Raw genomic sequence first — 56,635 nt, forward strand, 5'->3', positions numbered from 1 at the left:
TACCGAGGGAGGGCAAGAGCCGAGAACATTGCCGGTCGAGTCTATCTCAACTTGATCAAGCCCCAATTCCCGAAAGCGGTCGGCGAGCCACGCCGCCCGCTGCTCCTCATGGAATGGTGGCGCGGCTATCGCAACCAATTCCGCCTGCCAGTCCATAATTCTCGGTTCTTGAAGGTGCATCCACTGAAAAGCCTCATGCACCGCTCGCTGGGCGGCGAGATGAATCACCCGCGAAAAGGCCGAAGCTCGTCCAAGGTCAGACATCAGAAGTCTCAGGTTAGCATCCGCTGCCATCGTTCGTTGGAGCCGGCCTCTTCGAGCGTTCTCCAAGCCTTCAGGATTGTCAGCCACAGCAGCTTACCTCGAGGCTAGAGGAGCAGGACGCTCGAGCAACAGACTGCGCAGAAGTTAATAGCGGACATCGACGAGAAAAAGACCTCGCGCGGGTGCTGTCGATCCAGCGGCGCTCCTGGTCTTGGCCGCCAGGATCTCCGCGATCGCCGCGGCGGCCAGGTTCCCACGGCCAACATCCAGGAACGTGCCGACCAGGTTGCGCACCATGTGGTGGAGAAATCCGCTTCCCGTGACCCGGTAGATTAGAAGGTTTCCCTCCATGTCCCAGGAGGAATTATGAATGGTTCGCACGAAACTAGGTTGAGAATTGGGGTTCTCGTCTCTCACGTTCCGATCGGGATCGTTGGCTGCAAAGGAGCTAAAGTCATGCTCTCCTATTACTTGCGCAGCAGCCAGGGTCATCGCTTCCAGGTCCAGAGGCCAATTCAAAGCGTAGGCATAGCGAGCGAGGAAAGGCGAACAGAGGTCATCTCGGAAGATCCGGTATTCGTAGGTTTTGCTCGTTGCGCTATGGCGCGCGTGGAAGCCGATCGGCGCTATCTCTGCAGCGAGGACGCGAATCGAAGCCGGCAGGCTGCGGTTCAACGCACGCTGCAAATTGGCCGGTGGAATAGGGGCCGCCAGGAGGCAAGAAGCTACCTGGGCAAGCGCATGAACGCCAGCGTCGGTTCTACCCGAGCCTTGAGGCAGAACTCGTTCTCCCACGATTCGGTAAATCGCATCGGACAATTCGCCTTGGATCGTCGGTTGATTCGGTTGAACCTGCCATCCATGAAAGTCGGTGCCGTCATAGGCCAGGGTAAGCTTCCAGTTTTCGCCCTTTTCGTCCACGGGAGGCGGTTTCCTCACCCTTTTACGCCGAATAAGGCGCGAATATCCCCACACGACAATTATGAAGGGATTTCGTGTTCGGACCCCCTAAGAGTCGCAATTCTTGAGGATTCAGAGTTCCAAGCCCGTAGGAATTTGTAGATGCATTCGGCGTCGCGCACCCTGCGGACAACACAGGTTTCCTGGCGTCATAATCCGTGAGCCGGGGCTGGGCGGTAATATAGATCGAGTTTCCCTCCGGTATCCGGCAAGTCGCTAAGTTGCTTGGGATTTGTGCGGCCCGGAAGGAACGAAGGTCCGGATTATGACGTATCAGCTGTAACTAGAGCAGAAATACAGATGGTGTCCTGTCGTGGAAATCAGCTCTTTAGGTGTTTTCCTAAAAGAAAGGCTTATGGAGTTCGGCCCTTCGCATTACAGTAACTGTACTTCTGCTCTAAACGCGAATCGGGCGGCCCTTATCGTGACTTGCTGAAAGGGTACCCGGAAGTGAAAGCCTGGAAACACGGTTCGAACTTGCATTTCAGAGTCGAACAACCACACAGCTGCGTCTGAGTAGGACGCATATAGAACCAAGTGGAGAAGGGTGAATGGATTTCTTGTTCGAATTTCGAGGCAGGCGGCAGAGTGTGCCATCGGGAACCATCAAGAGCGTACCGAGGTCCCTCAGATCTCATCTTTCCGCCGGCTGCCTTCAGGCCTATGCGGCGATCGCCTGCCTGTTTTTGAGTACGGTGCCGCAACTCGCGATTGCCCAGCAGTCAGCGCCGACCGATTCTGCACAGGCGGTTCCCCCCAGCCCGTCCAACGCCCGGGGGTCGATGACTGATCTGCACCCTACGTCAAGGGACTTTCGCGTTCCCAAGCGGTACTGGAGAAACCCGTTCGCGATTTACACGCCGACTCAGGTCGACCCAGCCGTAACCATGAACTCGCCTCGCCTGGAAGATCTGGCGAAAGGTGGGAAAATTTATTTGAGTTTGAGTGATGCCGTCGTGCTCGCGCTCGAAAACAACTACGACATTGCCATTCAACGCTACAACATCGACATCGCGGATACGGATATCCTGCGTTCCAAGTCCGGAGCTGCTCTGCTCGGCGCCCCGAGCGGGCTGGTCCAGAACACGATCGGAACTACCAACCAGCTTCTGCAGCAAAGTGGAGGCGGCCCAGGAGGTTCAACGACTGCCGCCGGCGGCGCGGGCGCAGGCGCTTCGGGCCTTACGCTTACCACAAACGGGCTCGGACCGGTCCCCGAGATCCTCGATCCGGTGCTGACCGGAAATGTCCAGCTCGAGCGGCAGACAACCCCGCAGACGAGTTCCTTTACCGGGCCTGTGGTGACGACCAACACTAACACCTACGACTTTCAGTACAACCAGGCTTGGATTAGCGGCACCGCCTTGACGGTGGGCTTCAACAATAACCGGATCACGACCAATCAAGCTTTTACCAATTACAGCCCGGCATTGAACTCCAACTTCACCGCGCAACTGACTCAGCATCTGCTCAATGGCTTCGGCCCGGGGATCAACGCGCGTTTCATCATTCAGGCCAAGAACGACCGGAGGATTACCGATGCTGGCTTTCGCCAGCAGATTCTCTATACGGTCAACCAGGTGGAGAATATTTACTGGGGCTTGGTCAGCGCGTATGAAGATGTCCAATCGAAACAGCGCGCACTTGAGCAGTCCAAGCAGCTGGCCTCCGATAATCGCAAGCAGCTGCAGATCGGCACCCTCGCCCCGCTCGATGTAGTCCAGTCCGACAGCAATGTGGCCAGCGATCAGCAGGCGCTAGTGAACTCTCAGAGTGCGTTGGAATACCAGCAGCTGGTCATCAAACAGGCCATTGCTCGTAACTTGAGCGACCCGGGGCTGGCTGCCGCTCCGGTCATTCCAACCGACCGGGTTTCAATCCTGGAGACGCCTGAGGAGAGAATGTCGGTCGAAGATCTTGTCAAGCAGGCCGACGCCAACCGGCCCGACATCCAACAAGCCATTCTGGCTTTGAAGAATGATGAAATCACGCTGCGTGCAGAGAAGAATGGATTGCTGCCGCAGGTTGATCTCTATGCCTTTTATGGTGCGTCCGGTGTCGGCGGGCAGCCCGGTCCAAATTGCACCATTCTGGATCCCACTACTTTCCAGAGTCTTCCGTGCTCGGCGGCAACCACCCCGACGATCGACTACAGTCACGTCTTTCAGAATTTATTCAACAACTCGGGTCCGAACAAAGGGGTAGGCGTCAATCTGAACGTACCGCTTCGCAATCGCCGGGCCCAGTCCGAACAAGCCCGCTCAGTGCTCGAGTATCGTCAGGCGGAACTTCAGCTCCAGCAGATTTATTTGAAGGTAAGGATGCAGGTCATTAACGGGCAGTTCGCACTCACCAACGACCGGGCGCAGGTTGAGTCGGCGCAGGCCGCGGCCGACTACAACCGGCAAAGCCTTGACTCCGAGCAGAAGAAGTATCGTTTGGGAGCTTCCACGACGGCGAATGTTCTCCTCCAGCAACGAAACCTGTCCAATGCCGAAAATAATCTGATCACAGCGAGGGCCACCTATGCCAAGGATCGGGCGGCCCTAACGCAGATTCTGGCCGATACTCTCGATCGCTACGGAATCAGCTTAGAAGATGCGGTTACCGGCAATGTGAAACAGATCCCGGTCATCCCCGGACTTGAGCCAGCCAAAGCCCAGCCAGAAGTGCAGGTGCCGGGTCAACAGGAGCAGTTGCAGAAGCAGGAAGCAGCGCCTCCACCAGCGGCGGCACCGGCGATGCCGCAGCAACCCCCTCCCCATCCGGAGCAGACACCGCCGCCTCCGCCGCAACCTCAGTAATAGGGCACAGACTAGAAGCGAAGCTGCTCTAAGCCACCTGACTTAACAGCAATGCCCGGCAAATCATGCCGGCCATTGCTGTTGAGCAAATCAAAGCGACCTACCGTTCGGCCACACTCTCGAGCAGATCGAAAAACTCCGGGAACGAGATGGCTGCCGATTCTGCTCCTAGGATCGATGTCTCGCCCTCCGCCCTCAGCGCGGCGATCGAAAATGCCATCGCGATGCGATGATCTCCCCCTGAGTCGATCTGCGCGCCGTGGAGTTGCTGGCCGCCGGGAACATCCAATCCGTCCTCAAACTCCTCAACTTCCGCGCCCATCGCCCGAAGGTTCTGCGCAACCAACGCAATTCTGTCGGATTCCTTGACCCGCAATTCCTTCGCATCGCGAATCCGAATGCCGTTCCGAGAATAGGGAGCGATCGCCGCTAGCACCGGAAGTTCATCGATCAACTGCGCCGCAAGTGCGCCGGACACGGTCGTGCCGCCCATTCCCTTCGGAGGAGGATTGAGCTGCACCGTTCCGACCAGTTCTCCATACTTTTCCTCGAGATCCAACACTGCGACCGTGGCGCCCAGCGCGGTCAGGACATCCAGCAAGGTCGCGCGTGTAGGGTTTAATCCAAGGCCGTCAAGCACCAGGTTTGATTCTGGAAACAATGCCGCTGCGCAGAGGAAAAATGCCGCGGAAGAGATGTCTCCTGGCACGATCGAATCGATCGCTTTCAGCTGCTGTTTGCCGGTGATCGATACCGAATCGACGGTCCGCGTAACCTCCGCGCCAAACGCCCGTAATGCCAGTTCGCCGTGGTCCCGTGTCCTGACACTTTCGCGAACAGTAGTCGTCCCCTCAGCCTGTAAACCAGCAAAGAGGAGGGCAGTCTTCACTTGAGCACTGGGAATAGGCGTCGTGTAGTCAATGCCGAAGAGGGAAGTCCCGCGTATCACGATCGGCGCATGGCCATCGGTGAGAACGAGGTTCGCCCCCATCGCCATGAGCGGTTTGCGAATCCGCTCCATGGGCCGGCGGCTCAAAGATGCGTCTCCAACCAGCGTGAATTCACCCGCCTGAGTCGAAAGCAAACCGGCCATCATGCGCATCGTCGAACCGGAGTTTCCGCAGTCCAAAGGTTCCGCAGATGAAGCGAATGCGCCGCCGGTACCAGTCACGGCGACTCCGCCATCTTCCAGCCAATCAACTTTTGCGCCGAGCGCCTGAACACATCCGAGGCTGCTGGCGCAATCCGCTCCGGTAGAAAAGTTGGCAAAGGTGCTGGTGCCCTCGGCAAATCCGCCGAGCATCGCGTACCGGTGCGAAATGCTCTTGTCTCCTGGCAGCCGCAAACTGCCGGAGAGATTTCGTGCGGGCTTGATAATTCTTTCGGTCATGGTTTCGAGCAAATGGGTCTCCTGAGGCAGCGGTGTATCGATGCTCTTTTATCGTATCGTCTTCAGACACAACAGGAATTACGTGGCAGCCGGATCGGGCGGAGCGAGCACTTTCAGGACGACCACGGTTTCGTCATCGAATCGATCGACATCCCCTTGGAACTTCGTCACTTCCTCGAGGATTGTGGTCGCCATCTCGTCGGCGGACTTGTGCTGGTTTTCGCGCACCACCTTGACTAGCATTTCATCGCCGAACATTTCGTCTGAAGAATTCTGCGCGTCGACAATGCCGTCACTGAAAAAAATGATGGAGTCACCCGGCCGGGTGGCGAGACTGAACTCTTCATACTTCGCCGCCGGAAACATTCCGAGGGGGAAACCCTCGGCTCGCACGGTTTCAACTTCGCCGCCGCGGCAAAAGATGGGCTGGGTGGCGCCGGCATTTGCGATTTGCAATGTCTGATTGGAGTCGTTCCAGACTGCGTACACCATCGCTACATACTGCGAGTCGAGACGCCGCTCCTGCAGTGAGTCGTTCAGCGCCTGAAGCATTGCGGAGGGAGAAAGTAAGCCGCTGGCGAGGGAACGAATGATTCCGCTGACCACAGCCGCGAACAACGCTGCCGCAGCGGCTTTTCCACTGACGTCGCCCAAGACAATACCGGTACAGTTTTCGTCGAAAGGAAGAAAATCGTAAAGGTCGCCTCCAATCGTGCGAGCCGCCAGGAACTTCGCCGCAAATTCGGCATGGATATGCTTTGGCCTGCTTGGCGGGAGCAAGCGCAGCTGAACTTCGCGCGCCATCGCAAGGTCATGCTCGAGCCGCTGTTCCTGATGGGCAATCCGCTGATACAACCGGGCGTTCTCGATGGAGATGGCAATCTGGGCGGCCAGTGTTGTTACGGCGCGCTCGTGATCTTCATTGAAGTAGTAGGGGCGGGTATGTTCGATGTCCAATACCCCGATGACCTTGCCCTTGTAGATGAGCGGTACCGCCATCTCTGAGCGTGTCTCCAGGTTTACCAGGTGATAGCGGGGATCTTTGCGAACATCGCCCACCAGCACGGCTCGACGCTCGGTTAGGGCAACATGAACCAGACCACGGTCGAGGGGGATGCGCTCTTCAGGAACATACCGCTCCCCGAAACGCACGCCGTACTGGCTTTCGAGGACCTGGTCGCGCTCATTCAACAGCCAGATGGTGAACATGTGGTAGTCGATAAGCCGGCGAATCAATTGTCCTATCCGTTCCAGCAGCGGATCCAGATCGAGGATCGAGGTCAGCTCCCGGCTGATTTCATTCATGACCGAGAGTGTCTGGGCCTGTCGCGCAACCCGGGTGTAAAGCCGGGCGTTCTCGATAGACTGCGCGATGCGCGAGGCGGTCAATGTAAGTAAATGCAAGTGCTCCGGCTTGAAGTAGCCAAGTTGCTCCGATTGAATGTCAATGACGCCGATCAGTCTGTTCTTGACGATCAACGGGACGGCCAACTCGGAACGGACCGCAGGATTGACGTTGATGTAGTGTTCGTTGGCGAGCACGTCGTTAATCAACGCAGCTTCGCGGTTTTGGGCGACCTGCCCAACAATTCCTTTACCCATTTTGATGCGCAGCCGCTCGGTCTCCGCAGTGTGTCCGATCTGAAAGCGCATACGCAGATCGTTGGTGCGCTCATTCAGCAACAGGATGGCGAAAATGCGATAGTCGATGACCGCGCGGACCAGCCCCGCTGTTCGGTGGAGCAGCGTTTGCAGGTCGAGAGTGGTATTGAGGGCGTCGGTCAGCCGGAGAAGAAACTCGCCCTGGATTGGCTCAACCCGCACCTGCGCCGGCTGGACTGCCGTATCCGAACTCGGCCGGTAATCGCCCTCGAAAGCATGGGTCGCCGCGCTTTCGATTGCATCCTGCTCGGCGCTGCGAATTTCCTCAGTCACGCGGTCCCGATTCTGCTCCAATAAGATTGTGACGCGGAGATCCTAGACCAGTCATCATAAACCGGTTCGAGTGGCGCTGCCCGGCGGCCGGCTTTGGAGTCGAGCCGACCTATCGCCCGCGCCGGGGCTGACTGCGAGGTGCGGAGTCGACCCCGCACCTCAAGGAGCTCCTAACTCCCGTACTATCGATACGCTGGCGCTCGCGCCGATCCGGCTCGCTCCAGACTCAAGCATTGCCCGGGCGTGCTCCAAGGTGCGGATTCCGCCCGAGGCTTTCACCCCGCACAGGGTCCCAGCGACGCCACGTAATAGGGCGACATCGCCCGGGGTCGCCCCGCCATTGGCAAAACCTGTGCTGGTCTTGAGATAGTCTGCTCCCGCATGCAGGGCCAGTTCTGCAGCGAGCAACTTCTGCTGCACTGTCAATAAGGAAGTTTCGAGGATCACTTTGGCGACGGCTCCGGCCTCATGCGCGACTTCGACCACGCCCCGGATGTCTGCTGAGACGTGCAGGTGATTGCCAGATTTTAATGCACCGATGTCGATGACCATGTCCACTTCTTTCGCGCCAAGGGCGACCAGACTCTGAGTCTCAAGCCGCTTTGTGGTGCTCAACGACGCTCCGAGCGGAAATCCGACTACCGTACCCACCGGGACACCGGTTCCGGCCAGGGTCGCAACCGCCAACGCCACCCAGGCAGGATTGACCATCGCGCACGCGAACCGGTAGCCGGCGGCCTCTTCACAAAGCAGGACTACTTGCTCACGCGTCGCGTCTGGCTTGAGCAGGGTGTGGTCGAAGAATGAGGCCAAAGAAGACCAGCTGCTCAAAGCACGCTGCGAAAATGCAAGCGCATCGAAGGCGCCCGCTCGGTTATCTGCGGTCATGACGGTCATAGGGGATGCTTTCAATCGACTGTATTCGTTCTGGTGTCATTGGCAATCGCCGGGGCTTGCCGCTAGGCGGGAAAGTCCGGGGGAAGTATACAGATATCCGGCAAGTTGCGGAACTTTTCCGCGTAGTCCATGCCATAGCCAATGACAAACTGGTTGGGGATTGAGAATCCGACGTAGTCGGCCTCAATCGGCTCAACTCTTCGCGCCGGTTTATCGAGACACGCGGCAATCTTGAGAGACTTCGGTTTATGCTGCAGGAAGATCTTTCGTAGATAGCCAAGGGTAATGCCGGTGTCGAGAATGTCCTCCACAATAATGACGTGCTTTCCTTCGATGGGCTCATCCAGGTCTTTGAGGAGCTTAACCGCCCCACTGGTTGAGCGCGATCCTTTTTTGTAGCTGCTCACCGCCACGAAGTCGAAAGTGCAATCGATGTGCACGCTGCGCGCCAGGTCGGCTAAAAAAAAGGCCGAACCCTTGAGAACGCCCACCATAATGACGGTTTCACCCGCGTAATCGCGAGTAATCGCGTCACCCAACTCGGCCACGCGTCTTTCAATCTGCTCACGGCTGTAAAGGACAAGAAGCTGTTGAGTCGGGGGGATGTTCATCTCTTCTAAGGATATCCTCAAACCGGCTTACCATGCGATAGGGCCTCTGGCTTCGGAGATATACTGAATAGGTCGCCAAAGCTATGTATCCATTTATTCACATCGGCCACTTTTCTATCGGCACCTTCGGGCTGCTTCTCTGGCTCGCAGCAGTGTGTGCCTGCTGGGTGCTCCATCGTAATTTTCTGCGCTGGGGGATCCAGGCAGATGCGATCGGCATTGTGGCAGTGGTCACCGTTACCGGCATCATCGGAGCCAAACTCTGGCATGTCGCCGATACCCCCCACGAACACATCTTTGCACGGGAGGGTTTCGCCTGGTTCGGCGGTCTGGTCTTCGGCATACTTGCACTCTTGTGGCAAGGAAATGCAAATAAAATCGGGGCTATTCGAATGCTGGATCTCGCCACACCCGCCGCCGCGGTTGGCTACGGAATGGGGCGGCTCGGCTGCCTGATTTCGGGCGATGGGGATTACGGAATTCCGACCAGCTTACCTTGGGGTATGAGCTTCCCGAACGGCTTGGTGCCGACCACGGACCGCGTTCACCCAACCCCCATTTACGAACTCATCGCCGGATTGTTCATCGGCTACTATCTGTGGCGGCGCGGGTCAACGCAGCGGCCGGTGGGTCAGCTTACCGGCGAATACCTCATCCTCAGCGGCTTAGCTCGTTTCCTGGTCGAATTCATTCGCATCAATCCTAAGATTTACTGGGGCATGAGCAATGCGCAACTTGCCAGCCTGGGATCCATTCTGGGCGGGATCGTCTGTATCGCCGCCGCTCGATGGTATGCAAATACGCACCCAGCGGCTGATCGTTCGCAAGTGGTGGAAGCCAAAGCTTAGATCCCGAAGACTGGCCGGCGTGGAACTACAAATGCCGAAGATATTCCTTGGCTTGAGCCAGCTCCGGGAACAGGCTCTCCTCCGCTTTAAAATCCCGGGAATGCACACAACGCCGGCCGGCTTTGACCTTTACTGGATGCTTCAGGTGCAGCATCTCGTGATACATCAGATATTCGACTGCATAACGCGGTGTCGTCTTGCGATCGAATACCTTGCTCACCATGATGGTGTTGTGCGCGGCGTCGTAATGGCCAAGACAGCGTTTGGCAAGATGTTCGCTCCAGGTCAGCAAGGGGCGTCCGAGCAGCCCGTGAAAAAATCGTGCGTTGATGCTCTCGAAGACTTCGTCCAGATCGTAGGTTGCTCCCTTGGCAGTCGAAATCTTCTTGCGACCACGAGACTGCCGTATCCGTTCAGTCTGTCGCAGCATCACGTCGCTTGATGCGAAACGGCGATAACGCGTAGCGTGCGCGGCCTCTATCGGCTTGCGGTAAAGCTTCGCCAGCAGGATGTGCGCGATCGCCCGCAGCACCGTCTCTGGTGCGCCTTCCAGCAGGTCCGATAAGTGGACCTTGATCGCGCCCTCTCGCAACCGAATAGTTGTATTCAGGCCTGTGAATCGCCGGAAGCGAACATCGAAGGGGGGAATCGGGGCGCGGGGACGCAGCGCCCGGTACTCTTCCTGAAATAATGCTGGCAACACTTGTTCCACTTTCATAAAGCTAGCACAGCCGACCGCTCTCGAATGAGGAGAGATGCAGGCCGTCGCGCCCGGTTCTTTATGGGAGTCCTGGCTCGTGCGACCGACGAAAAATTATTTTCCCGACATCTTCTCTCTACATATAATCGGGCCTTGCAGTAATGCCCAATGCCAAACCTTTACAACCAAATTCAAGGCCAGAGCCTGGAGAGACTCGCAGCGCTCAGCGATGGGATCTTCGCGGTTGCCATGACCCTGTTGGTGCTCGACCTCCACGTTCCATCCATGGAGGCCGTTCATAGCGAACCTCAACTGAGGGCGGCCCTGATGGCGCTCTATCCGCAGTTCATTTCTTACCTCATGAGCTTCCTTACGCTCGGCATCTTCTGGGCTGGGCAGCAGACCCAATTCAACTATCTGGTCCGTGGGAATCGTGATCTGGCGTGGATTCACATTGCCTTCCTGTTTGCGATTTCGGGGATGCCGTTCTCCACCCGCCTGCTGGCTGAATTCATCATTTATCGCACCGCTCTCTTGCTCTACTGGTGCAACATTCTGACACTGGGATTGATCCTCTATGCAAGCTGGCGTTACGCAAATCGTGCCGGGCTGGTCAAAGAGGACGTTCCCATGGAGATTCGCCGTGCGGTTCGCCGACGCATCCTCGTCGCCCAGGGACTTTACGCACTCGGTGCGTCTCTTTGCCTCGTGAATACCTATTGGAGCATCGGATTCATCGTGCTGATCCAGCTGAATTACGCCATCGCTCCACGCTTTGGAAAGGCCAGGCTGTGACTTACAGTCATTACTTGGGTCATTAGAGATCTCTACCGCAAGCTTCCAAAGCGCTAAGACAGTAGCCCACAACGGACGATATCCAGTTTGAAGTCGGATTAAGAGAATCTAACCAAACGGAGATAACATGTCTACCTACCTGGGATGGTCATTCTGTCCATTTACCCATAAGTCATGCCGCCCCCTCTTTGCCTTGATGCTATCTTTGCCTCTGCTATTCGCCTCTTCTTTGCAGGCGCAGCTAGTGTCGCATGTCTATCCGGCCGCGGTTGGAGAGCCTCAATCGACCCTCTTCAAGGTTGCCGTTGGTGGTCAATCGTCTCCCGTCTACCTGGCGAGCGTCGGCTCTCTAACGGGCCCCATGCTTAACCGCGAACTCGTCGGCAAGGCTTCCTTTACATCTTTCGACATCAAGGGACCGGTGCAAGTTTCGGTGACCTATGCAAAGCCGATCCAACAAGTGAAGATACTACCAGCGAGCAATGTCGAGTTGTCAGTGTCGGGCAATCAAGTCACCTTTACTATGTCGAAAGCCAGCCAGCTCACGCTCGAAATCAATGGCGACTGGAATAACTCCCTCCATCTTTTTGCAAATCCTTTCGAGACAAACATTCCAAGTCCTGCGGATCCGAATGTCCTTTATTTCGGTCCCGGCATCCACTTCGTTCAGAGTATGAATGTCAAGTCTGGGCAAACCGTGTATCTGGCCGAAGGAGCGATTCTTTACTGGAGGCTTACTCCTGGCCAGACGTCTGGCGCCCTCTTCAATCTGATCGGGTCCAATATCGTCCTCCGCGGTCGCGGCATTATTGACTCCAGTCTGGTTCCCCAAATTCCTAATGGAGACCTAATCTACGCCAGTGTCAACGGTCTTACGGTAGAAGGTGTCACACTGCGCGACGCTGCCAATTGGACATTTCATATCAACACATCAAGGAACGTCCAAGTCTCCAACATCAAAGTGTTTGGGTGGCGGCTCAATTCCGACGGTACCGATGTGGACTCCAGCCAGAACGTCACCATTGCGAATAGCTTCTATCGCACTTACGACGATCTCGTGGCGATCAAAACCGACAACACGGTAGGCAGTGCCACCAATGTCACTGTCAAGGGCTGCGTATTGTGGAATGAAAAAGGACATGCTTTGACGGTTGGATCAGAACTGAAGCAGGCGGCTAATGACATTCTGTTTACGGATTCTTATGTCATTCACGACAAGGGCCACGATGCTCTGCTCGCTGTGTTTGACGGCGATTCTGGAGTGGTCAGCGATGTTACCTTTGAAAATTTACAAGTAGAAGAATCAATGAGGTTGATCTCGCTCTATGTCGGTCTGACCGCCTGGAGCTCGAGTTCTAACCGCGGCAAGATCAATGATGTTATCTTTCGGAACATCATTGCCCCGGTTCCATCGCGGACGGGCCCTAATCTAGACCTGGAGGGATTTAGCAGCCTCAACGGGGTAGATAATATTTCTTTCGAGAACGTGACCGTGGGCGGCCTTCCGCTTCAGCTCAATGAGGTTCAACAGAACCAGTTTGTTGGTGGATTGATGGTCACTCCCAGGAGACGCCATTAGCAGAGCTGTACACACTGGGCAAAGGAGCGGGATCCGGGATGACTGCCGGGCCCGCTCATTCCTTTGCTCACGAGAACAGAAGCACAGCTGGCCATGAAGTTCCAGAAAACTTAGTTCCGCAGGCATTTTTCATGGAGGAGAAGTCCTGCCGAGGGTTCGCATATCTATAGCCTGTACTTCGCCTCTAAGTTTTGCTCTTCCAGCGAATGACTTGGCCGAGTAAACAACCTGGCTCCATCTTCGGCAATGTACATATCATCTTCAAGCCGAATGCCGAATTCTCCACGAATGTAAATGCCGGGCTCATCGGAGAAAGTCATTCCCGGTGCAAGCGGAAGTTTGTTTCCTTGCACCAGGTAGGGCCACTCGTGACCATCCATGCCGATGCCATGTCCTAGTCTGTGGGTAAAATAGGCGTAGACCGGACGTAGCCGCCATTCTCGATGACTTTGCGCGTCGCCGCATCGATGGCCTGGCAAGCGACTCCATGCTCGCTGGAGTTGTTGATGCGATTTTATAAATATCCGGCCCATGGTTGCGTAGGTTTGCGATGCTGCTGCTGGCACAGCCGGCGTATGGAAATGGCTTTATCTCACGAAGAGGACGTCTCCGGAATGAATCTGCCCCGCCCCTATTCAGAATCACCTTATATGGAGTTTTCGAAACTCCGATCGTCTGCGACTTACAATCTCGCCACTAGCGGACTCATGAATTCGACAATCTCTGACTTGGATCTTGACCTGAGCGAGCTCGACATCCACGGCCCTACACTCTACGGCTATGCGCCCTTGCGAGAAGCCGTGGCGGCAATGAAGGGCGTGACTGCAGAGTCCGTCGTCCTGACGACCGGAACTTCGATGGCGAACCATCTTGCAATGTCGGCGCTCTTTGCGACAGGCGACGAAGTGTTGATCGAAGAACCGACCTACGAGCTGATTTTGACGACCGCGCAGTACCTGGGCGCGAGGGTGCGCCGCTTTCAGAGGCGCGCAGAAGACAACTACGCCCTCGATCCTCAAGAAGTTGCAGAGCAATTGAGTGCTTCGACCCGGTTGATCGTGCTGTCGAATATGCACAATCCGACCAGTGTGTTGGCGACCGAGGAAAGCCTGCGAGCAGTTGGCGAGATGGCGAATGAAATCGGCGCCCGAATCTTGATCGACGAAGTCTACCTCGAGACGCTTCATCATCCCCCGGTGCCGACCAGCTTCCTTTTCGGTAATCAATTCGTTGTCACTAGCAGCCTGACCAAGGCGTATGGATTGAGCGGGCTTCGGTGCGGGTGGATTTTGGCAGAGCCGGAATTGGCGGAGCGGATCTGGCGCCTGAACGATCTCTTTGCAGCAACTCCGGTCCATATTGCAGAACTGCTCAGCCTGAGAGCCATCGAGCAGATCGAGAAGTTCGGGCGGCGCGCCGATATCATCCTCGATATTAACCGCAGGTCCTTCTCCGAAATCCTGGCGGCCCATCCTGCTATTGAAGTAAGACTTTCTCCAGTGGGCACGACGGCGTTCCCCAGGCTGCGTGAGGGAAGGGTACCGGCGTTCTGTGACTTTTTACGAGACAGCTATCAGACCAGCGTGGTTCCGGGCAGCTACTTTGAGAGCCCTGACTATTTTCGTGTGGGACTGGCTGGCGACGTTGATATGACTCGCGAGGGTCTGCTTCGCCTCGCTACTGCTCTCGATCAATGGAAGGTCTAAGTGTTAGATAAACGCGGACCGAGTTGTCGGATTGATTTCGTTGTCACGGCAGGTTGAGAGCAGTTGCTCCCTTTGAACCGAACCATACATCGCCTGCTCCTAACATCGCTTGCCCATTGCTGATGTTCATATCGTGGGGCATATCCTTCTTGAGTGTGTTGAGGTAGCCGGCAGTAAAAAGTTTTTCCCACTGCGCGGAGAGTTCCGCTGCCGAATGGATCATCTGGTTCTTGCCGTTTTGATTGACGCGTAAGGGAAACGAAACATATTTGGCTGCCGCGCTCTTGTCGCCAGCCAACACCGCGTTGTAGAAGCCTCGCGCTTTGGCTTCGAAGACGGCATCGCTTTTATCCGTCACCATCTCGTACCAGCGTCCGCTCTGGGGCACGGCGGATTGCCCGTTCAGCATAAGCGCGACGGGCAGGCTCTTGCTATCTTTCGACCAATCGCCAGCAAGCCCGGTGGTGTTGTTGACGTTTGGTGGGTTTTTTTCGGTGTTTCCGGTTAGTTTCAGGGTGAAGATGCCGCCGTCCTGCCCCTTGAGAATGACTGAACCATCCTGGAATGAGCCATTTAGGGGGATGTCTTCGAGGTATTTTGCGTAGAAATAATGGCCGCCCGCGATGGTGTTGCCGGGTGTGACGATTATCGTGAGTCCGATGCGGGCGGGGCCCAAGGTGCCTTGATAACTGACCTGGTTCGAGGCTTCTTGTGCAGGAGCGAAAGCCGCTGCCAAAGCGGCGATGAGGGCGATCCCGAGCCAGCGCTGTTGCTGAGCTCGAAGCGCCGAAAGCAGGTGTACGCGGTCCAATGGGTCCTTTCAATGACGCAAAGAAAAAGCATATCAAGAGCGAGAAAGCCACGCCAAAACTGCATTTTCGGATGCGTTTTTTGCACGCTGGAGCGGCTTTTCCGGGGCGGCAGGGGTTTCGTGCCTGGACCTGCAAGTTGAGTGACCGCGGCACTACTGATATGCTCAGCGGCGTGACGTCCGGAGCAAAGTCGATATTGCACGTTGGCAGCCGCGAGGTAGTTCTCAAGCTCCGTGATCAAATTCTGCGAATCAACGGATATGAAGTGGTTTCCACCGTCAACCTGCAAGAGGCGCCGGGTCTTCTCGAACAACACCATTGCGATCTGGTGTTGGTGGATGTTGAGGGTCAGGGCCGGGTGGCGCAAGCGGAGCGGCTCTGTGCGGAAGTGCGAAGCCGACGACCGCAGCAAAAGGTCGCCTTCGTATGTAATTATCTGATCTCGATCGATAGCGATTGCCCGGACGAAATCATTGAAGCAGAGTTCAATCCGGTGGCATTCGTGGACGGCGTGAAGCAGATGCTGGAGTGACCGCGTCGTGCTTCGCCCGAATTCAATCAGTCGAGTCGCACATCGTTATCCCGCTCGATCCAAAAGCTGGCTGGTATGGGACACCGGTGTATGCCGGTACATCACTAGCCCCGCTTAAGGCCAAATGGTCGCTTGCGTGGAGTGGCCTGTAGGCTTTGCGCTGCGCCCATTTCCATTGCCATGCCAGTGGTAGTAGAATTCGGCGCGTTAAGGTCGGTGGTTCAGAAGTTTAACGGAACTGTAACTTGATGCCGGCGGCTTGTGAAACTGCCGCAGGCTTCATGCAAGGCACAGAATCGAGGATGGCCAATGAAGAAATTAAGGGACCAAGTCGCAGTGGCGTCGTTGGCGTTAGTGGGGTCGATCTTCAACCTCGGATGCGAGCGGCATAGCGCCTCCGAGCAGTATTACCTGATCGCGGCAAACATTGGGTTGCCTTATTGGAAGACCGCAAACTCCGGCCTGCAGGCGGCAGCGGCACGGTATGGGGTGAAGGCGGAGATGCGCGGCCCCTATACTCTCGATGCGAAGGCGGAGGCGGATGAATTAGACGCGATGATCGCCCGGCACCCGGCGGGCATATTGGTGTCGGCGGCGGATCCGAAGCTGATGCAACCGGAGATCGATAAAGCACTCGGGGCTGGCATTCCGGTCATCACCATGGACTCCGACGTGCCGGATAGCCAGCGGCTTTACTTTGTGGGCACCAATAATCTGCAGGCGGGCCGGCTAGGGGGTCAGCGGCTGGTGCAGAAGCTGAATGGGAAGGGCAACGTGGTCTTCTTCACCATCCAAGGGCAGCTCAATGCCGAGGAGCGTCTGAAGGGATATAAGGACGTTCTGGCCGACCATCCCGGCATCAAGGTTGCCGATGTTTTCGATATGCACGGGGATTCCGGTGCGGCAATGGACAAGGCGTCGGAGTACCTGGGGCGCAAGGGAGCGGATGCGGTCAGTGCGTTCGTCTGCCTGGAGGCGTCAGCAGGCAAGGACATTGCCGAGGCATTTAAGCGGAACAACGTCAAAGACAAGCTACTGGTGGCGATGGATACCGACCAGGCAACGCTCGATCTGATCAAAGATGGGACGATCGATTCCAGCATCGCGCAGAAGCCGTACACGATGGCTTTCTTTGGATTGAAGGGGCTGGACGACGTGCACCATTATCCGCCGACCGAAAAGCTGACGGTCGATTTCGATCTGGAGTCGAACTCGCCTTTCCCGTCCTTTGTGGACACGGGAGTGGCACTGGTGGATTCGACGAATGTGGATAGTTTCTTGAAGTCGAAACCAACCCAGTAGCTTGAGGAGAAGCAATTTGCGGCAGGATTGCGCCGCCGTGGTTCGAATCTGGGGGAAGGTCAGCTGGTCCGCAGCGCCGGTGGCTGGAACAGCGGCCCGGCTACGGGCAGGGTCTGGCTGTGTCTTTCAGGGAACTGGAGTCAGGGAAGTGGGAGTAGCGGAGCTTCGGGCGCGGGAGTATTGGCGCTGCGACTAGCTCATGATTTTCTTGAAGGCCAATCCGAAAGCGCTCTCCGAGTCATAGCGCACGAGGGCGCTATCGCCGAAACAGAATCGAGCGAGTTTACCAGCCGGTCGGCTGTGCGGAGCATGCGCCAGCGGGTCGAGTAGTGCTTGGCGTTGCTAGATAGAGTCGTAATGCGTCAATGGGCATCCATCTGAGCGAGATATTGTCCGAGCAGGAAGCCGCCCGGCTGTGCTCGCGCAGAACCCTCATCGTGCGCTCCAGGTACGGGTGTATGACAGGATGAGAATGCAGTCCGGTGTTCATTTAGGGAATTCCCCCGAATCGTAGAGATGGCTGGAACCGCAGATCCCTTCGCTGCGCTCAGGATGACCTGGTTTATTAAATGAGTCTTGAACTCAGGATGACTCGGTTTGTTAAACGAGTGAACTCAGACTGACCGGAATTGTTGAACGACTTTGGACTCAGACTGACCGGAATTGTTGAGCGACTTTGGACTCAGGATGACGGGAGTTGTTGAGCGAGGTTTTGGACTCAGTGGAGCTTCGGGCGCGGGAGTATTGGCGCGGCGACTAGCCCGTGATTTTCTTGAAGGCTAATCCCAAAGCGCTCTCCGAGTCATAGCGCACGAGGGCGCTATCGCCGAAACAGAATCGAGCGAGTTTACCAGCCGGTCGGCTGTGCGGAGCATGCGCCAGCGGGTCGAGTAGTGCTTGGCGTTGGCCAGATAGAGTCGTAATGCGTCGATGGGCATCCATCTGAGCGAGATATTGTCCGAGCAGAAAGCCGCCCGGCTGTGCTCGCGCAGAACCCTCATCGTGCGCTCCAGGTACGGGTGTATGACAGGATGAGAATGCAGTCTCCGGTGTTCATTTAGGGAATTCCCCCAAATCGTAGAGATGGCTGGAACCGCAGATCCCTTCGCTGCGCTCAGGATGACCCGGTTTATTAAACGAGTATTGAACTCAGATTGACCGGAATTGTTGAACGACTTTGGACTCAGGATGACCGGAGTTGTTAGGCGAGGTATTGAACTCAGACTGACCGGAATTTTCGAACGACTTTGCGCTCAGGATGACGGGAGTTGTTAAGCGAGGTTTTGGACTCAGGACTTCTGCTCAAGTGGGAGCAAAACATCGGCAGTGATCCGTCGTCTTTTCCTGATCAAAAGTCCGGTGGGCCCGGTTCCGCGATTACTTTTGAGCAAAAATGCTCTAGTCTTAAAAGCTAAGTTGTTGCGAGGCGCTGCCGGTCGAGAGCTGGCAGATGGGGCTGTGGGAGCGCCAATTCAGGTTTGGAAAAAGGTGACAGATTTGTTGAAAGTTGATCTGGTGGGGGTCGGGCTCAATGCAACGGACACGCTGATTTCGCTGCCACACTATCCCGCACCTGGCTCGAAGACGGAGTACCGGGATGTCAGTGTGATGCCCGGAGGGCAGGTCGCGACGACGGTAGTGGCATGTCAGCACTGGGGGATGACGACCCGGTATGTCGGGAAGCTGGGCGACGACTCTGCCGCGAAGCTGCATCGCGAGGCGTTTGTGCGCGAGGGGGTTGAGGCCCGGCTCATTACTGTTGCCGGCGGTGCAAGTCCGCAGTCGCTGATCCTGGTCGATGCCGATGGCGAGCGGACGGTGCTTGGGCGGCGCGATGAACGGCTGATCCTGCAGCCGGAGGACCTCGATCGGCAATGGGTCACCAACGCTCGCGCACTCCATGTGGACGGCCATGACACGGCTGCGGCGACACTGGCGGCGGAATGGGCGCGGGAGGCCGGAATCCCGGTGATTGCCGATCTGGATGAGCTCTATCCTGGCGTCGAGCAACTGCTGGAAAAGATCGATTATTTAATCGTGAGCCGGGACTTTCCGACGCGGCTGATGGAAGAGGCGCACCTGGAGAAAGCGCTGCGAAGAATGCAGCGCCGGTATCGATCGGTGCTGACCGCAGCGACCCTCGGGGAAGAGGGCGTGCTGGCGTGGGATGGGAAGCAGTTTCATCATAGCCCGGCATTCGCCGTGCCGGTGATCGATACGACCGGAGCGGGAGACATCTTCCATGCCGGATTCATTTATGGGTTGCTGCAAGGCTGGGGACTGAAGCGGCAGCTCGATTTTGCGTGCGCGGCGGCGGCGTTGAATTGCACGGGCATCGGCGCGCGGGGCGGCATTCAGACGGTTGCGAGCATTGAACAGTTAATGGCGACCGGCTCTCGGCATCCAGCGGCCCGGGTAGTGGCTTAGGGCTTAAGGGTCTCTGATTAAACCGGTCACGCTTGCCTCAGCGACTGAAGCCGCACTTAGGTTGTAGCGCTTTTGGCACGGCTGACGCCGTGCCCCTTCGAGGCTGGACTTCATCAGGTTCCTGGCTGAGCATTTGGGGAAGCCTGGCTCCAGTTCGCCGAGCTCCCGAAAGGCTTGACCGGGCGCACGGGCTGAATCTCTTCCGGCTTGTTTACCGATCGAGGCCCGCGACGACTACGCCAATTCTTAAGTTCGGCTAGCCAGCATTGGTGTATTCAGCAAGGAACTTTTTCGAACGGAGCGTCGTCAGGAGACGAGTCAAGGATGCGCGTTTGTTTCGTTTTGAAGGTACGAGCCGAGAGGGTGGATGAATACACGAAGCGCCATGCCGAGGTCTGGCCGGAGATGCTGGATGCACTTCGCGAGACGGGTTGGCACAACTACTCCTTGTTTCTTCGGCCGGATGGGCTGCTGATTGGCTATCTGGAGACGGCTGATTTCGAGAGGGCGGTTGCGGGCATGAAAGAACATGCGGTGAATGCACGATGGCAGGCGGAGATGGCTCCGTTCTTTGAGCTGCCTGAACAGGGTGCGGCCGATGAAAACATGCTGCCGCTGCGGGAGGTCTTTCATCTGGACTGAGCTGGCATCTGGACTGAGCTGGTGAGACCCAGCGATTGGCAGGGATTTGGCGATTTCGATTCGCCAACCGTATTCTGATGGTCGACGACCGGAGGATCCCGCGAGCTGAACAGGATTGCGGCGGGACTGGCGGAAGGGAATTCGCGCATTGAGCTTGCTTCATGATGACCGGCTGTTTCCTGGGGACCCTGCAACGCGAGCGATTGCAAGACGGCTCTTTGAAGGGATTCGCGATCTGCCACTGGTGAGTCCCCATGGTCACACCCAGGCGTCCTGGTTCGCTCGCGACGAACCATTTCCCGATCCTGCCAAGTTGTTTGTGCAGCCCGATCACTACGTTCACCGGATGCTTTATAGCCAGGGCGTTTCGCTGGACGATCTGGAGATCGGGGTGGCGGAGCTGAAGGACCCGCGCAGGGTCTGGAGGATTTTCGCGGAGCATTATTATTTGTTTCGCGGCACGCCGACGCGGCTGTGGCTCGATTATGCCTTCGAGGAACTTTTTGGCTTGGAGGAGCGGCTGTCGGCAAAGACCGCCGACCATTCCTACGACATCATTGCGGAGAAGCTGGCGACGCCCGAGTTCCGGCCACGGGCGCTCTATGAACGCTTCCGCCTCGAGGTGCTGGCGACGACGGACTCGCCGCTGGACTCGCTGGCCGACCACCAGGCGATCCGGGATTCGGGATGGAAGGGCCGCATTCTGCCGACATTTCGCCCTGATCCGGTGGTCGATCCGGAGTTTGCGGGATTTCGCGAAAACGTTCTAAAGCTGGGCGAGTTGACTGGAGAAGACACGAGCGGCTTCAAGGGATATCTGGCTGCGCTCGAGCAAACTCGTGCCCGGTTCAAGCAACTCGGCTGCACGGCGACCGACCATGGGCATCCGACGGCCAACACCGCGGCATTGGGCAGAGAAGAGTGCGAGCGGCTGTTCGAGTCGGTGTTGAGCGGGCGGGCGGATGCTGCGCAGCAGGAGCTATTTCGTGCGCAGATGCTGACGGAGATGGCGGGGATGAGCGTGCGGGATGGGCTGGTAATGCAGATTCATCCGGGCAGCGTGCGCAACCATAACCTGCAGGTGTATGCGCGGTATGGGCGGGATATGGGCGCGGACATTCCGACGGCGACCAACTATGTGCACGGGTTACGCCCGCTGCTGGATCGCTATGGCAATGAGCGGGAGTTTACGCTGATCCTGTTCACTCTGGATGAGTCGGCGGCGAGCCGCGAACTTGCGCCGCTGGCGGGACATTATCCTTGTCTGCGGCTGGGTCCGCCGTGGTGGTTTTTCGATAGCCCGGAAGGGATGCAGCGGTTTCGGGAGAACGTGACGGAGACGGCCGGTTTTTACAACACAGTTGGCTTCAATGATGACACTCGCGCGTTTCTGTCGATTCCTGCGCGGCATGATGTGGCGCGTCGCATGGATTGCGCCTTCCTGGCGAAGTTAGTGGTGGAGCATCGCCTGGATGAGGATGAAGCGGTCGAGGTGGCGCGGGACCTCACTTACAACCTGGTTCGTTCGGCTTACAAGCTGTAGCGGAGTGAAGATGACGAGAGGCTCTGAAGCGATGGCGATGAAGGGCGGAGCCCGGGTGGGCGCATGGGGCCGGTAAGCGAAGTGGATCTCGAAGCTGAAGAGCCGGGCTTTCCCGTTGGGCGGATCGGGAGGGTGCGTTGGACGATCTGCGCGATGCTGTTCTTCGCGACCTCGATCAACTACATGGACCGGCAGGTGATCGCGCTGCTCAAGCCGACACTTTCGCAGAGCATCGGGCTGACGGAGATCGACTACGGGTATATCGTCGATGCGTTCCAGATTGCTTATGCGATCGGTTTGCTGATTGCCGGGCGGGTGGTTGATAAGGTCGGCACGCGCATCGGCTATATCGGCGTCATGGCGGTGTGGAGTCTCTCGGCGATGGGACATGCGCTGGCGAGCACTCCATTTGGATTTGGGATCGCGCGATTTTTTCTGGGGCTGGGGGAATCGGGAAATTTTCCCGCAGCGATCAAGACGGTGGCTGAGTGGTTTCCGCAAAGCGAGCGTTCGCTGGCGACGGGCATTTTCAATTCTGGCGCCAATGTTGGAGCGGTGCTTGCTCCGCTGATTGTGCCATGGATTACGCTGCATTACGGATGGCGCGCGGCGTTCCTCGCGACCGGCGTCTTCAGCATGATATGGATTGGCTGGTGGTTTAAGTACTATCGACGGCCGGCGGACCATCCGACGCTTACCGGCATGGAACTGCGGCATATCTACCAGGAGGCGGCGACGCAGATGGGGCCGAATGTGCCCTGGGTGAAGCTTCTGGGCTATCGGCAGACCTGGGCGTTTGCGAGCGCCAAGTTTCTTACCGATCCTATCTGGTGGTTCTATCTCTTCTGGCTGCCGTCGTACTTCAGCGCTAAGTTCCATCTCAACTTATCGCATATCGGTCTTCCGCTGATCATCGTCTATAACATGTCGGCGGTGGGCAGTGTGGGTGGTGGATGGCTTCCTGCTCCTTTCCGCAAGCTGGGACTTTCGGCTTCGAGTTCGCGCGTCTTCGCGATGCTGGTCTGCGCGTGCCTGGTGCTTCCTGTCTTCACGTTGAGCAACATCTCATCGGAGTGGATGGCGATCGGAATATTAGGCATTGCCACCGGCGCTCATCAAGGATGGTCGGCGAATCTGTTTACTACGGTGTCCGATATGTTTCCGCGCAATGCGGTGGGCGCCGTGGTTGGGATTGGCGGCATGGCGGGCTCGGTGGGCGGGGCGCTGCTGGCCTTCTTTACCGGGCATATCCTGGAGCGGACCCATAGCTATGCGATTCTATTCTTCTTGTCTTCGAGCGCTTATCTGGTGGCTTTGATGATCATGCGGCTGCTGGCTCCGGGTCTGAAGAAGGTAGAGTTTGGGGGATGAGCTCCGCTGTGACCTCTGATTCAGTCGGGCGGAATTCCTCCGGCGGCTGAAGCCACATTGCTGCGACCTGGGTTTCATGATTCAGAATAGTGGTCATCGCTTCGCCGCGCAGCCGCTGCCACGCGTCGTTGATGAGGTTGAGCCGGCGCGGACCGCGTGCGTCCTGAGAGGCGAGAGATTCCTGTGTCAGGACGGCGCCAGGCAACGATGTTATTGGCTGGCTACTAAGTTCACGAGCGAAGTTATCCATTCGGCTAACTGCCCTTGCACCTGAAGTCCGGTGTCGAGCACTTCGTGATGATCGAGGGGTTTTCCCTGGATGCCGGCGGCGAGGTTGGTGACGCAGGAGATGCCGAGGACCTCGATGCCCATGTGGCGGGCGACGATCACTTCGTGGACGGTGGACATGCCGACGAGATCGGCGCCGAGGGTGCGGAAGGCGCGGATCTCGGCAGCGGTTTCAAAGCTGGGCCCGGAGACGGCGAGGTAAACGCCTTCGGAGGGAGTAAAGCCGATCTGCTCGGCAGCGGTAATGGCGAGCTTGCGGAGCCGCGTCGAGTAGGGTTCGGTCATGTCAAAGAAACGTTCGCCGAAGCGGGGTTCATTCGGGCCGATGAGGGGATTGGTCCCAGTGAGATTGATGTGATCGGCGAGCAGGACGAGCTCGCCCTGCTTGAGACCGGAACGAATGCCCCCGGCCGCATTGGTGACAATGAGGGTGTCAATTCCGAGTTGCTTGAGAACGCGGATGGGAAAGGTGACCTCGGCAGCCGTGTATCCCTCGTAGAAATGCGCACGGCCCTGCATGACCGCGACGGGAACGCCTTGTAGGGTTCCGATGAAGAGCATGCCAGAGTGGCCGATGACGGTTGGGTGAGGGAAGTGCGGGATGGCGGTGTAGGGAATGACAACCCGATCCTCGACCTTTTCGGCGAAGGCAGCGAGGCCGGATCCAAGGATGATGGCGATCTTGGGACCGGCCGTCGCGGGGAGACTGACCGTGCCGGTCAGCTGGGAGCGGATGTAGTCGGCGGCGACGGCGGATTGTTCGAAGATGTTGGAGGGCATCGTGGATCGGGGTTGCCGATTTTCTGATGATAACCGGGGCGGCCTGATTGACGAGAGAGATTCGTCGTAGTGGGTTAATCCCCGGGTGCTCGGGCGAATTTGGGGGCACTCTCGTTGCCCGGCGATCCAGGGTTGGTTCAGCAAGCCGGGTGGGGCGCATTCGCTGGTCATCGGTCTAAGCTGCGCACGGCGCTGCGGACATGGCTGCGGATTGAGCTGCGCTCTGGTTTGGTCGGGGCTGCGCGGTAGCTTTGCGAACTCAGGACGCCTGGGCGGCGTCGATCACTTGGTGGAAAGAACAAACTGATTGCCGTCGGCGTCCTGAAATTTAGCAAAATGGCCCCAGGGCTGCTTTGTGGGTGGCGCGGTGAAGACGACTCCCCGGGTGGTCAGCTCCTGGTAGGTCCGATCGATGTCGTCGGTCATGAATGTCACATTCGAGAAGGTGCCGATCCGGTCTTCATGGCCGGGAGGTGTAAATAAAACTACCCTGGTTTCGCTGCCCGGGATACGCAGTTCTATCCAGTGCTGCTTCTCGTCGAACGGCTGATCGGTCAAGATCTGGAATCCAAGCTTCTCGGTGTAGAAGGCAAGGGCCTGCTCCTGGTCATGGACTGGAATGCTCACAAATTTGACTGCCTTGATCATGATTGTTTGCTCCTGACGGAGTCAGTGTATGGCGAAATGTGCCCATTGAACAATCAAATAAAACAATAGTAATCTTAAGAACTATAGTAAAAGTGACTATAGGTTATGCGACTTGTTCTGGACAGTTATATTCTTGACGTGCTGATGCGCGACCTCACCGAGCACGAGAAACGCCCGTCGGCCTTTCTTGTCTATCTTCATGTGTGCAGGCATAGCTTGGCTGCAGGCCAGCGGACGGTAACGTTGAGCCATCAGCAACTTGCCGAGGGCACGGGTTTATCGAAGTCCGCAGTGCAAGGGGCGGTGAGACTTCTGAAGCGGCGCAAGCTGTTGTCAGCCTCAATGAGGAATCCGACGGCTACTCCGATTTATCGGGTTGAACGCCCGTGGGCCCGGCGGAAGCAGGGCTGAAAGCGGATCTCGATGGCACAGCTCCGAGGAAGAAACGCGGCATCGCTCCTACTATTCGCTTGCCGAGGCGCTCGCTTGTCCGAGCTCTGAGAGGCCCCTGCCAGCGGCCACAGCGGAGTCCTCGGGAATTTATCGGTCCTTCCCGGGTTACTCAAAGTAGATATATTCTTAGAACCACCCGGAGTAAGTTATGCGACGCCGAACGTTTCTGAAGACTGCGGCAGCCATGCTTCCGTGCGCAGGACTGCACGACGTAGTTAGCGGCTACACCCACGCCGAAGCCGCCGCGCCTCCAACGGCGGATTCGCTTCATGTCGTTGGCGCGGGTGAAGACCGGTTTCGCCAGCCTATTTCCACGGGCTTCAGCACGATGCTATTCAAAGTTGCCACCAATGAAACGGCCGGCGGGTTGTTCCTCATCGAGCATAAGAATCTGGTCAACGCCGGGCCGGCCCTACACTTGCACGTCGCCCAGGAAGAGTGGTTCTGCGTCGTTGAAGGAAGGGTTGCGTTTCAGGTAGGGGAGCAGAGATTTGAATTGGGGCCGGGCGAGTCGGTGCTCGCCCCGCGCCGAGTGCCGCATGCATTTGCCGGCACCGGCTCAACACCGGCGCACATGCTCATCGCTTTCAGCCCCGCAGGCCAGATGGAGGCATGTTTCCGGGATGGCAGCAGTCCGCACTCTGCTGCCGAACGAGCCGCGTTCTTTCGCCGCTATGGCATGGAATACGTTGGCCCCTCGCCGTTCAACAGGCCGTAGTCGGATACCGAGGACACGAGAAGGCGATAGCGGACCTCTCTGGGACTATGCTGTGGAGCAGGTGTATGAGTGATGCTGCGGAGAGAGCGCTGTTGTTTGGGCAATGGCGTTGCTGGGAGGGTCATGGAGGCAGGAAAAGCGATCGCCTCGACGACCTGATCGTCAGCGAGTCCGTTTCATTATGGGACGCATCAAAGAAAACATAGTGGGGTAATGCAGATATAGTGGGGGGCAGCGTGGCTTCCGCATGATATCGTCGTGGACGAAGCGAAGGTTGGTTTCGTCGCCTGAGTCTTTTGATCCGAAGGCTGATAACGCGGGCTAAAGTTCGTCAATTATTGCTGAACGAAACATAGTCCAGTAACCGGTTTGCTGGTACTGCCCGGGGGTAGTGAACGTGGAAGAATTTGAGATAACGTTTGACCGGGAAGAGGATGGACGCTGGATAGCCGAGATCGAGGCGCTTCCGGGTGTCATGGCCTATGGATCTACCCAGGCTGAGGCTGAATCAAAGGTAAAGGCAATTGCGCTGCGTGTGGTTGCTGCCCAGATAGAAGAGGGGAGGGCCTTGACTTCAGAGGTCCATTTCTCGCACGCGTGAGCAGAGGTCGAGCTGCGAAGCCAAGAAAGTCTTAAAAGCTTTGAAGCGAATTGGCTGGAATGAGGTTCCCCGCAAGAGTGGCTCATCCCATGTGCGCTTGATCCACAAAGACTACGCTAATCCATACATATGGAGTTTTTCAGATTCCGAAGAGCTTGGCCCTGTCATGCTCGCGAAAATTGCGAAGCACACAGGGCTAACGGAAGATGACCTGTAACTTTGCGCCCTTCGCTCCTCTCACGATAACTCAGCGTCGTTAGAAAGTGGTGAAGCGGGCTCTACTCTTTGATCACTTGTTTATTCCACAGGTACTACTATTCAGCGCAACTTCAATTGCTTCAAAAGATCCTGAAATCGAGGGTCACTCTCGCATCCTTGAAAGAGCGGGTCGCTGCCGAGGATGTTCATGCCTTTGTCACGTCTTTCGAGACCGGACCGCAGAAGCCGCATGGCATTGTCGGTTTCCCCGAGCGCGCAGTAGACGATGGCGATGTCTACTGCGGAGACGTAGCGGGTTTTGGATTCTGCTTCAAGACGGTCCGCGATCGCTTGTGCCTCGGTCTTGCGGCCGAGGCCTGCAAGTGCATGTCCTATAAGCGCGAGGGCATTCGGGGTATTGCCGAAGAGCTGAGCGGCGTGCTGGTACTCGGCCAATGCGTCGGGGAACTTGCCCTGCAACTCGTATACTTTTCCGAGTTGGAGATGGGCCTGGGCGAAGTTCTCATCGAGTTCGAGGGCGCTTTGCACCCGGGCCAAGGCTGCCGGGATGTCGCCGGCGGAATATTCGATCTCGGCGGCATCGGACCGCAGGATGACGGAAGCCGGGTCCAGATCGAGGGCCTGCTGTATCTGGGCCCTGGCTTCCGGGTAGCGCCGCATGCGGGCGAGGTGCAAGGCATACCAATGGTGAGCGGTAGGATCATCGGGGCTCAGTTCTAAAGCCTGCCGAAACTCTGCCTCGGCGCCATTCCAATCCCAATCCAGTTCCAACTTGACGACCGCGAGCACGGTATGGGCTTCCCCAAGGCGGGGATTGAGTTCGAGAGCTCGTTCAGCAGCAGCCCTGGCGTCGAGGAGAGACTTCGAAGGTCCGGGGCCGCCGTAGGAGCTTAGGATGACCTCGGCCTTGCCTAGCGCAGCATAGGCATCCGCGAAATTTGGATCGATCTCGATGGCCTGCTTGTAGTAACTGATCGAACGGGTGAGGCCCTGAAGCGTCCGTTGATGCCACAGATACCCGCCACGCAAAAAGAGATCGCGGGCTCGGGGATCGGCGGTCTGCTGCTCGATGGTCGGGGTTCGATTGGTGAGCCGCTCTCCCACGTTCAACGCGATATCGGCCGCGACCTTGTCCTGGTTGTCGAGGGGCTCGCCTTCATCCCTCTCGTAGGTCTGGGCCCAGAGATGCTGATCTTTGCGGGCATCGACCAATTGGGCGACGATCCGCATTTTCCCCCCGGATCGCGTGACCGATCCTTCAACCACTGCATCCACATTCAGCGCCGAAGCGATCTCGGGTAAGGACTTCTTCGCGCCTTTGAACTGCATCGTGGATGTCCTGGAGATCACGCGCAGCGAGGTGCCTTTGGCGAGCAGGGTGATGAGTTCGTCGGTCATTCCGTCGACGAGATATTCCTTGGTGGAGTTCGGCGAAAGGTCGACGAAGGGAAGCACGGCGACCGACTGATAGGCCGGCGGTGGGGGCGGCTTGGCTGTGGGGCTCCTCTCACGGTGGAGGAGGTAGACGATGAGTGGCAGGAAGACGGCCAGAAATCCGAACAAGATGGCGAATTGCCGCCACAGAATAGCTTTCGGGCGCGTTGGAAGCTCAGGACCGGCCGGTGTTCCAGGATCGGCCGGAAGCCTAGGTTCGACGGAAATCTCAGTACCGGCCGGAAGCCCAGGATTGGCCAGGAGCCCAGGCTCGGCGCTTGACTGCGGAATCTGGGCGTTTTCGCTTCTAAGAGGCTGGTCGGCGGAGGTCTGGTTGCTGGTCGGCTCCTGGAGCGATTCTTTAGTGGCGGGCAGGGGATTCAAGTTGGCGGTTGATGTTGCGCCATTGCTGGTCGAGATTTCGGGGGCGGAGACCACTGGGGCGGACAAGCTTGGGGAGAAGAGTTCTACTAATGGGGGCTCGGATGGCTGGACCTCCACCACTTTCACCTCGGCGATGAAGCGATACCCTTTGCCGACTACGGTTTGGATGTAGGCCGGCTGCCGGGGATGGTCCTGAAGGACTCCTCGCAATTTGTTGATGGCAGTATTGATACTGTGTTCGGTTTCGAGGAAGGTGTCGCTGCCCCAGAGCCGCTGGATGATGGTCTCCCGGCTGACCAGGTCGCCGCGCTGCTCGACGAGCAGGATGAGCAGCTCCATGGGGATACGCTCCAGCTTGATCGGCTCACCGTTGCGCCGAAGTTCGTAGCTGGAGACTTTGAGCTCAAAGTCACGAAACCGTAGTAGCTGAGGAGCCATGTGTCTTGAAGGATGCGGTGGGCCTAGCTTATCGACATCGAGCCGAAATTAGATAACTGTTAACTGGCTACTCTTTTGATCTTTAAAATCCCCCGCAATTATAAGGTCAGCCTAGTTGCGTGTACATAACTCAATTTAGACCACCTTTAGATTGGGTTAGATCACGTCTTGAATGACTCAGGAGGCATTCGCGACGTGTCTACCAGCTTCAAATTGCATCCTTTTGGGCGGGGATCAACGAAGAACCGAGTCTTTCGACTCGATCGAAGCTATTTGACAGCTCAAACTTTAGTGCTTGCAAGCGCCGGCTGTCTGGGGTGGACCAGCCGGGCGAATCCCGGCGGCTGGACTCTTTCGTGCAAGACTTAGAAGCATAAGGCCTTTGCTACAATCGCTTTTGCTTCCATCGAAGGATTGCAGACGGTGTGCCCGACAGGAGACGTATGAGCAAGCTCTTAAGTGCGATTCAACAGAATCAGGAATCCGTCCTGAATGACTGGGTACAACGGTTAAAAACGGCCACCCGGCGTAGAGATCTGATTGGCAGCCGGGAGTTGGAGGTTGAGGCGGCGGAGCTGCTGTCGGCGATCGTGAATGTCCCGCCGTCAACCACTCTTGAGGACTTCAATGGTGCAGGCTGGGAGCCATTGAAGGAGATGCTGGCGAATCTTTCAATTTCGCGCGCGAGCCTGGGGTTCACTCCGTCGGAGACGGCGGTGTTTGTGGTCTCGATAAAGCCATCGCTCTTTTCGCTAGCGCGTCAGAGCGCAGGCGGGAATACCGATGAGGCCTTCGAGGAGATTTCCGTCGCCAACGAGTTTGTCGATAAGCTCGCCCTGTTCACAACCGACAGCTACATCCATGGGCGGGACCAGGTGATCACCCGTCAGCAGGAAGAGATGCTGGAGCTTTCGACGCCGGTGGTCACGCTGTGGGACGGGATTGTGGCCCTCCCGCTCATAGGAACTTTAGATAGCGCCCGCACCCAGGTGGTCATGGAATCGCTGCTACAGGCCATCGTGAGCACCAACTCCCGGTTCGCGATCATCGACATTACTGGTGTACCGACAGTTGATACGCTGGTCGCCCAACACCTCCTGAAGACCATCACGGCGGCGCGTTTGATGGGCGCTGAATGCATTCTGAGTGGTATACGCCCGCAAATTGCGCAAACCATCGTCCACCTGGGAATCAACCTGGAAGACGTGATCACCAAGTCGAAGCTCTCCGATGCGTTCCGCCTGGCGCTTGAACGCAGCGGGCGGAAGGTGGTGCGGATGGAAAAGACCACTGAATCGTCTCTCACCAATTCGCGGGGGATCTAAATGGAACGTATTCCGATTTTGCGGATGGGGAACTATCTGCTGGTCACGATCCAGGTAGATATGCACGATAAGCTGGCGTTGACCCTGCAAGACGACTTGACCAATCGGATCAGCGAGGTGAGTGCGAAGGGCGTGCTCATCGACATTTCTTCGCTAGAGATCGTCGATTCCTTTATAGGAAGGACGCTGGCGAATATCGCGTCGATGGCGAAGGTCCTGGATGCGGAGACGGTGGTCGTCGGCATGCAGCCTGCTGTGGCGATCACTTTGGTGGAATTGGGGATGTCCCTGCCTGGCATACGCACTGCTCTAAATGTGGAGTCCGGGATGGAATATCTGCGGGACGCGGTCGCAAACCACGAGGAGAGGGATGATTTTTACGGGGACAGTACAGAAGACTGAAACGGTCCCTATCCAGACTTCCTCCGATGTAGTGGTGGTTCGGCAGCGGGTGCGGGTTTGGACGACCGAGATGAAATTCAGTCTGGTGGAGCAGACTAAGATCGTGACTGCGGCCAGCGAACTGGGCCGGAATACGCTGGAGCATGGGGGAGGGGGAAGCCTTGAATTGGCGCTGCTGATTAATGGGTCGCGGCGTGGGATTCGGCTTCGCTTTTCCGACCAGGGGCCGGGCATCCCGGATGTGGCCCTGGCGTTGAGGGACGGGTATACCTCCGGCTCGGGGATGGGCCTTGGCCTGGGTGGGAGCAAACGGCTGATGAACGAGTTTGAGATCGAGACGGCTCCTGGCGTGGGCACCACGATTACTACCGTTCGGTGGAAGTGATGAACCACTTGACGCGGAAGATCCCAATCAGCGAAACCGATCTAAGCCAGACCGGTAATGCCCGCCGTCAGGCCTTGTCACTTGCCGCAATCATGGAGTTCGACGACCTCCGGCAGGGGCAGCTTGCCATTATTGTCACTGAGGCTGCGCGCAACGTGGCTGCTCACGGCGGTGGTGGTGAAATCCTGCTCTCGCCCTGGAGGCAGGGCAATATCTCGGGGATTGACATGCACGCCCTGGACAAAGGCAGGGGAATACGAGATATAGCTTCTGCGCTGGAAGATGGTTTTTCCACTGCGGGGACGCCGGGGAACGGCCTGGGGGCGATGTCGCGGCTGGCGGGCTGCTTTCACATCTATTCGACGCCAATGCACGGGACAGCGGTGTTCGCCCGGGTGCTGCGGACGGCCCACGACATGGAAAGCGAGTTGCCTGCTTACGGTGTCAGCGCGATTGTCCTGCCGTATCCCGGAGAGACGGTCTGCGGCGACGCCTGGAGCGTCGACCGGGCCCCCGGGCGCAGCGTCTATATAGTAGCCGATGGATTAGGGCATGGAGCGGCGGCCGCGGAGGCTGCGCAGGAGGCCATTCGCGTCTTCCACCTAACCGCATCCGACTCGCCTACACAGATCTTGAGCGAGATCCACGGCGCGCTTGGGAAGACCCGGGGGGCCGCGGTTTCGGTTGCCGAGGTGCTCCATGACGAGCGGGTGGTGAACTACGCCGGCGCGGGCAACATTGTCGCCGCTGTCGCTTCCGTCAGGAAAACCAAGAATCTGGTATCGATGAATGGGACGGTTGGTCACTCGGTCGCCAAGATTCAGCAGTTTGCTTACTCCTGGGAGGAAGAATCGGCGTTAATCATGCATTCCGATGGACTTGCGACGCGATGGAATGTAGAACAGTACCCAGGGCTGGCATCGCGCCATCCGGCTCTTACGGCAGGTGTGCTCTTCCGTGACTTCTGCCGTCATCGGGATGACGCAACAATCCTGGTTTCGCGGATTTAGGCGATGAACGACCCGCAGGCGTTTCCTATCCTGACACTTCGCCTCCGACACGAACGGCACGTGGTCCAGGCGCGCCAGCGGGCCCGCGAGATCGCCGCGCTGCTGGGCTTCGAGCACCAGGAGCAGATCCGGCTCGCGACGGCGACCTCCGAATTGGCGCGCAATGCCTTCCGTTATGCCGTGAATGGCCTGGTCGAGTTTTCGGTCGGCGTGAATTCCCCTCAGAGCTTGTATGTCTCGGTCAGCGACTCGGGACCGGGCATCAAGAACCTGCGGGAGATTCTAGACGGAAAGTATGTCTCCCACAGCGGCCTGGGGAGAGGCATTATCGGCACGAAGAAGTTAATGGACGAGTTTGAGATTGAGACTTCCGGGCATGGAACCTGCGTGCGCGCCGGCAAGCTCTTACCAGGTACCGCGCCTCAAATCACTGCCGAACGCGCCCGGCGTCTCGCTGCCGAGCTGGGCAGAGTTGAAGCAAGCGATCCATTCGAAGAGATTGAACGCCAGAATCAGGAGCTGCTCAAGACCCTCGCCGACCTTCGCGAGAAGCAGGAGCAACTGGTGGCCTTGAACCGCGAGCTGGAAGACACCAATCGCGGAGTCGTGGCGCTTTATGCGGAACTCGATCAAAACGCGGAGGACGTGCGGCGAGTCTCCGACTTGAAGACCAGCTTTCTCTCCAACCTGTCGCACGAATTCCGCACACCGCTGAACTCGATCACGTCCTTATGCCAGATGCTGATCGGGCGCGTCGATGGAGACTTGTCGAGCGAGCAGGCAAAGCAGGTCCACTATATCCATAAATCCGCCGCCGAACTCACCGAACTGGTGAACGATTTACTTGATATAGCCAAGGTGGAAGCGGGCAAGATCGACATCAAGCCCAGGCATTTCGAGGTTCCGGACCTGCTGGGCGCTTTGCGCGGCATGTTGAAGCCGCTCTTGACGGGCAACACCGTGGAGCTGATTTTCGATGCCGAACCGGATTTGCCGCCGCTCTACACCGATGAGGGGAAGCTCTCGCAGGTCCTTCGCAACCTGATCTCCAACGCTTTGAAATTCACGAGGATCGGCTATGTCCGAGTGTCCGCCAGCTTGGCCGATGAGGAGACGATCCTCTTTCAGGTTGCCGACACGGGCATCGGCATAGCTCCAGAGGACCAAGGAAGGATCTTTCAGGAGTTCGTGCAGATCGAGAACGACTTGCAGACAAGAGTCAAAGGTACCGGCCTTGGACTTCCGCTCTCGAAGCGGTTGACGGAGCTACTGGGGGGGACGATCGGGGTGGAGAGCCAATTCGGCGCCGGTTCGACGTTCCATGTGAGCCTGCCGATTCGTTATGGCAAGGAACAGGAGCCGTTGACTGAGGTCCCGGATTTGGTCTCCCCTGCAACTGGTCCGTGCATTCTTTTTGTCGAGGACAACCGGGAGGCGAGGTTTGTCTACGAGTCCTCGTTAAAGACGACCAACTATCATCTGCTCTTCGCGCAGAATATCCCGGAAGCCCGGGCTGTATTGAAACTGAACAAGCCTTCGATCATCGCTCTCGATCGTTTCATCGAGGGGCTGGACTGCCTGTTTTTCATTCAGGAATTAAGAACACGCGGCTACACCGGTCCCATCGTCGTCATCAGCGTGGTCGACGATGAAAGGGCAGTATTGGCCGCGGGAGCCAACCGCTTTCTAGTTAAACCCATCTCTTCTTTCAGGTTGGCCAATACTTTCCGGGAGCTGCTCGGTGAGGAGTCTCCTGACACCGTCCTGCTTGCCGACGACGACGAGATCACTCGTTATCTGCTCGGGGACGCGCTTGGGAGACTTGGCTATAACGTCGTGGAAGCGAGAAATGGGAGGGAAGCCATCCGGATCGTAGGCACAAGCAAATTGAATGGCATGTTTCTCGACATTGTCATGCCCGACTTGACCGGCTTCGAGGTACTTCGGGAATTGAGGCGCATGCCCGCTGCCGGGGCTATCCCGGTCATCGTTCATACGTCGAAGGAGTTGTCCACTCGCGAGTTGGATGACCTCATAGGGTTTGGCGCGATCTTCTATCCCAAACAAGAGTTCAGCAGCGACGACGGTACGAGAAAGCTGAAAGAGGTGCTCGCGTCGGCAGGAATCGGGCAGTGATCACGGAAGAAAACGCGGTCCTGATCGTCGATGACCGTGCTGCCAACCGCTACACCACTGCTCATGCCCTCAAACGAGCGGGCTTTCAAGTGATCGAGGCGGCCACTGGTAAGGAGGCGCTGGAACTCTCCCGCCTGCTACCAGCGGTGATTATTCTGGATGTCAAGCTGCCCGATATTCTCGGCTATGAAGTGTGCCGCCGTATTAAGGCGAATGCGCAGACGAAACACATTCCCGTGCTCCAGCTTTCGTCGTCCTTTCTGACCAATGAGAGCAAGCTTTACGCTTTGGAGAGCGGCGCCGATTCTTATCTGATCCAACCTGCCGACCCGGTGGTGCTGGTGGCTACGGTGAAGTCGCTGGTGCGGCTCCATCGGGCTGAATCGAGCGCCCAACTCGCGGCTAAACAATGGCAATCCACCTTCGATGCCTTGAATGAAGGCGTAGCCCTAGTTAACTCTGCCGGTATTGTTCAGCGTTGTAATCGCGCCATGACAGAAATTCTGGGCAAGGCGTATGGCGAGCTGGAAAACCGGACCTGCAGCGAACTCATCTGGGATTGCTTTGGTCTGTTCGTGTCGCTTACCAGCGAGCGGGTCTCGAAGGAGGTCCAGTCGGGGGACCGATTTTTTCGTTTGAGCCTTAACCCGATCATCGCCGATGAGGCGTCCGCGGGGAGCATTTTCATCGTTGCCGATACGACCCAGCAAAAACTAGCAGAACAAGCGATCCTCATCAGTGAACGCCTGGCGGCTACCGGCCGCATGGCGCACACCATCGCACACGAAATCAACAACCCGCTGGAGGCGATCACCAACCTGGTCTATCTGGTCCAGACTTCGCTTGACGATCGTGAGGCGGCGCAGCAGTACATCGATTCCGCGGCCTCAGAGGTCGCCCGCGTCTCCCGCATCGCGCGCCAGATTCTTTCATTCAACCGCGAGTCTTTTTCGCCGATCGAGATTGATATCGCGGAACTGATCGACGACGTTCTCGCTCTGAACAACCGAGCCATTGTGGACAAGAACCTGCGCATTCGAAAGACCGCCCGCGGGGCGCAGATGATCGAAGGCTTTCCCGCACAATTGCGGCAGGTTTTCTCTAATCTGATCCGCAATGCGGTGGAGGCGTCGTTTCCGAATAGCGAAATCCGGATCAATATTTCTCCCAGCGGACTGCGGCGCAACCTCGCCGACCCCGCCGTGCGGGTGACCATCGCGGACCACGGGGTTGGCATCGCGCCGCAACATCTGGGCCGCATCTTCGACGCTTTTTTCACGACCAAGGCTTTGAAGGGATCCGGTGTCGGGCTGTGGCTAAGTTCGTCGATCATCCACGAACATGGCGGGCGGCTGCGGGTCCGCAGCTCGATTGAGCGCTCTCACTCGGGGACGTCCATGTCGGTTGTGCTGCCGTGCAGGCTGCGAAAATCCGCAGACATCGACGACGTGCCAGCGGTGATCGAGGCGCTTATTCCGCGGGCAGTGTAGACGTAGCGCGAATTGATGGAATCGCAGATCCTTCGCTTCGCTCAGGATGACAGGAAGTTTTCAGGATGACCGGGAAGTTTTCAGGACGACCGGAAGATGTCTCACGAATTCTTGAGCTTCGAGACTAGCGGGTGCCCGCGCTTTCTTCGACGGCTTGCTCGAGTGGCTGCTTGACGATTCCCATTTCCACATAGATCGGCCGCATGACCGCACGCACTGCTTTCAGCTCAGTCGTGAACCAGATCGCCCCAGCAATGCAGAATGAGCCGGTAATGATGACGGTGTGGGGCGCGCCAAAGCGGTGCGCGAGCGCGCCCGCCAGCAGACTTCCGAATGGCGCCATGCCGACGAAGGCCATGGTGTAGTAGCTCATGACCCGGCCGCGCTTGTCTTCCGGGACGAGTGTCTGAATCACGGTGTTGCTGGCCGCGAGACCTTGCATCATGCCGAAGCCAACGACCAGCATCAGCAGGAGCGAGACGATCAGATTCCGGGAAAGCCCGAAGAGGATGAGTCCTGCGCCAAACAACGCCGCACTGAGCTGAATCATCGTGGTCAGACCGCGGACCGACTTGCGCAGAGCCAGCGAGATCGCCGAGACCAGAGCGCCTACGCCTGACGCGCCCATCAAATATCCCAAGGTGTGAGGGCCGCCATGAAAGACCTGCGACGCGAAGATGGGCATCAGCACCATGAACGGCATGCCCATCAAGCTGACGAGAGCGAAGAGCGTGAGGATGGTGCGAATGGGACGAAAGGTGGTGACATACGACCAGCCTTCCTTGAGCTGGTCGATCGTCGAACCGATGGCGCGCCTGGCCGGCGCCGCTGCGATACGCATCAGGAGCAGGGAGAGAATGACGGCGAGATAGCTGATTCCATCGATGGCAAAGCAGTAGCCCTCGCCTACTGCTCCAATGACGACACCGGCGATGGCGGGCCCAACCAGACGCGCCATGTTGACCATGGAGGAATTGAGGGCGATGGCGTTGCCGAGGTCTTGTTTGTCCTCCACCATCTGGATGAGGAACGATTGCCGCCCGGGCATGTCGAAGGCGTTGATGAGGCCCTGCAGGGAGCTCAGCGCGATGATCTCGGGAACGGTAATGACCTTGGCCAGGGTCAACGCCGCCATGGCGAGCGACTGCACGGCGGCCAGCGCCTGGGTCCAGACCAGAAGGTTTCGGCGCTCGAGGCGATCGACTAGGACACCGGCAAACGGAGCCAGCAGAAATGTGGGGATCTGGCCAGCGAAGCCGACGATGCCTAACAAGAGCGCCGAACCAGTAAGGCGATAGACTAGCCAGCTGGTTGCCACCCGGGTCATCCAGGTACCAATCAGCGAGATGCTTTGACCGGCGAAGAAGAGCCGGAAGTTGCTGTGACGAAGTGCTCGCCAGGCGTGAGAGTAGCGGCCGAACAGGGTGGTCGAGGGTTGTGCCGCCTGTTCTACCATTCGCCGAAGTCACTGTGGCGGGCGGCTTGAAGACCGGTGCTGGTTTGCGCCTGCGCCGGGAACAGCGAAGCGTCGCTTGTCCAGAACGGGCGCAACGCTCTTAAACGCGATCGGCTCTGTCGCAGAGATGAATTCATCTGCATGATTAGACGTCATCCCCCTCTCAATTCGATGCACTGAGAGCGGGTGGTCAGAGTTCCGGGGGAGGGTCACACATCCGCACGGTTTTCAGGGGGTCGGGCTCCAATTGCGAGACGGTGCAGAAAACCAGCCGCGCAGCTCCTGGTTGAAAGCTAGAGGCGTAGCAGCTCGAGGGTCGCCCGGTCGGGTTGTCCCTGGAAGTATTTTGCCAACGCATCGGAGAACACATCTTGTTGCGCTTCGCGCCTTTGTGTCTGGGCCTGCTGAAACAAGGTGACTGAGGATCGAAACTTCAGATGGTCCGGATACCCGAAGATATCCTCGATCGAGCGGTTCTGGATGCCATTCACAATTGCCGTACACTCGCGCAAGCGCGGCCCTAAGACGGGATGTGCGAGGTAGGCTGCAGCCTCTTGAAGCCCGCTGATTGCATAGCGCGCAGCGGTGGAACTGAAGCCGAGGCCGGCAATTTGCGGAAAGATGTACCACATCCAGTGCGAGCGCTTTTGTCCGGCTTTTAGTTCGGACCGGGCTTGCTCATAAGTGGATTGCTGGGCATCGATAAAGCGCTGCAGGTTAAACGTGTCTTGGTGAAGAACTTCTCGATCTGCCATGAAATGGGCCCTCATCCCAGAAGTGTGCTAAACGGCCTGCCGGGTAGCCGAGAGCATCTCGCCTTCCAGGTCGAAGGCCTCGGCCAGGAGCTCATAAGAGCGGACTCGTGCGTTATGGTCGTGAACGATCGTGACTACCATGATCTCGTCAATACCAAGAGCCTCGGCCATTGCTGTCAGCTGCCTGCGAACCGAGCTCGGGGTACCAACGGCGTAGCGCGGCCACTCCTCACCCTCCGGGAACCATTGCCGAAAGACTGCTTCCGGAATGGTGGCGAGTTCAGCGACCGCCTCCTCGGGCGGAGCAACGGTCCGCAAGTCTCCCTGGCGGATGCGACGGAAGAGCAGCCGGGCGCTACTTGCCAGGCGCTCCGCTTCGGACTCGGTCTCCGCGCAGATAACGCCCATTGCGAGCATCGCCTGGGGATACGATCCGAAGTCGGAGGGACGAAAGCTTTCTCGATAGGCGGTGATGGCTTCTCGAGTCCGGTTGGGATCGATGAAGTGGGCGAAGTTATAGGGCAGGCCGAACTGGGCAGCGGCCTCGGCGCTCCACAGGCTCGATCCCAGTAACCACACCTCCGGAGTTCCGGGCATGTCCGGCGAGAGATGGATCTTGCTGAACCGATGCTCGGCGGGAAAATCCTTGTGCAGGAATGCCAGCAGCTCTGTCAGCTGCTCAGGAAAGTCGTCCAGGGGCTCTTTTCGGTTGCGGCGCAGCGCATAGGATTCCAGTGGGCTTCCTCCGGGCGCGCGGCCAATGCCCAAGTCGATGCGCCCTGGATATAACGCATGCAGCACACGGAAGGTCTCAGCCACTTTGAAGGCGCTGTAATGGGGCAGCATGATTCCGCCTGATCCCAGGCGGATGCGGGAGGTCTCACTGCCGACCCGGGCCAGCAACAGCTCCGGCGCCGGGCTCGCGAGCACATCCATGGCATGATGTTCGGCAATCCAGTAGCGATGGAAGCCGAGCGCATCTGCGTTTCGCGCCAAGTCGATCGTGTTCTGGAGCGCATCTGCCGGCGTCGAGCCTGACGAAACCGGTGATTGATCGAGCACTGAAAGCTTCAAATCGGCCATTGTTTCACTACTCCCCATCTAAAACTCTTCCTATCATTCGATGCGGAGGCAACCGGGAAAGAAGCGGCCGCCCAGGAGTAGGGGGAGTAAGGGTCGGGTGTGACAACGGTCACTGACGCGGTTCCAGTTCGAATTGATACTGAATACGACTGGAGGAAGTGACCCATGAAAAACTCTTCCGAACTCGCCACGCTAGCGGCTATGGCTAATCCTAGCCGGATCCTCGTCGCCACCGATCTCACCGATTGCGACTTTCTCGTCCCGCATGTGGTTGGGCAGGCTTTAGCCAACCATGCGCACGTAACCCTGATTCACGCCATCGTTCCGTTGAACTCCTTCCCGCTGGAAGCCGGCGCGACTCCGTACCCGGAAAGGGACTCAATTGACCGGGAGGCCCAGACTATCCTGTTGCACATGGCGCATCAGATCCGCGCACATGGCATCTCCTGCGATGTGGAGGTGAAACATGGTTTTGCATCGGATGTCATTCGCGAGGAGTTAAGCAGAATCGGCGCCACGCGGCTGATCATGGGCACACATGGCCGCGGCAAATGGGGCCAGTTTGCCCTCGGATCGGTCGCCAAGGAATTGCTGAAGATGGTCGACGTTCCGATCTTCACCATTGGTCCGCATGCGCTGACGCCCTCGGTGCAGGCAAACCCGCACCGGATCCTGCATCCGGTTTCGCTGGTTGGCCAGGACAATCGATCGATCGCAATCTCGACGGAACTCGCGCGCACGTATCATGCGGAACTCACCTTGCTGCATGTCATGAGTCCTGACGTGGGACGGGCACATAACTCGGAACGCACTCTTACCTGGGCCCGGCACGCGCTTGAGGCGCTCATTCCTAAAGGTGCAGAGCTGACTCCGCCAGTGCAGACCATTGCGACTTGTGGAAGTCTGGTAGACGAGATCCTGACTACCGCCGCAACGAGTAAGGCGGACTGGATCGTTCTTGGCGTCGACGGCGACTATCCTTTCTGGTCATTCAAGGATGCGACGGCGTACAAAGTGCTTGCATCGGCGACATGCCCGGTGTTGACCATTCGGCACGTGTCCCGAGCCGTAGCGACGGAAACTATCGCCGACGAAGCCACGCATGCTCCCGCGGCGACAGTCCTCGCTTGAAGAATTCAAGCTTACTAAGGACCGCCGAGCAAGCGGAGCGAGCGATAAGTAGACCAATGCGGAAGCTATGCGGCTACAAAAACAGCCGTATAGTTTCTGCTAGCTCAATACTCTTCGAAGGAGGATAATTGGAACACCTCTGGACGAGGGCCCTTATGACGTCGTTCAGCTCGAGACCGCACATCGAGAACTGCACGGATTGCGACCAGCGATCGCTCCGCCTCTTCTGCAACCTCAACCAGGAGGCTTTACGGAGTTTTGATCAGATTGGCACTCATTTCACCGTACCCGCGCGAACCATTTTGTTTGAGGAGAGCCAGCAGGCAAATGGAGTGTTTGTCATTTGCTCTGGCCAGGTAAAGCTTTCAACCACCTCGAAAGAAGGCCGGACGATGATTTTACGGATCGCCGGTCCGGGCGACGTCCTAGGACTTAGCGCGACTCTAAACAATATCGCCCATGAAGTTACCGCAGAGAGTATCGGGCCGTCCGCTCTCAAGAGCGTACACCGTCAAGAATTTCTTCACTTTCTCGAAGAGCACGCGGAGGTCGGGGAGAAGGCCGCGAGGTCGCTGGCGAAGGAGTATCACGAGGTTTTTCTGGACGCTCGCCGTCTGGCGATTTCAGGATCTGCTGCCGGTAGACTGGCGCAACTGCTAGTGGAGTGGGCGAACACGGCAGCGTGCGGCAAGCCCGAGTTGCGGTTTACCATGGCGCTCACTCATGAAGAACTCGGCAACATGGCCGGGACCTCACGCGAGACCGTCACCCGTCTTCTCAATCAGTTTGAACGCGACCAACTTATTGTTCGTCGCGGTTCGTCTCTTACCATTATCAATTCTCCGGGTCTCAGCAAACTGGCAGGGTAAACGTCGTCAAAGAACGACTCCAGACCACTTGCTCGACTCATGATTTCCGAAGTACTGGCAATGGAGATCTTCCATGTCCGTCATTGGATTGGGTGCAGTTGCGCGAGAATTCAGGAAGCCTCTATCTCTGGAGCAGGTCGACTTCGCCGATCCCAAAGACGGTGAGGTCCTGGTACAGATTCGCGCCACCGGAGTTTGTCACACCGATATCCATGCAATCGATGGTGACTGGCCGGTCAAGGCTATGCTGCCGTTCATCCCCGGCCACGAAGGTGTTGGCGTCGTGGCGAAGACAGGCCGCCTGGTTCGTGGAGTTAAAGAAGGCGATCGAGTTGGACTGCCCTGGCTTCGCGCCACCTGCGGGGAATGCGAATGGTGTCTGATGGGATGGGAATCTCTCTGTCCGCGGGCTAGTTATGGCGGCTACTCCGCCAATGGCAGCTTTGCCGAATATGCGCTGGCTCCCGCTGCCTATGTTGGCCATATCCCGGCTTGTTTGTCCGACGCGGAAGCAGCTCCCATTCTTTGTGCGGGGCTCACCAGTTGGAAGGCGCTTAAGGAAACGGAAGCGACTGCCGGGCAGTGGGTCGCCATCTCCGGCGTTGGCGGCCTCGGACAGCTGGCCATCCAATATGCCGTTCACATGGGCTTGCATGTGATTGCTGTTGACATCGACCCGCAAAAGCTGTGGCGCGCCAAAGACCTCGGGGCTGAAATCACCCTCGATGCCAAAGAGCAGGATGTCGCGCAGCTGGTGCAGTCACAAGTCGGGGGCGCTCACGGCGTGGTGGTCACCGCGGTATCGGCGACTGCATTTCACCAAGCAATCGGCATGACGCGCCGCAAGGGCACCTGCGTCTTCGTGGGCTTACCTCCAGGTGACTTTCCTGCGCCGATCTTTGATGTCGTTATGAAGGGACTTACCATTCGGGGCTCTCTTGTCGGCACTCGCGAAGATCTTCACGAGGCGCTTGCGCTTTGCGCAGAAACGACGATTCGCTCTCCAATCACTACTCAGCCTCTTTTGACGGTGAACGACGCACTCGATCGATTGCGAGCCGGGCAAGCTGAAGGCCGTATCGTCCTCACCATGTGATCCATCCTCTGTCGATACGCGAGGTGAGTGACCTCTATCACAGCCGTCTGCTCTCTTTCCGATCATATTAATGAAGGAGGAGACCCCGTGATGAACACCACAGGCCTGAAGTTCAAAACCATCGCCGTTGCTACGGATCTAAGCGAAACGGCTTCGTCCGCGTTGCGATATGCCCAGGCAGTGGCTCGCCAAGAGGCGGGGACGCTGGTGGTCATCCATGTCATCGACCCGGTCGGCTATGCCTTTCCAGAAGGCGCGCCTGCTTTCATCGATGCCAACCAGGCGGCCCGCGAGGAATTACAGAGGATCGAAGAAGAGACCCGCCGTCATGGCATTCCGATTCACTCTGTCATCGAGACAGGGATGGTTTATGAGCGGATACTGCAGGCGATCAAAGATTATCGCGTCGACTTGCTAGTGCTGGGAACGAAAGCGAAGACGGAGGCGGGAAGAGCGGCCCTGGGCACCGTGGTGCGCCAACTGCTCGGCAAGGCCCCGTGTCCGATTCTCGCCGTACCGCCGGATGCCGACTCTTCGTTGGCCTGTGCAGGAAGTTGGCGAAACGTACTCGCGGCTGTCGACTTCTCGGCGGCCTCAATCTCTGCGTTGTTGTGCGCGCACCAGATGGCGCATAAGCAGTTGACTGCTCTCCATGTAGCACGGTGCCGAAGCGAACACGAGTGTTCACGGTGCATGGAAAGACTACGCCTGCTGGCGCCGTTCAACGAGTTCCGGACCGTGCCGGTTGAGCATATCGTCAAGTCCGGAGACGCCAACGAACTGATTGCCGATTATGCGCGTATCGCTCACGCCGATCTGCTCGTCCTCGGAGCCCCTGGTAAGGTCCTCTCGGATGAGGATTTTTCCTCCAGCACTGTACTACAGGTGATTTCGAAGGTGACATGTCCGGTGTTATGCGTGCCTGCCGGCAGAGAGGCGGCCCGTTCCGAATTCATTCGCGAAGTCGCCTTCGCCGGCTGACGGTTGCGCGCGGGAAGTGGTGACGGTCTAGACGGCAACGACACCTAGTTCTTTCAGCAGGAAAGCATAATCGAACGCGATCTCCTTGAGGTAGTCATAGCGGCCGGAGGCCCCGCCATGGCCTGCGCTCATGTTGATATGGAGCAACAACAGCGAGTCATTCTGCTTGAGTGTTCTCAGCTTGGCGACGTACTTTGCCGGCTCCCAATACATCACCTGACTATCATTTAAGGAAGTCTTGACTAACATCGCGGGATAACTCCCCGGCTGCAAGTTATCGTAGGGGGAGTAACTAAGCATGTATTCAAACGCAGCGGGCTCATTGGGATTTCCCCATTCCTCATATTCGGGAACAGTAAGGGGAAGGGATGCGTCGAGCATAGTATTCATTACATCGACAAAGGGAACGTGGCTCACGATCGCGCGGAATAGATCAGGGCGCAGGTTGGAGACTGCGCCCATGAGCAGACCGCCGGCGCTGCCGCCTTCTGCCGAAACTCTTTGAGGATCGCCGTATCCCCGCGCGAGCAGCACCTCGGAGGCCGCAATGAAATCGCTGAATGTGTTCTGCTTATTCATCAACCGGCCGTCGTCATGCCATGATTTGCCCATGTCTCCCCCACCGCGAATGTGAGCGTAGGCCAGGACAAAGCCGCGATCGAGCAGGCTGAGCCGATTACTGTTAAAGCCGATCGGCAGCGAATATCCGTAAGATCCGTAGCCATATACATGAAGAGGATTTGTTCCTTCCCCTTTCTGGTCGCGGCGATAGACCAGTGACACGGGTACTTTGGCGCCGTCCTTGGCGGTCGCGAAGAATCGCTCTGATCCGTATAGCTCACGATCAAAGCCGCCGGGGATTTCCTGCTGTTTCAAGAGCGTCGATGCGCCGGTCGCCAGGTCATATTCATATACCGACCCAGGAGTTACCAGCGACTGGTAGCTGTAACGATAGTTATGAGCGTCAAATTCGCGGTTGGTATGCGGATGCGCGCTATAGACGGGTTCTGGAAAGCGAATCTCTTCAGAACTTCCAACCTCGGAACCCGCACCCGCGAACCGGACTACACGCAACGACGGCAAGCCCTCCGCGCGCTCGCAGGCAACATAGAACGAGGCAAAAAGATCGATATCTTCGAGCATCACTTCGGCGCGGTGGGAGACCACTTCTGTCCAGTTGGTTTGTTCGAGAGAATCGACGGGTGCGGTCACGAGACGGAAGTTGCGACCTTTGTCGTTCGTGCGAATGTAAAAGAGGCCATTGCGATGGTCGGCATAGTATTCGATATCGTCTTGGCGCGGGGCGATCAGCCGCCATTCGCCAGCAGGGTCGTCCGCGGAGAGAAAGCGCTCTTCACTCGTCGTATGGCTCGCGGATTCGAGCAGTAAGTACTTCCCGTCCCGGGTCTTTCCGGCGCCGATGTTGAAGCGCTCGTCGGTCTCCTCGAAGACCAGCGCATCCTGGTCATGGCTGGTGCCCAGCAGATGCCGATAGAGTTGAAACTGGCGCTTCTGCTCTTCATCCTCAACGGTATAAAAGAGGGTACGATTATCGTTCGCCCACTCGATTGAACCGACCCGCTCCGCATGCTCCCCAAGCAACTCGCCGGTGCGCAGGTCTTTGACTCGAAGCGTGTACTGCCGGAAGCCCGTGGTGTCGGTGGAATAAGCGAGCAGGTTGCCATCATCCGACACCGTGAAACCGCCGATGGCCATGAAGGCCTCGCCTGCGGCAAGCTCGTTCACATCGAGGATGATCTCTTCGGGGGCATCGATCGAACCCTTTTTCCTGCAGTAGATCGGGTACTGCCGAGTCTGCTCAGTACGGGAGTAGTAGAAATAATCCCCTTCACGGAAGGGCACCGACTGGTCCGTCTCTTTGATATGACTCACCATCTCGGCATACAAGATCTCGCGGAGTGGTTCGGTCGACTTCATCACCGAATCGGTGTAGGCGTTTTCTGCCTCCAGATAGGCAAGTACTTCAGGGCTGGTTTTCTCCCGCAGCCACGCATAGTCATCGATCAGGGTGCGGTTGTGGAGGGTGGTTTCGGTGCGTTCAACACGGGCAACGGGGGGAGCAGTCTGGAGCAGATTTGTTTCAGTCATCATCTATCAGGATATCGCAGAGGAGGCGCGGGGTTGAAACCGTTAGCGCACTCCTTCCTTTGCCAGACAAGGCCGCTGACCCGAACTGCGGGTCCGCGATGGGCCGGGAGTTAAGTGGCGGCTCAGCCTTTCACGGATCCTTCCCCATGAGGTAGGGACGTCAGCCTCAGAGACGTCAAGTCAGCTCCAAGGCGTCAAGGCGAAGAAAGCCTGACGAACTGTTCGCGTTCGATCGAGTAACAGACTGCGCCGGCTTCTTCCCCGAGACCGGCTGGGTGCATGCCACATTTCTGCATGACTCGTAAGGACGCAGCGAGATGCGGATAGGTCTGAGCGCGGATGCGCCGCAGACCGGAGTGAAACAGATGGCCGAGCAGGGTGCGCGCAGCCTCTGTCGCGCAACCCTTGTTTTGCCACGGATCCAGAATGCCGTAACCGATCTCTGCCTCATCGGCGCCAAGAGGATGCGACCCAAGCGACCCGATCAGGGTCAGGGAATCGCCTTCGCGCAGAAGGACGTAGCGATGCCAGCCGATGGTGTGGGGGTAGTTGCGAAATTGCGCGCGCATGAAGCTGTAGACGTGGGGCTCCCAATCGCTGTTGGGCCAGCTGGGAGGAATGGCAGCGTCCAGGAAGGCTCCGAGATCCTTAGGAAAGCTTTCCTGGATGTCGAGAACCGCAGGCGTGATCGCGACCAGCCGAAGCCGTGCTGTATGAAGATCAGGGATTTGCAAGGAACCCCCTCCGTATTCCTGTTAAGCACACCTATATCGAGGTGAGCGGCGCAGTTTGGCCGCTGGACCGAGAGCGTTACTTGACGGAGACAGTCATAGGCGACAAAGAGCGGCGACAGAGAGCGGCGACACGGACAGGATAGCAGAGCATGCGGTTTGGAGAGGAAGCGGCTTCTTATCGCAGCAGTAATTGTTCGTTGATGGTGAACACCCGCCGGGTCACCAGATAGCTGCAGACCAGGCAGGTCAAGGCAGCCGCGGAGAAGATGGTCGTGAGCACAACGAACTGGTAGAGGGCTGCGTATACCGGCGATGATCCGGAGAGCACCATACCGGCCATGATCCCCGGAATCCAGACGATGCCGAGCGATTTGACATTATCGAGGGAGGGAATCAGGCTGGCCCGGTAGGCGGCCTGAAGGTAGCGGCTGAGCGCCACGTCCGGAGATGCGCCGAGCGCCAGTGCGGACTCGATTTCCCCGATGTGGCTGGTGACTTCTCCGCGAAGGCGGTCCAGGAAGATCGACTGCATGTTCATCGTCTGCGCGATCACCATGCTGCCGACGGGCACGATCATGGCTACCCTCAGAGGAATGACGCCGACTAAGGTCATTATCAGCAAGACACTGCCAGCACCGGAGAAGATCGAGATCAGCGCGAGTGTAAAGGCGCGCGGAATACTCTTGGCACGTCGCCGAACGATGCTGGCCGCGGCCAGCATCATGCCCATCAATACCAGCAGCGAGGTCCACTGCGGCCCGTGGAGCATCCATTCGAGAACGGCGCCGACGGCCAGGATCTGGGCGATGCCGCGCAGCTGAGCGAGCGGCAGCTCGGCGAGCAAGCTCACTCCTCGCCTGCGAACCAGTAGCAAGACGATGAAAGAGAGCAAGGCTGCAATGGCACATTCGGCTATCCCTCGCGCCAATTGAGAGGGAAAGAAGCGCTCAAGCATCTCGCAACTCCCTACTTTTCGCGACGTCGGCTGCGGTGGTGGGGGCAGCCGACGGCAAGACTTCAGCCGCCGGACCAAACTTGACGATTCGGCCCGCTTCCAGCAGCAAGACTGAATCCGCCATGCGAGCAGCCTGGGCAGCGTCATGGGTAACCCAGACACAGGTCAAGCCGCGCCGGCGGATCAGCGATTCGAGCAATGTCTCCACTCCTTGTTTACTTTGTTCGTCGAGCGCCGACGTCGGTTCATCGAGCAGGAGCACTTCGGGCGTATTTGCCAGGGCGCGGGTGATTGCAACCCGCTGCGCCTCTCCACCAGAGAGCGTGGCTGAATCCCGGGCGCCGTAGCCAGCTAGTCCGACCTGTTCCAGGAGATCTTCAATCTCGCGATCGGTGATGGTGAGACCGTGTTGCATTGGCCCGAAACGGACATTCTCGGCGACTGTCCCGGGAAACAGATACGCCCGCTGCATGATCATCCCCACGCGCCGGCGCAGGGCACGGGGTGGCAGCGATCTGTAATCCTGACCATCGAGCAGGATCATGCCGCTGGTAGGCTCGTCCAAGCGATTGAGTAACCGCAGCAGGGTACTTTTACCCGCACCGCTCGGCCCTAAGACGCCGAGCACCTCAGCCTTTCGCACTTCAAAGCTGATGTTATCCAATAACAATGTCTTCGCTGCGCCGGGCAACTCCCGCCCTACCGCTTTGCATTCCAACTGTTGATCGATAAAGCTCATGCACTCTCCGTGAGTGTACACGGAGTGAACCGAGTGCCCGTAGCTCAAGAAAATGGCATCTTACCCCAACGAGGAGTAACCACAATGACCTTTCGGAACCGAATGTGTACCAGCCTTGCGACCTTCTCCAGCGCAGTTTTGATTTGCAGCATGGCCACGTTCGCGCAGTCTTCACCGGGATCCATGCAACAACAACCTGGCGCCACCCAACAACCGGGAAGCTCCCAGTCTCAGCCTGGCGCGATGAGTCAGCACCCCGATATGAACTCCGGCTCCAGTACAGCCCAAGCACCCGCCATGGACAAGATGTTCGTGCGGAAGGCCTTAGAGGGCGGCATGGCGGAGGTGCAACTAGGCCAACTGGCATTGCAGAAGAGCAGCAATGACGACGTCAAGCAGTTTGCTCAGAAAATGATCGACGACCACACCAAGCTCGGCGATCAGATGAAGCCGATTGCCCAGCAGATCGGCGTCAAGGTACCGGATGGTCCGTCGAAGAAAGACCAGGCCACGATGGCCAGGCTCCAGGCGTTGAATGGAGATGCCTTTGACAAGGCTTACATCAAGGACATGGTGAAGGACCACAAAACAGACCTTAGCGAGTTCAAGAACGAAGCCCAGAATGGCACAATTCCTGCTGTGAAGGATGCGGCAAATCAGGGTTCGCAAGTGATCAGTCAGCATCTGCAGATGATCGAGCAGATTTCGCAGAAGAGCGGTGCAATGGCGGCCAAGTAGCCGCGCTTGCCAAGAATTTGAGTATTTGTCGTCCTTGTTTTTTGCGTGTTGAAACTTGGAATGATCAAGAGGGCGCCCTTTCGTGGCGCCCTCTTTCTTTTGTCCCTGCGCTCCATTAGCTCATCTTCCTGAAGACGTGAGTACAATCGTTTTGATGATCGCACGACCTCGCACTGCCTTCGCTTACCGTCTACTCCTGCTGCTTCTCTGCCTTTGCGGAAGCTGCCTGGCTAATGCCGAGCGCGTTGAGGACCTACCCAAACCTACGAACTACGTCAGCGACTTTGCCGGGGTCCTCTCTCCTCAAACTCAGCAAGCTTTGGACGCCCTATGCGCCCAGGTGGATCGGCAGGCGAAGGCGCAGATCGCGGTAGTTACGGTGAAGAGCCTGGACGGCGAGCCGATTGAGAATTTCGCGACCGCGCTCGAAGACAAATGGAAGGTCGGCAAGAAGGGAACCGACCGGGGCATCATTCTGCTATTTGCAATTCAGGATCGAAAGTGGCGGATCGAGACGGGATATGGGCTGGAAGGGATTCTCCCCGACAGCAAGGTCGGCGTGATTGGGCGCTCGATTGTGCCTGCATTGGAGGCAGGCAACTATGACTCGGCGATCTCTTCGGCTGTGGTGCAGGTCGCGAATGTTATTGCCGCCGACGCCGGTGTTTCGCTACAAAATGCTCCGCGGCGCGGGCCGCCACAGCGGCAAGTGAAGCAGATCAGCCTCGGACAGTTGCTTGTCGGCGGGGCTGTCCTGCTGTTACTGCTCATCTTGTTTGCGCGATTTGCGCCTTCTGGTACGTTGGGCTTTTTGCTTGGCATGTTCCTCGGTGGCGGCTTTGGCGGAGGAGGCGGACGCGGGGGCGGCGGCGGAGATGGCGATGGTGGAGGCTTCGGCGGCTTTGGTGGAGGATCCTCCGGCGGCGGCGGCGCTTCTGGAGACTGGTAAGATTAGGCAGAAGTGCCGACAGTGTCATGTGCCGGAATTCAGTTTTGTGGGCCTTTTCCTGATGTAAACGCCTGCCGAGTGCGGTCCTTCGCACTAGAGTAACTGTACTTCCGCTCTGGGCTGCTGTGAAAGAACCGGGTCTGAAGGCCTGGTAGGTACGAGGAGCGTTTGATGAAGCGTGGACTTTGGGTTGGGTTAGGACTTGTAGGCGTTCTTTTCATTGTTATCCTGTTGGTTTTCGGCAGCTATGTGAGCGCCAAGAACCAGATGGTCGCCAAAGATGAAGCCAAGAAAGCGGCGTGGTCCCAAGTCGACACCCAACTGCAACGGCGCGCCGATCTGATTCCCAACCTGGTCGCGACCGTCAAAGGTTTTGCAACCCACGAAGAAACGGTCTTCGGCGACATTGCCAACGCGCGCGCAGGCTTGTTGAATGCGCGAGACCCGCAAAGCAAGATTGCTGCCAACGGACAGTTGGACAGTGCGTTCGGCCGGCTCCTGGCCTTGTCGGAAAACTATCCTGAACTGAAGTCCAACCAGAATTTCCTTGCGCTGCAGGACCAGCTTGAGGGATCGGAAAACCGGATTTCCGTGGCCCGAAACCGGTATAACGCCGCCTTGCAGGACTACAACACCTTCATCCGCCAGTTTCCAAACAGTATCTGGGCCGGTATGGCCGGTTTTCAACCCGACAATGCCTATTTCCAGGCGAGTGAAGGCAGCAAAGTCGCTCCTACCGTAAAGTTTTAGGACGGCGGTTCATTGGCAGAGCAAGGCAGCTAATTCGCACTGTCTCAGGAATTTCTGCCGGGCGAAGGTGCTGGTTATTGGTTCACTGTTCTGATCTAGTCCAGCGCGGCCTGGCATACAGACCGGCGCGAAAAAATGGGGCGCCAAAGCGCCCCAGTCCGATTGAGTTGTGGCATAACATGCCCACACACCTATAAAAATAACGTCGAAACTGGATCGCTGGATTTCTGTGTAGCCAGAAAATCCGCACACATTTCGACTCTGAAACAGGAGCCCGGATCCGGCTGATTGGATCGGGGCCCTGTTCGCTACCGGATCGTCACCGTAAAGTTGGTCGAGGTGGTGATGGCGGAGTTCACGGTATCCGCAGCCGTTACCGTCACCGTGTAGGTCCCGGAGGGTGACGCCGACGAGACGCCTCCTCCACATCCAAGCCCAGCGCCTAAGGCTCCGAGCAAGAGAAGCGCCGTCAGCATTGGCCACCGCCGCCTGCGGAATCCTGGAATCCCGAGGAGGAAGATGCTGCCAAACGCGGCCGCTGCGCCTACGATGACCCGATTTCCTGCCGGGGCTTTTTGCAAGCCACTGTGTGGCGCCTTTCGGAGGTCTGCGGCAACCGTCTGGATGGTGATGCTCGAGGTTCCGGTGCCGCCGCTTGCAAGCGTTACGGATGTCGGGCTGATGGCGTAGTCTGCGTTCAAGCTTGACGCGGTCGCCGTCAGGTTGACGGTACCGGCGTATCCGCCGGTTGACGTCAGAGTGATGGTCGACGTTCCTGAATTACCAGGGCTGGCTGAGGGTATGGTGATGTTGCCTACCGCCAACGTGATTCCAGGGTTGGTTACGGTCAACGCGGCGGTTCCGGAGGAGGCGGCGAAGACTGCCGTTCCTCCGTAATTGGCGGTGATGGTGGTCGTCCCGACGGTGAAGCCTGCGCTGGTCGAGACGCTGGTGACGGTATAAGTGGCTGTTCCCACTCCGTTCGCTCCCGGCAGGATGGCGACTGGAGTTGGATTCAACTGAGTGGCGCCCGCGAAGAAGTTCAGGGTTCCGGCCAGTGCTCCGCCGGCGGGTGCTGTCACCGTGGCACTAATCGTCAGCGAACCGCCGAGCGGTACGCTCGCCGGACTCACGGTTACGGCAGTGGTGGTGGGCGCCGCGGCGGTTCCGGTGGCGACGGTAAAGGCGTTCGCGGTGCTGGTCGAAGCATAGTAATTGGTGTCGCCGGAGTAGGCCGCGAGGACGGTGTGCGATCCACCCGTCGCAAAGGTGGTAGTCGTGCTGGCGCCGCCGCTAGCCAGCGGTACCGCTGCGCCGAGGACTGTTCCATCCACGGTAAAGGTCACGCTTCCAGTGGGGGTGGTGGCGCCGGTGTTCGGCGTCACTGTTGCCGTCAGAGTGACCGTCGCGCCCACGGCGGGATTGGCCGATACGGCGACGGTGGTGGTGGTGCCTGCCTTCGTGGCTACAGAGGTGAAGGCGGTCGCCAGGTTGCTTCCATCGATGGAACCCAGCCCGGTGGCCTGATCATAGCCGGTGCCGGCCGAGTACCCGAAACTGCCGCTGCTCGGACATTGCGTTGCGCTCGCTGGGCCGGTTGGTGTGCCGGGAACGCAGGGCACGATATTGTTGCCGGTGGTGATGTCATGAAAGGCCGAGGCATAGGTGGTGGGGTTCGCCGCCAGAGTGTAGAGAGTGGGATTGATGTTGCCCAGGCCCTGGGGTACTCCCAGCTTCTGCTCGATTAAGGCGAGAACCCCGGCAAAGCTGGGCGCCGCCGCCGAGGTACCTCCGAAAGTTGTGGTGGTTTCATCGTCGGGAGAGCGCAGGTCGGAAAAGCGAAATCCATTGACGCAACTGGAGGTAAAGTCAGCATTGGTAGGGGTTGGATTGGTGTCCGAATCCGGGATGATCTGCGTACACACTAAATATCCGTCATGATCCACCGAGGCGTTGAGAGCGAGATCGGGAACGTCTCGCATACTATCGCTTGGAATCCCGGGAACCCCCGTCTGCCAGCTTGGCTTGGCAAAGAGGACGCTTGCGCCTCCTCCTCCTCCGGCAATTCCACCGCCCTGACTGATGTCGAAACTAGTGTCATTCCATGCCATCTCCGGAATGTAAGAGAGAGCGGAGGTGAGCAAATCGTTGGCGCCGGTGCCCGCCCAGTATTGATCGCCACCCAGGGAGGGGTTTGCCGCGGTCCCATCGCCGGTAAATTCGCTGCCGCCGAGAGCTGTCACAAAAGCACTGCTGCCGGGATAATCGACTGCCAGTCCGTTCACGGCGGAAGTAACCGGAGGATTCGCATTGCCTTCGTCGCAGTCCGACGCGCCGTCATCTCCGGCTACGCCAATTACTGTCTGGCCTTGGGCGTTTGCCTGCTGCAAGCTCGCTTCCAGGCTGGCGACCGACGCGGAGCTTTGCGCCGGCTCGCAGCCGCCGTAGCTGATACTCAAGATAGGAATCTGGACGCCATTGATCTTGTTGGCGATTGCATATTGCAGGGATGTAATCACGTCACCCGAATTCACAAAAACGATGCTGGCGTTGGGCGCGACTCCTCCGGACCACTCCAGGTCCAGGTCGGCCTCATTGATGTCCTGGTTCGTGAAGTCGTTGCCCGGGGTCGTATTCGGGACGGTAAATACGGTCGGATTGTTGGTCGGCAATCCGGCGTTGGACCGGAAGGTGGTGATATCGGACATGACGATTTGGGTCTGACCTATGATGCCGATGGTCTGGCCAGTACCGTTGTCGCCTGCCGTATAGAGCGGGTTCAAATCGTAGATGACCGCGAAGTCGGTGGGAGCGAGATAATGGGACCCGGCATCTGGAGCATTCCCACCTGAAGTGAACTGCGAATGATCGGTATTTGTTCGCGGCTTAAGCTTCACGTAGCGGGGCTTGAGTTTGAAGTCGTCCAGGCCTCCGACGCGGCTGACCGAGCCGACTAACGCGCTGGGTATCGAGACTGCACTTGCATTCGCGAAATGCGACTCCCCGTTCACCGTGTATCGATGAATCTGGGTGTGGAATGCCGCCTCTGCCAGGGCCGCGGTCCCACTGAAGAGGATGGAATTGCGGCTCTCCGCGACATGGTCTACGGTAAATCCCTGAGACTGCAGCCAGCTCGTTGCTTTGGCGATGTCCGCCTGGCTCATGCCGAACTGCGCCGCATACTGTTCGGTGGTAAGCCATTTCCGGTAGTTCGGTGAGGACGGATCCTGTTGCGTTTTGAGTAACGCAGTCAAGCTCGCCTGCTGTGCGGCCGAGGGCTTGAAGTCGAGACTCATGCCATGCAATTCCATGGAGGCGTTCACTGGGCCCTGATCGTATTTGGCTTGAGCCAGCGGGTGAGCCGTTCCCTGAAGGAGTGCCACCTTTCCGGCTTGTATCGGCTGAACGATGCGATCTTGGCTGGTTGACTGCGCGACTACGAAAGCGGCAGAGAATACAAGCAGGCAGAATCCCGCTAGACGACTGGAAAAGCTATGCATTACGCCTCATTCCTTCATTGGTTCTCACCACAGAGACGCCGACCGGCGCTCCTGGTTAGCAATCAGTAACCGTCATTGTGCCTCATGACACTGCGCATTTACTGAAGCAGCTTGCCATCTGTTGGGACGTAATCCTGAAAAAATAGTCGCGGAGCGCTTCATCTTTATTCCAGTCAGAAGCAAAGACACGCTACCGGCGGATGATGCTTTTCACAGCCGGCAACTACTTTGGGGAATTGGCAGCACGGATGGATGGGGGAGAATTCCGTGGGAAGGGAAGTATCAGTAGAACTGATATCTGAGACTGATGGCGAAGACTCCACTAAATCACCGTCGCGAGATTACTTCTTTTTCTTCTCAGACTTCTTCACCAACTGATTCAGCGAAGTCGTGTCCAGTTCGGCCTCGAGTGCGCCTTGCGCCTCGTGAAAGATCTTCGTCAGGGTCCCATTTAATTTGGCGGCGCCTTCACTGCTGACTCCGGATTCATTGAAGATTGACACGGGCTCAAGGGCGCGGTAGACATCGCCGAGCTTGATCGCCTTCCCCGGCTTGGCCAACTTCGAACCGCCGCTTGGCCCTTTTTGGCTGTGGACAAGTCCGGCTTGACGAAGCAAAGAGAGTACCCTACGAATGACGACTGGATTGGTGTTGAGCTTGCGCGCGATCTCTTCGGAAGTGTGCTGCACGTCGGGGTTGGCCGCCAGCAGGACTAAAGTATGAATACCGGTCGAGAATCGAGTGTTCACAGCCATGCGGTCACGCTAACACAGAGGCCGGTCATTCTGAAACACGCATTCGTAACGTAACCTGAAATAAAAACAAAGGTGATGCGGGATTGGTGCGAGGGCGATTCGATAAGTCGACTTAGATTTTTAACAGGAGCGAGTATAGATTGCGAATTCTTTTTGTAGGGGATGTCTTCGGCAGTCCGGGGCGCCGGATCGTCGGCGAACATCTACCTTCTCTTATCGAACATCACCGGATTGATCTGGTGGTGGTCAATGCGGAAAATTCGGCGGGCGGCTTTGGAGTCACTCCTGCAACCGCCGATGAGCTTTTCGACCTTGGCGCTCATGTGCTGACCACCGGTAATCACGTGTGGGACAAAAAAGAGATCATCGACTACATGCAGTCGGCGCCGGCGGAGAGTCACGACCGGCCACGACGGCTGGTTCGTCCGGCAAACTATGCGCCGAGCGCACCTGGCTATGGCTACTACGAGGGAGCGCTCGCCAGCGGTCAGGCTTATGCGGTCGTCAACCTGCAGGGCAAAGTTTTTATGAATACTCCGGAAGACCCATTTCGCACCATCGATAAGGTGCTGCAGGGGATTACCGCGAAGGTCATTCTAGTTGACTTCCATGGCGAGGCCACCTCGGAAAAGGTGGCGATGGGCTGGTATCTCGACGGCCGGGTGACTGCGCTTCTGGGGACGCATACGCATGTTCCGACTGCTGATGAGCGTGTCCTTCCGAACGGCACCGCGTACCAGACGGACGCCGGGATGAGCGGGCCCTATGATGGCGTCATTGGCGTTGAGAAAGAATTGGTGCTGGCCCGGTTCCTCACCGGAATGCCGGGAAAATTCGAACCGGCCCGGAATGACGCGCGGATGTGCGCCACGATGATCGAGTGCGATGGAGCGACCGGGCGCGCGTTTGCGATTCAGCGCTTCATGCTGGGGGAGTAGAGTTCAGCATCGCCTCTTCTATTGCCTGAAGATGCAAGGCGGCGCAGTCGAGATAAGGGAAGTCAATATTGGCCGGGTTGAAGATGAGAGATAAGTCAGTCCCGGCAAGAACGATGGCATCGACCTCTTCGCGTTTAACGATGGCGTGGGCGATCGATGTTAGTGTCCGGTGTTGCTCGGCAGTGCCGGTTTGCGTTTGCAGCAGGCTCAGGTAGGTTTTGTGGATCGTCTCTAATTCCTCGGGCTGAGCGGTGACGATTTCTACATCGCCGGCGAGGCCGTACAGAGCGCTTTTCATGACCGGCATCGCGCCAAAGACACTGATTCGTCGAATCTGCCTGGCAGTCACTTCGCGAAGCAGCGGATCAACGATGTTCAGGACCGGCAATGGTGAGATCGCCGTCAGCGGCTGCAAGCAGTAATGCGGAGTGACCGCCGGAATGATTGCAAACTCCGCCCCGGCGGCCTGCGAGCGCGCGATGAAGCCAGAGAGGTAAGCCGCCAATCCCTCCCGGTCGCCAGCCTCGACATAGGCAAAGACCTGCGAGGTTTGCGCATGGACCATGACCATGTCGAGCGTGCGCTGGTTCTGCTCGGCGGCGAGGGCCAGCTCCCGGTAGTAGTGAATGGCCGCTCCCACGCCCAGCCCGGCGAGCATGCCGAGACAGCGCGTCTTCTTTTGAAGAGGGTGTTGAACAGGGGGTTGCCGAGGGTGCTGAAGAGGGTGTTGCAGCTGCAGAGGTGGCGTCATCGCTAAGGCTCGGGATCGATCTCGTTGTCGCCTTCACTCTCGGCGTTGTTCTGCACGGGCCGAAGGAGCGGGAAGAGGATGACATCGCGGATCGACTTCGATCCGGTGAGCACCATGGTCAAGCGGTCGATGCCGATGCCTTCGCCGGCAGTGGGGGGAAGCCCGTAGGAGAGGGCGCGGACGTAGTCCTCGTCCATCTGGTGGGCTTCTTCATCGCCGCGTTCGCGCTCGGTGAGTTGGGCCTCGAAGCGGCGGCGCTGGTCAACGGGATCGTTCAACTCGCTGAAGGCGTTACCGACTTCAAAGCCTCCGATGTAGAACTCGAAGCGCTCGACCCAGTCGGGTTCATCGGGCTTGACCTTGGAGAGCGGGGAGACGGCGAGCGGGAAGTCGTAGATGATGGTTGGCTGGATGAGTTCTGGTTCAGCGATAGTCTCAAACAGGTCAGCTATTGCAGCGCCTAAAGAACGGAGGCCCTTTTCGAGATGCACACGATTGTGCTGCATAGCTCCAGCGA

At 57.8% G+C, this 56,635-nt stretch carries 54 protein-coding genes (2 of these 54 only partly in view); 30 read left to right on the forward strand and 24 right to left on the reverse strand.

Annotation, left to right across the window (positions count from 1 at the left end):
* Together ACPOL_RS23505 and truA are read right to left on the reverse strand one after the other, a co-directional pair.
* Positions 1–264, reverse strand: the beginning of a protein-coding gene (locus ACPOL_RS23505; RefSeq protein ID WP_114211007.1) for a M20/M25/M40 family metallo-hydrolase. The gene continues 1,011 nt to the left of window position 1, outside the view; the window shows 264 of its 1,275 coding nt (coding positions 1–264); it begins with the start codon at positions 262–264; its stop codon lies beyond the left edge, outside the window.
* 144 nt (positions 265–408) lie between these two features.
* Positions 409–1,185, reverse strand: coding sequence for a tRNA pseudouridine(38-40) synthase TruA (gene truA / locus ACPOL_RS23510; RefSeq protein WP_114209211.1), 777 nt, complete (start codon positions 1,183–1,185; stop codon positions 409–411).
* A 590-nt stretch (positions 1,186–1,775) separates the two neighbouring features.
* Here truA and ACPOL_RS23515 point away from each other — a divergent pair.
* The gene (locus tag ACPOL_RS23515; RefSeq protein WP_114209212.1) at positions 1,776–4,028 is read left to right on the forward strand and encodes a TolC family protein; all 2,253 of its coding nucleotides are present in this window, start codon (positions 1,776–1,778) and stop codon (positions 4,026–4,028) included.
* Between the two features lie 100 nt (positions 4,029–4,128).
* Here ACPOL_RS23515 and aroA read toward each other — a convergent pair whose 3' ends face one another.
* The 4 genes from aroA to hpt form a co-directional block, all read right to left on the reverse strand.
* Entirely contained in the window at positions 4,129–5,430 is a 1,302-nt protein-coding gene (gene aroA, locus ACPOL_RS23520; RefSeq protein ID WP_414633314.1) for a 3-phosphoshikimate 1-carboxyvinyltransferase, read from the reverse strand.
* Positions 5,431–5,496: 66 nt separating this feature from the next.
* The gene (locus tag ACPOL_RS23525) at positions 5,497–7,353 is read right to left on the reverse strand and encodes a SpoIIE family protein phosphatase (RefSeq protein WP_236656982.1); all 1,857 of its coding nucleotides are present in this window, start codon (positions 7,351–7,353) and stop codon (positions 5,497–5,499) included.
* 159 nt (positions 7,354–7,512) lie between these two features.
* Positions 7,513–8,250 carry a deoxyribose-phosphate aldolase gene (gene deoC / locus ACPOL_RS23530; RefSeq protein WP_338026709.1) on the reverse strand — a complete coding sequence of 246 codons (738 nt, stop codon included), beginning with the start codon at positions 8,248–8,250 and terminating at the stop codon, positions 7,513–7,515.
* 62 nt (positions 8,251–8,312) lie between these two features.
* Complete coding sequence (gene hpt, locus ACPOL_RS23535; protein WP_114209213.1) at positions 8,313–8,861, reverse strand: hypoxanthine phosphoribosyltransferase; 549 nt, start codon at positions 8,859–8,861, stop codon at positions 8,313–8,315.
* A gap of 83 nt (positions 8,862–8,944) precedes the next feature.
* On the opposite strand from hpt, the gene ACPOL_RS23540 reads away from it, so the two are divergent.
* Entirely contained in the window at positions 8,945–9,709 is a 765-nt protein-coding gene (locus ACPOL_RS23540) for a prolipoprotein diacylglyceryl transferase (protein WP_114209214.1), read from the forward strand.
* Positions 9,710–9,734: 25 nt separating this feature from the next.
* On the opposite strand, the gene ACPOL_RS23545 is transcribed toward ACPOL_RS23540, so the two are convergent.
* On the reverse strand, positions 9,735–10,409 hold the full coding sequence (locus tag ACPOL_RS23545) for a M48 family metalloprotease (RefSeq protein WP_414633315.1): 675 nt from the start codon (positions 10,407–10,409) through the stop codon (positions 9,735–9,737).
* 168 nt (positions 10,410–10,577) lie between these two features.
* Between ACPOL_RS23545 and ACPOL_RS23550 the strand changes: the two genes are divergently transcribed.
* Both ACPOL_RS23550 and ACPOL_RS23555 read left to right on the forward strand, forming a co-directional pair.
* Positions 10,578–11,204, forward strand: a complete 627-nt coding sequence (locus ACPOL_RS23550; RefSeq protein WP_114209216.1) for a TMEM175 family protein — start codon at positions 10,578–10,580, stop codon at positions 11,202–11,204.
* A gap of 127 nt (positions 11,205–11,331) precedes the next feature.
* Positions 11,332–12,783 carry a glycosyl hydrolase family 28 protein gene (locus ACPOL_RS23555; RefSeq protein WP_114209217.1) on the forward strand — a complete coding sequence of 484 codons (1,452 nt, stop codon included), beginning with the start codon at positions 11,332–11,334 and terminating at the stop codon, positions 12,781–12,783.
* 164 nt (positions 12,784–12,947) lie between these two features.
* Here the strand turns inward: ACPOL_RS23555 and ACPOL_RS23560 are convergent, their stop codons facing one another.
* Positions 12,948–13,262, reverse strand: coding sequence for a M24 family metallopeptidase (locus ACPOL_RS23560; protein WP_236656983.1), 315 nt, complete (start codon positions 13,260–13,262; stop codon positions 12,948–12,950).
* A gap of 228 nt (positions 13,263–13,490) precedes the next feature.
* On the opposite strand from ACPOL_RS23560, the gene ACPOL_RS23565 reads away from it, so the two are divergent.
* On the forward strand, positions 13,491–14,489 hold the full coding sequence (locus tag ACPOL_RS23565) for a pyridoxal phosphate-dependent aminotransferase (RefSeq protein WP_236656984.1): 999 nt from the start codon (positions 13,491–13,493) through the stop codon (positions 14,487–14,489).
* Positions 14,490–14,532: 43 nt separating this feature from the next.
* Here the strand turns inward: ACPOL_RS23565 and ACPOL_RS23570 are convergent, their stop codons facing one another.
* Positions 14,533–15,300 carry a hypothetical protein gene (locus tag ACPOL_RS23570; protein ID WP_114209219.1) on the reverse strand — a complete coding sequence of 256 codons (768 nt, stop codon included), beginning with the start codon at positions 15,298–15,300 and terminating at the stop codon, positions 14,533–14,535.
* Between ACPOL_RS23570 and ACPOL_RS23575 the strand changes: the two genes are divergently transcribed.
* The 3 genes from ACPOL_RS23575 to ACPOL_RS33240 all read left to right on the forward strand — a co-directional run bounded on the left by ACPOL_RS23575 (position 15,300) and on the right by ACPOL_RS33240 (position 17,331).
* Positions 15,300–15,833, forward strand: coding sequence for a response regulator (locus ACPOL_RS23575; RefSeq protein WP_236656985.1), 534 nt, complete (start codon positions 15,300–15,302; stop codon positions 15,831–15,833). The genes ACPOL_RS23570 and ACPOL_RS23575 overlap by 1 nt on opposite strands.
* Positions 15,834–16,142: 309 nt before the next feature.
* Positions 16,143–17,135 (forward strand): substrate-binding domain-containing protein, encoded by a 993-nt coding sequence (locus ACPOL_RS23580; protein WP_114209220.1) that lies wholly within the window; start codon positions 16,143–16,145, stop codon positions 17,133–17,135.
* Between the two features lie 16 nt (positions 17,136–17,151).
* Positions 17,152–17,331: a hypothetical protein gene (locus ACPOL_RS33240; protein ID WP_150133115.1), complete on the forward strand. Its 180-nt coding sequence runs from the start codon at positions 17,152–17,154 to the stop codon at positions 17,329–17,331.
* Between the two features lie 583 nt (positions 17,332–17,914).
* Here ACPOL_RS33240 and ACPOL_RS23590 read toward each other — a convergent pair.
* Positions 17,915–18,136: a hypothetical protein gene (locus tag ACPOL_RS23590; RefSeq protein WP_114209222.1), complete on the reverse strand. Its 222-nt coding sequence runs from the start codon at positions 18,134–18,136 to the stop codon at positions 17,915–17,917.
* A gap of 487 nt (positions 18,137–18,623) precedes the next feature.
* On the opposite strand from ACPOL_RS23590, the gene ACPOL_RS23595 reads away from it, so the two are divergent.
* The 4 genes from ACPOL_RS23595 to ACPOL_RS23610 all read left to right on the forward strand — a co-directional run bounded on the left by ACPOL_RS23595 (position 18,624) and on the right by ACPOL_RS23610 (position 23,118).
* Positions 18,624–19,562, forward strand: a complete 939-nt coding sequence (locus tag ACPOL_RS23595; RefSeq protein ID WP_114211012.1) for a carbohydrate kinase family protein — start codon at positions 18,624–18,626, stop codon at positions 19,560–19,562.
* Between the two features lie 324 nt (positions 19,563–19,886).
* On the forward strand, positions 19,887–20,204 hold the full coding sequence (locus ACPOL_RS23600; protein WP_114209223.1) for an L-rhamnose mutarotase: 318 nt from the start codon (positions 19,887–19,889) through the stop codon (positions 20,202–20,204).
* A gap of 148 nt (positions 20,205–20,352) precedes the next feature.
* The gene (uxaC, locus tag ACPOL_RS23605) at positions 20,353–21,747 is read left to right on the forward strand and encodes a glucuronate isomerase (RefSeq protein WP_114209224.1); all 1,395 of its coding nucleotides are present in this window, start codon (positions 20,353–20,355) and stop codon (positions 21,745–21,747) included.
* A 63-nt stretch (positions 21,748–21,810) separates the two neighbouring features.
* On the forward strand, positions 21,811–23,118 hold the full coding sequence (locus tag ACPOL_RS23610; RefSeq protein ID WP_114209225.1) for an MFS transporter: 1,308 nt from the start codon (positions 21,811–21,813) through the stop codon (positions 23,116–23,118).
* Positions 23,119–23,328: 210 nt separating this feature from the next.
* Here the strand turns inward: ACPOL_RS23610 and ACPOL_RS23615 are convergent, their stop codons facing one another.
* Entirely contained in the window at positions 23,329–24,186 is an 858-nt protein-coding gene (locus ACPOL_RS23615) for a purine-nucleoside phosphorylase (protein WP_114209226.1), read from the reverse strand.
* A 282-nt stretch (positions 24,187–24,468) separates the two neighbouring features.
* Positions 24,469–24,834, reverse strand: a complete 366-nt coding sequence (locus tag ACPOL_RS23620; RefSeq protein ID WP_114209227.1) for a VOC family protein — start codon at positions 24,832–24,834, stop codon at positions 24,469–24,471.
* A gap of 105 nt (positions 24,835–24,939) precedes the next feature.
* Between ACPOL_RS23620 and ACPOL_RS23625 the strand changes: the two genes are divergently transcribed.
* The 4 genes from ACPOL_RS23625 to ACPOL_RS23640 all read left to right on the forward strand — a co-directional run bounded on the left by ACPOL_RS23625 (position 24,940) and on the right by ACPOL_RS23640 (position 26,823).
* On the forward strand, positions 24,940–25,245 hold the full coding sequence (locus ACPOL_RS23625) for a helix-turn-helix domain-containing protein (RefSeq protein WP_114209228.1): 306 nt from the start codon (positions 24,940–24,942) through the stop codon (positions 25,243–25,245).
* A 190-nt stretch (positions 25,246–25,435) separates the two neighbouring features.
* Positions 25,436–26,005, forward strand: coding sequence for a cupin domain-containing protein (locus tag ACPOL_RS23630; protein WP_114209229.1), 570 nt, complete (start codon positions 25,436–25,438; stop codon positions 26,003–26,005).
* Between the two features lie 397 nt (positions 26,006–26,402).
* A complete protein-coding gene (locus tag ACPOL_RS23635) occupies positions 26,403–26,606 on the forward strand; it encodes a type II toxin-antitoxin system HicB family antitoxin (protein WP_114209230.1) in 204 nt (67 codons plus the stop codon).
* The gene (locus tag ACPOL_RS23640) at positions 26,590–26,823 is read left to right on the forward strand and encodes a type II toxin-antitoxin system HicA family toxin (RefSeq protein WP_114209231.1); all 234 of its coding nucleotides are present in this window, start codon (positions 26,590–26,592) and stop codon (positions 26,821–26,823) included. The genes ACPOL_RS23635 and ACPOL_RS23640 overlap by 17 nt, the downstream gene beginning before the upstream one ends.
* 101 nt (positions 26,824–26,924) lie before the next feature.
* Here the strand turns inward: ACPOL_RS23640 and ACPOL_RS23645 are convergent, their stop codons facing one another.
* Positions 26,925–29,081 carry a tetratricopeptide repeat protein gene (locus ACPOL_RS23645; protein ID WP_114209232.1) on the reverse strand — a complete coding sequence of 719 codons (2,157 nt, stop codon included), beginning with the start codon at positions 29,079–29,081 and terminating at the stop codon, positions 26,925–26,927.
* A 443-nt stretch (positions 29,082–29,524) separates the two neighbouring features.
* Between ACPOL_RS23645 and ACPOL_RS23650 the strand changes: the two genes are divergently transcribed.
* From ACPOL_RS23650 to ACPOL_RS23675, 6 genes are read left to right on the forward strand one after another with little or no spacing between them, the layout of a single operon-like run.
* Positions 29,525–30,406 (forward strand): STAS domain-containing protein, encoded by an 882-nt coding sequence (locus ACPOL_RS23650; RefSeq protein WP_114209233.1) that lies wholly within the window; start codon positions 29,525–29,527, stop codon positions 30,404–30,406.
* A complete protein-coding gene (locus ACPOL_RS23655) occupies positions 30,407–30,808 on the forward strand; it encodes an STAS domain-containing protein (protein ID WP_114209234.1) in 402 nt (133 codons plus the stop codon).
* On the forward strand, positions 30,777–31,193 hold the full coding sequence (locus tag ACPOL_RS23660) for an anti-sigma regulatory factor (protein ID WP_114209235.1): 417 nt from the start codon (positions 30,777–30,779) through the stop codon (positions 31,191–31,193). The genes ACPOL_RS23655 and ACPOL_RS23660 overlap by 32 nt, the downstream gene beginning before the upstream one ends.
* The gene (locus ACPOL_RS23665; RefSeq protein WP_114209236.1) at positions 31,193–32,203 is read left to right on the forward strand and encodes an ATP-binding SpoIIE family protein phosphatase; all 1,011 of its coding nucleotides are present in this window, start codon (positions 31,193–31,195) and stop codon (positions 32,201–32,203) included. Before ACPOL_RS23660 ends, ACPOL_RS23665 begins: the two co-directional genes overlap by 1 nt.
* A 3-nt stretch (positions 32,204–32,206) precedes the next feature.
* Positions 32,207–34,339: an ATP-binding protein gene (locus ACPOL_RS23670; protein ID WP_161557534.1), complete on the forward strand. Its 2,133-nt coding sequence runs from the start codon at positions 32,207–32,209 to the stop codon at positions 34,337–34,339.
* The gene (locus ACPOL_RS23675) at positions 34,336–35,829 is read left to right on the forward strand and encodes an ATP-binding response regulator (protein WP_114209237.1); all 1,494 of its coding nucleotides are present in this window, start codon (positions 34,336–34,338) and stop codon (positions 35,827–35,829) included. Before ACPOL_RS23670 ends, ACPOL_RS23675 begins: the two co-directional genes overlap by 4 nt.
* A 124-nt stretch (positions 35,830–35,953) precedes the next feature.
* On the opposite strand, the gene ACPOL_RS23680 is transcribed toward ACPOL_RS23675, so the two are convergent.
* From ACPOL_RS23680 to ACPOL_RS23690, 3 genes are all read right to left on the reverse strand, one after another.
* Complete coding sequence (locus ACPOL_RS23680; RefSeq protein WP_114209238.1) at positions 35,954–37,285, reverse strand: MFS transporter; 1,332 nt, start codon at positions 37,283–37,285, stop codon at positions 35,954–35,956.
* A gap of 293 nt (positions 37,286–37,578) precedes the next feature.
* Complete coding sequence (locus ACPOL_RS23685; RefSeq protein WP_114209239.1) at positions 37,579–38,040, reverse strand: DUF1810 domain-containing protein; 462 nt, start codon at positions 38,038–38,040, stop codon at positions 37,579–37,581.
* Positions 38,041–38,067: 27 nt separating this feature from the next.
* Entirely contained in the window at positions 38,068–39,123 is a 1,056-nt protein-coding gene (locus ACPOL_RS23690; protein WP_114209240.1) for an LLM class flavin-dependent oxidoreductase, read from the reverse strand.
* A 165-nt stretch (positions 39,124–39,288) separates the two neighbouring features.
* Here ACPOL_RS23690 and ACPOL_RS23695 point away from each other — a divergent pair, with 165 nt between their 5' ends.
* The 4 genes from ACPOL_RS23695 (at position 39,289) to ACPOL_RS23710 (ending at position 43,200) form a co-directional block, all read left to right on the forward strand.
* Complete coding sequence (locus ACPOL_RS23695; protein WP_114209241.1) at positions 39,289–40,254, forward strand: universal stress protein; 966 nt, start codon at positions 39,289–39,291, stop codon at positions 40,252–40,254.
* Positions 40,255–40,409: 155 nt separating this feature from the next.
* Complete coding sequence (locus ACPOL_RS23700) at positions 40,410–41,123, forward strand: Crp/Fnr family transcriptional regulator (protein WP_114209242.1); 714 nt, start codon at positions 40,410–40,412, stop codon at positions 41,121–41,123.
* A gap of 73 nt (positions 41,124–41,196) precedes the next feature.
* On the forward strand, positions 41,197–42,219 hold the full coding sequence (locus ACPOL_RS23705; RefSeq protein WP_114209243.1) for a zinc-dependent alcohol dehydrogenase: 1,023 nt from the start codon (positions 41,197–41,199) through the stop codon (positions 42,217–42,219).
* Positions 42,220–42,309: 90 nt separating this feature from the next.
* Entirely contained in the window at positions 42,310–43,200 is an 891-nt protein-coding gene (locus tag ACPOL_RS23710; protein ID WP_114209244.1) for a universal stress protein, read from the forward strand.
* Positions 43,201–43,227: 27 nt separating this feature from the next.
* Here ACPOL_RS23710 and ACPOL_RS23715 read toward each other — a convergent pair whose 3' ends face one another.
* The 4 genes from ACPOL_RS23715 to ACPOL_RS23730 form a co-directional block, all read right to left on the reverse strand.
* Positions 43,228–45,312 carry a S9 family peptidase gene (locus ACPOL_RS23715; protein ID WP_414633316.1) on the reverse strand — a complete coding sequence of 695 codons (2,085 nt, stop codon included), beginning with the start codon at positions 45,310–45,312 and terminating at the stop codon, positions 43,228–43,230.
* Between the two features lie 191 nt (positions 45,313–45,503).
* On the reverse strand, positions 45,504–46,043 hold the full coding sequence (locus ACPOL_RS23720; RefSeq protein WP_114209245.1) for a GNAT family N-acetyltransferase: 540 nt from the start codon (positions 46,041–46,043) through the stop codon (positions 45,504–45,506).
* Positions 46,044–46,218: 175 nt separating this feature from the next.
* Positions 46,219–46,998, reverse strand: a complete 780-nt coding sequence (locus tag ACPOL_RS23725; RefSeq protein ID WP_114209246.1) for an ABC transporter permease — start codon at positions 46,996–46,998, stop codon at positions 46,219–46,221.
* Complete coding sequence (locus ACPOL_RS23730) at positions 46,991–47,737, reverse strand: ABC transporter ATP-binding protein (protein ID WP_114209247.1); 747 nt, start codon at positions 47,735–47,737, stop codon at positions 46,991–46,993. Before ACPOL_RS23730 ends, ACPOL_RS23725 begins: the two co-directional genes overlap by 8 nt.
* Before the next feature lie 84 nt (positions 47,738–47,821).
* Between ACPOL_RS23730 and ACPOL_RS23735 the strand changes: the two genes are divergently transcribed.
* The 3 genes from ACPOL_RS23735 (at position 47,822) to ACPOL_RS23745 (ending at position 50,174) form a co-directional block, all read left to right on the forward strand.
* A complete protein-coding gene (locus tag ACPOL_RS23735; RefSeq protein ID WP_114209248.1) occupies positions 47,822–48,475 on the forward strand; it encodes a DUF4142 domain-containing protein in 654 nt (217 codons plus the stop codon).
* Between the two features lie 154 nt (positions 48,476–48,629).
* Entirely contained in the window at positions 48,630–49,424 is a 795-nt protein-coding gene (locus tag ACPOL_RS34275; protein WP_114209249.1) for a TPM domain-containing protein, read from the forward strand.
* A gap of 171 nt (positions 49,425–49,595) precedes the next feature.
* Positions 49,596–50,174, forward strand: a complete 579-nt coding sequence (locus tag ACPOL_RS23745) for a LemA family protein (RefSeq protein WP_114209250.1) — start codon at positions 49,596–49,598, stop codon at positions 50,172–50,174.
* A 308-nt stretch (positions 50,175–50,482) separates the two neighbouring features.
* Here ACPOL_RS23745 and ACPOL_RS23750 read toward each other — a convergent pair whose 3' ends face one another.
* Positions 50,483–53,674: a protease pro-enzyme activation domain-containing protein gene (locus ACPOL_RS23750; RefSeq protein WP_114209251.1), complete on the reverse strand. Its 3,192-nt coding sequence runs from the start codon at positions 53,672–53,674 to the stop codon at positions 50,483–50,485.
* Between the two features lie 341 nt (positions 53,675–54,015).
* A complete protein-coding gene (locus tag ACPOL_RS23755; protein WP_114209252.1) occupies positions 54,016–54,429 on the reverse strand; it encodes an Rrf2 family transcriptional regulator in 414 nt (137 codons plus the stop codon).
* Between the two features lie 140 nt (positions 54,430–54,569).
* Here ACPOL_RS23755 and ACPOL_RS23760 point away from each other — a divergent pair, with 140 nt between their 5' ends.
* Complete coding sequence (locus ACPOL_RS23760; RefSeq protein ID WP_114209253.1) at positions 54,570–55,367, forward strand: TIGR00282 family metallophosphoesterase; 798 nt, start codon at positions 54,570–54,572, stop codon at positions 55,365–55,367.
* On the opposite strand, the gene ACPOL_RS23765 is transcribed toward ACPOL_RS23760, so the two are convergent.
* Positions 55,351–56,025, reverse strand: a complete 675-nt coding sequence (locus ACPOL_RS23765; protein ID WP_161557535.1) for an aspartate/glutamate racemase family protein — start codon at positions 56,023–56,025, stop codon at positions 55,351–55,353. The two genes, ACPOL_RS23760 and ACPOL_RS23765, sit on opposite strands and share 17 nt — an antisense overlap.
* Positions 56,026–56,120: 95 nt before the next feature.
* On the reverse strand, positions 56,121–56,635 hold the 3' end of the coding sequence (locus tag ACPOL_RS23770; RefSeq protein ID WP_114209255.1) for a lysine--tRNA ligase. Its footprint extends 1,246 nt past the window's final position; only the last 515 of its 1,761 coding nucleotides appear in the window; the start codon falls outside the window, past its right edge; its stop codon occupies positions 56,121–56,123.

The sequence above is a fragment of the Acidisarcina polymorpha genome (genome assembly GCF_003330725.1).
In the GTDB taxonomy this organism is placed as follows: domain Bacteria; phylum Acidobacteriota; class Terriglobia; order Terriglobales; family Acidobacteriaceae; genus Acidisarcina; species Acidisarcina polymorpha.

Excerpts from the sequence above, each read along its gene's own strand:
- ACPOL_RS23600 (WP_114209223.1), top strand. The coding sequence starts at position 19,887 with ATGCGCGTTTGTTTCGTTTTGAAGGTACGAGCCGAGAGGGTGGATGAA.
- ACPOL_RS23680 (WP_114209238.1), bottom strand. The coding sequence starts at position 37,285 with ATGGTAGAACAGGCGGCACAACCCTCGACCACCCTGTTCGGCCGCTAC.
- ACPOL_RS23690 (WP_114209240.1), bottom strand. The coding sequence starts at position 39,123 with ATGGCCGATTTGAAGCTTTCAGTGCTCGATCAATCACCGGTTTCGTCA.
- ACPOL_RS23575 (WP_236656985.1), top strand. The coding sequence starts at position 15,300 with ATGGGTCCTTTCAATGACGCAAAGAAAAAGCATATCAAGAGCGAGAAA.
- ACPOL_RS23685 (WP_114209239.1), bottom strand. The coding sequence starts at position 38,040 with ATGGCAGATCGAGAAGTTCTTCACCAAGACACGTTTAACCTGCAGCGC.
- ACPOL_RS23610 (WP_114209225.1), top strand. The coding sequence starts at position 21,811 with ATGGGGCCGGTAAGCGAAGTGGATCTCGAAGCTGAAGAGCCGGGCTTT.
- ACPOL_RS23540 (WP_114209214.1), top strand. The coding sequence starts at position 8,945 with ATGTATCCATTTATTCACATCGGCCACTTTTCTATCGGCACCTTCGGG.
- ACPOL_RS23700 (WP_114209242.1), top strand. The coding sequence starts at position 40,410 with ATGACGTCGTTCAGCTCGAGACCGCACATCGAGAACTGCACGGATTGC.
- ACPOL_RS23580 (WP_114209220.1), top strand. The coding sequence starts at position 16,143 with ATGAAGAAATTAAGGGACCAAGTCGCAGTGGCGTCGTTGGCGTTAGTG.
- ACPOL_RS23765 (WP_161557535.1), bottom strand. The coding sequence starts at position 56,025 with ATGCTCGCCGGGCTGGGCGTGGGAGCGGCCATTCACTACTACCGGGAG.
- ACPOL_RS23655 (WP_114209234.1), top strand. The coding sequence starts at position 30,407 with ATGGAACGTATTCCGATTTTGCGGATGGGGAACTATCTGCTGGTCACG.
- ACPOL_RS23565 (WP_236656984.1), top strand. The coding sequence starts at position 13,491 with ATGAATTCGACAATCTCTGACTTGGATCTTGACCTGAGCGAGCTCGAC.
- ACPOL_RS23590 (WP_114209222.1), bottom strand. The coding sequence starts at position 18,136 with ATGAGGGTTCTGCGCGAGCACAGCCGGGCGGCTTTCTGCTCGGACAAT.
- ACPOL_RS23715 (WP_414633316.1), bottom strand. The coding sequence starts at position 45,312 with ATGATGACTGAAACAAATCTGCTCCAGACTGCTCCCCCCGTTGCCCGT.
- ACPOL_RS23645 (WP_114209232.1), bottom strand. The coding sequence starts at position 29,081 with ATGGCTCCTCAGCTACTACGGTTTCGTGACTTTGAGCTCAAAGTCTCC.
- ACPOL_RS23650 (WP_114209233.1), top strand. The coding sequence starts at position 29,525 with ATGAGCAAGCTCTTAAGTGCGATTCAACAGAATCAGGAATCCGTCCTG.
- hpt (WP_114209213.1), bottom strand. The coding sequence starts at position 8,861 with ATGAACATCCCCCCGACTCAACAGCTTCTTGTCCTTTACAGCCGTGAG.
- ACPOL_RS23745 (WP_114209250.1), top strand. The coding sequence starts at position 49,596 with ATGAAGCGTGGACTTTGGGTTGGGTTAGGACTTGTAGGCGTTCTTTTC.
- ACPOL_RS23665 (WP_114209236.1), top strand. The coding sequence starts at position 31,193 with ATGAACCACTTGACGCGGAAGATCCCAATCAGCGAAACCGATCTAAGC.
- deoC (WP_338026709.1), bottom strand. The coding sequence starts at position 8,250 with ATGACCGTCATGACCGCAGATAACCGAGCGGGCGCCTTCGATGCGCTT.
- ACPOL_RS23630 (WP_114209229.1), top strand. The coding sequence starts at position 25,436 with ATGCGACGCCGAACGTTTCTGAAGACTGCGGCAGCCATGCTTCCGTGC.
- ACPOL_RS23555 (WP_114209217.1), top strand. The coding sequence starts at position 11,332 with ATGTCTACCTACCTGGGATGGTCATTCTGTCCATTTACCCATAAGTCA.
- ACPOL_RS23730 (WP_114209247.1), bottom strand. The coding sequence starts at position 47,737 with ATGAGCTTTATCGATCAACAGTTGGAATGCAAAGCGGTAGGGCGGGAG.
- ACPOL_RS23550 (WP_114209216.1), top strand. The coding sequence starts at position 10,578 with ATGCCAAACCTTTACAACCAAATTCAAGGCCAGAGCCTGGAGAGACTC.
- ACPOL_RS23710 (WP_114209244.1), top strand. The coding sequence starts at position 42,310 with ATGAACACCACAGGCCTGAAGTTCAAAACCATCGCCGTTGCTACGGAT.
- ACPOL_RS23515 (WP_114209212.1), top strand. The coding sequence starts at position 1,776 with ATGGATTTCTTGTTCGAATTTCGAGGCAGGCGGCAGAGTGTGCCATCG.
- ACPOL_RS23670 (WP_161557534.1), top strand. The coding sequence starts at position 32,207 with ATGAACGACCCGCAGGCGTTTCCTATCCTGACACTTCGCCTCCGACAC.
- ACPOL_RS23625 (WP_114209228.1), top strand. The coding sequence starts at position 24,940 with ATGCGACTTGTTCTGGACAGTTATATTCTTGACGTGCTGATGCGCGAC.
- ACPOL_RS23615 (WP_114209226.1), bottom strand. The coding sequence starts at position 24,186 with ATGCCCTCCAACATCTTCGAACAATCCGCCGTCGCCGCCGACTACATC.
- ACPOL_RS23705 (WP_114209243.1), top strand. The coding sequence starts at position 41,197 with ATGTCCGTCATTGGATTGGGTGCAGTTGCGCGAGAATTCAGGAAGCCT.
- ACPOL_RS23750 (WP_114209251.1), bottom strand. The coding sequence starts at position 53,674 with ATGCATAGCTTTTCCAGTCGTCTAGCGGGATTCTGCCTGCTTGTATTC.
- ACPOL_RS23725 (WP_114209246.1), bottom strand. The coding sequence starts at position 46,998 with ATGCTTGAGCGCTTCTTTCCCTCTCAATTGGCGCGAGGGATAGCCGAA.
- ACPOL_RS23660 (WP_114209235.1), top strand. The coding sequence starts at position 30,777 with ATGATTTTTACGGGGACAGTACAGAAGACTGAAACGGTCCCTATCCAG.
- ACPOL_RS23755 (WP_114209252.1), bottom strand. The coding sequence starts at position 54,429 with ATGGCTGTGAACACTCGATTCTCGACCGGTATTCATACTTTAGTCCTG.
- ACPOL_RS23735 (WP_114209248.1), top strand. The coding sequence starts at position 47,822 with ATGACCTTTCGGAACCGAATGTGTACCAGCCTTGCGACCTTCTCCAGC.
- ACPOL_RS34275 (WP_114209249.1), top strand. The coding sequence starts at position 48,630 with ATGATCGCACGACCTCGCACTGCCTTCGCTTACCGTCTACTCCTGCTG.
- ACPOL_RS23620 (WP_114209227.1), bottom strand. The coding sequence starts at position 24,834 with ATGATCAAGGCAGTCAAATTTGTGAGCATTCCAGTCCATGACCAGGAG.
- ACPOL_RS23695 (WP_114209241.1), top strand. The coding sequence starts at position 39,289 with ATGAAAAACTCTTCCGAACTCGCCACGCTAGCGGCTATGGCTAATCCT.